Genomic DNA, 56240 nt, shown 5'->3' on the forward strand with positions numbered 1-56240 from the left:
ACCATCGGCGGCCGATGAGCCTGCGCCCGGGCGGCCTGGTCCTGCGCGCCGGCCTGGAGCTCGGCGATGCGCTGGTCGGCCTTCTCCCGTCTCGTGCCGCCTACGCCGTGGCGGACCGGCTCGGGCTGGCGTGGTACCGATTTGCCCCCGCGCGGCGCCGGCTGGTGGCGGCCAACCTGGCCCGCGTGTGCGCCGCAACAGGCCGGCCGGCCCGCGGCACGGAGCTTCGGCGACTGGTGCGCGCGGCATTCGTGGCCCACGCCCGCTACTACCTGGAGGTGATCCGCCTCCCACGCCAGGGCCGCCGGGATATCGACCAGATGCTGGTTCTCGACGATGCGGCCGGCGTCGAAGCGCTGGCGCGAGCGGGCGGCGTCATCGGCGTATCCGCCCATTTCGGCAATCCCGAGCCAGGGGCCATCTGGCTTGCCGCCCGCGGCCTGCGCTGGGTGGCCCCGGTCGAGCGCATCGAGCCGCCGGAGCTGTTCGCGTACCTGCGTTCGCGCCGCGGCGCGGGCAGCGTTGGGGGGGAGATGGTGCCGCCTCCGAGCGGCCGTCGCGTGCTCGATGGCCTGCGCCACGGCGAGCTGGTGGCCATCGCTGCCGACCGCGACTTGAGCGGGAGCAGCCTGGTGGTGAGCTTCTTCGGCCACCCGGCGCGGGTGCCGGATGGTCCGGCCACGATCTCCGTCCTGACCGGCGCCCCGGTGGTGGTGGGCACGATCCGCCGCACCGCCCCGAATCGCTTCGCGGCCCGCGCCGATCTCGTGGCATGGACACCAACCGGCAACCGCCGGGCCGACGTGGCGGCGTTGACCCAGCGCATCACCGACGTCCTGGCCGATCACATCGCCCGGGCGCCCGAGCAATGGTGGGGCGCCTTCCAGCCGATCTGGGCCGACCTGACGCCCGATCAGCTGCCCGACCTCCTTGCTGGCGGCGGGGGCCCACCATGAGCCGATCCGGACCCCGGAGTGGGGCGCGCGGCATGGCCGATCTCCACCTCCACACCCTGTACTCCGACGGCACCGCGCGCCTGGTGGACCTGCTCGACTGGGTCGAGCAGCGGACGAGTCTGGACCTGGTGGCCATCACGGATCACGATCGGATCGACGGCGCCCTGCGCGCCCACGCCATGCATGCCGCTGGCGACTACCACTTCGGGCTCGTGGTGGGCGAGGAGATCACCACCCGCAGCGGTCACCTGCTCGGCCTGTTCCTGACCAGCCCCATCCCGCCGTTCCGCTCGGTGACCGAGACCGTGGAGCGGATTCACGAGCAGCGCGGCCTGGCGGTGGCGCCCCACGCCCTGGGCGTCTTCCTGTCGCTCGGCCGCGGGAGCCTGGTCCGCCTCCAGACCGATCCACGCCCCGAACGCCACCTCGACGCGGTCGAGCTGATCAACCCCAGCCTCGGCGGGCGGCTGCGCCACGCGGCGCTGGCCGAGCTGAACGCCGAGCGCCTCCATCTGCCGGGGTTGGGCAGCTCGGACGCCCACGTGCTTGAGACGGTGGGCAGCGCCTGGACTGCCTTCGACGGCACGACGGCGGACGAATTCCGGGCCGCGCTGGCAGCAGGTGCGGTCGAGGCGGTCGGCCGCCACTGGAGCACCAGCCACAACGTGGCGGTGTACGGCCGTCAGCTGGTGGCCAAGGCCCGCAAGCTGGGGCATACTCTGCGCCCGTCCGGAGAGTGGCGATGAGCGTGATTGAGGCCCCCGAGGCCGCCCGACTCGACGTCCGTGCGGAGCCGACCGGCCCGACCGTTGCACGCGCCCCGCTGAAGATCGGGATCGTCAGTCCGTATGGCTTTCCGCACCCCGGCGGGGTCAACGAGCACGTACGGCACACCTACGAGGAGCTGCGCTCGCTTGGTCACGACGCATGGATCATCACTCCCAAGTACGGTCCGGAGCGCGACAGCGAGGGCCACGTCATCCGCGTCGGCACGGGCTGGGCGGTGCCCAGCAACGGAAGCGTCGGCCGCCTGACCATCGGTTGGCGGCTCAGACCCCGGATCCGCGATCTGCTGGCGGCCCACCGCTTCGACGTCCTCCACTTCCACGAGCCGTTCGTCCCGTTCCTGTGCCCTGTGGTGCTGCGGGAATCGAGGACCGTCAACGTGGCGACCTTCCACGCGTTCGGCGGCTTCTCCCCGTCCTATTGGCTCGGACGCCGGGCGGGCTCCGGTTTGGCCGCGCGCCTGCACGGCCGGATTGCGGTCAGCGGCGCGGCCCGCCACTTCATCGGCCGCTACTTCGAAGGCGACTACCGGATCATTCCCAATGGAGTCGAGATCGAGCCGTTTGCCACTGCGCAGCCCTTCGACGAACTGCGGGACGGGACCTTGAACATCCTGTTCGTTGGTCGGATGGAGGACCGCAAGGGCATGTCGTACCTCCTGCGGGGCTACCACCGGCTCCGGAAGCGCCACGTCGACGCGCGCCTGATCGTGGTCGGCGAGGGTCCGCGACTCCGCGAGTACAAGCGCTACGCGGCGACCCGCCGCATCCGGGACGTCGAGTTCGTGGGTCACGTGTCGCAGGCCGCCAAGCTCCGCTACTTCGCCAGTGCCGACATCTTCTGTGCCCCGTCTACGGGCCAGGAGAGCTTCGGGATCGTCCTGCTGGAAGCCATGGCCGCCGGCCTGCCGATCGTGGCCTCGGACATCCACGGCTACAAGAACGTGGTCTCGCGCGATGTCGAGGGCTACCTGGTCGAGCCGCGCAACCCACGCGCCATCGCGGCGGCGCTGTACAAGCTGGCCAGGAATCCGGACCTGCGACATCGGATGGGCGAGGCCGGCCGCGCAAAGGCCGAGGACTACTCCTGGGAGCGTGTCACCCAGCAGTTGGTGGCGTACTACCACGAGGTGCGCGACGAGGTCCTCGCGAAGCGCGTCGGCCCCTAGGCCACCTCGAATGGCCGCCGATAGGCGGTGAACTTCTCGCTGACGACGAATCCGTTGTCGGTGTAGACGCCAAGTGCCCCGGTCTCGTTGCCCGCGTCGACGCCGAGGATCCCCTCGGCCATGCCCCGGTCGCGCAGCAGCGTCAACGAGCGCGCGACGAGCGCGTGGGCCAGCCCGCGACCGCGCCACTGGCGCCGGGTGAAGACCGAGTCCAACCAGCCCCGTTCGACACCCAGCTGCCGGTTCGCATCGGCGTAGATGGCGTTGATGACTGCGCCCGCGATCTCATCGCCGTCGAAGGCCACCACGTGCAGGGAGGGGTCGAAACTCGACTCCTCAGACCAGCGAGCGAACGCCGTGTCCGAACTGTCCACTCCGCCCCAGTGGTCGAGAAACGCCTCGTTGTCGGCCAGGAACAGCCGATGCGAGTCCTCGCGTGTGACCGGCCGCACCTCGAGCCCCTCGGGGAGCGGGAGGTCGGCGATCGGCTGCGCCAGGTCACGGGTCATGTGGAAGAACCACCGGGCCGGCCGGTAGCCGTTCCGCTCGTACAGAGCGTGCGCGCCCTTGTCCGTCTCCGCGGCCCAGCAGCCGGCCACCCGAGGCCGATCGATGTCATGGCTGGCCGCCACCTCAGAGATGCGCTTTCGCGCGCGGGCGAACAGCACGGAGCCGACTCCGCGCCGGCGCCAAACCGGATCCACCTCGCCCCAGGATCGGTACTCGCGCAGCCCATCGTTGGTGTCGATCCATGCGACCTTCGCGAAGCCAACGGTCGTCTCGTCGACCTCGGCCACGACCAGGTCGTGGGCGGGGTCGCACTTCTCGTCGGGACGCAGCTCCAGGGTCATCTGCTCCACGGTGAGGCGGTCGCTGATCTGGTCGGCCGCCTCGGCATCGTTCGTGATGCGGGTGAGGATCGGGATGTCGGCCTCCCCGGCGTACGGTCGCAGCCGGACCTGGACATCGGTCAATTTCGAGCTCATGTCAGCCCACCCGCTTCAGTCTGCCCGTGCGCTTGGCGTAGCGCTCGGCCCGCCCGAAGGCCCACAGGCCCAGGGGAATGAACACGAACCCCATCAGGGCCAACGGCCAGGCGTCGTGGAGCAGCGCGGTGACCGACGTGCCGTTGATCAGCCCCTCCCGCACCGCGTCCAGCACATACGTTGCCGGGCTGAAGTTGCTCAGGAACTGCATCCACTCGGGCAGGATCTCGACCGAGTAGTACACCCCGCTGATCAGCAGCAGGACCGACTGCAGGACGAAGGTCATCTGCGCCCCGCGCTCCACGTACATGAGCGGCAGGATGGCGGTCATGATCCCGATCCCGATGAACGAGAACGAGCCCAGGACCATGAACACCGCCGCCGTGCCCAGATCCGCCTGGGCCAGATTCAGGTCGAAGAACAGCGCCAGCACCACGAGCATGACCACGGTGTGAATCATCCCGTACGTGACCGCGAAGATGGTCGACCCCAGCATGTGGGTCCAGCGCCGCACGGGAGCCATGAAGGTGTACTCCAGGGTCCCCTCCCAGCGCTCCCAGGCCACCGTCTCGGCGATGAAACTGAACAGGATGGACAGGTAGTTCCAGAAGATGGCGCCAACGACCAGGGTGAGCAACAGCACCTGGTCGTTCTGAGACTGACCGATGAGGGCGACCGCCAGGGCGCCCGCCACCGAGTAGACCAGGAAGGCGACTTCCCAGCCCCAGTAGCGCTTGGTGAGGTTGAAGTTCCGCTCGACGAAGGCGTACGAGGCCCTCAGCTCGCGGGTCAGGATGGCCATCTACTCGTCCTCTTCCGGTTCTTTTTCCTCGACGTCGTCGTCCAGCGACCGTCCGGTGAAGGTCATGAACACGCTTTCCATGGTCGGAGGCTGGCCGTGCTCAGCGGCGACCATCGCCATCAGGCCGGCCGGGGTGTCCTCGGCCACGATCCGCCCGTCGTTGAGGATCGCGATCCGCCGACACAGCCGCTCCGCCTCGTCCAGGTCGTGGGTGGTCAGCACGATCGTCGCGTCGTGGTTGTCCCGCACGTCCTCGATGAAGGTCTGGACGTCCAGCTTGGACCGTGGATCCAGGCCGGTGGTCGGCTCGTCCAGGAGGAGCAGGATCGGGCTGGTCAGCAGGGCGCGTGCGATGGCCACCTTCTGCTGCATGCCCCGGCTCATCTGCTCCAGCGGCCGGGACAGGCGCTTCTCGGCGATCCCCAGCCGGGCCAGGATGCGGATCGCCTCGACCCGCGCCAGCCGGGCGTCCATGCCGTACAGGCGCGCGGCGTAGATCAGGTTCTCGAACGGGGACAGCTTCTTGAAGAACGCCGCGTCCACGCTGACCCGGTTGATCAGGCGCTTGACGGCCATCTCGTCGCGCTCGATGTCATGGCCGAAGATCTCCACCCGTCCGGTGTCGAGCGTCAGCAGGGTTGAAAAGAGCCGGATGAGGGTCGACTTGCCGCTCCCGTTGGCGCCCAGGATGCCGTAGATCTCGCCGCGCTCGATCCGGATCGACACGTCGTTGATGGCCACCACCGGCCGCTTCTTGCGGCCGACCTGGAACCGCTTGCTGACGTGCTCGGCCGTGACGGCCAACGGCAGCACCGGCTCAGGCAGCACCACCTGCGGCGTCTCCACCGTCGCGGTGGGGCGCTCGTCGGTCACCGTCTTCGTCTGTGGGCTGATGCCGGTCTGCATCTGGAGTTCCTTCTGGCTGGACCGATGTCTTCGGCTGGACCGATGTTGTCGGCTGGACCGATGCGGACCGGGCACAAAAAGGCCGTGGTCCGGATCGGCCCACGGCTGGGGTCTGAGTCGGCGGCGGTGCCGCCGGATCGTCAGCTGGTCGCGGGCGTAGATCTCCCGTTTCGCGGGGCGCTGAGCGTGCAGGTCATGGCGATGCGGCTCCTCGTTGCGAACGGGAAGGATGGCGGGTGGCGGCTACACCCGGCGTTGGTCGCCGGCGGAGTCTACGGGCGGGGGTCGGACGGTGTCAAGAAACGGGCCGAATGGCATTGGAGTCCGGACAGGACGGGTGCCAGAATGGGAGTCCTAGCTCGGAGGGGAGTCAGTCGCCATGAAATCCGCGCCGCGCGGCGCCATCTTCTGGGGCGCCGCACTTGTCACCGCCGGAGTGGTGATCCTGGCCATTCAACAGGGCTACATCAACGACGAGATCCTGGCCGAGGCCTCGCGGTGGTGGCCCTTGATCCTGATCGGCGCCGGCGTAGCGGTCATTTTCGCCGGCAGCCTGGGCGTGGTGGCCATCGGCTTGGCCGGGATCCTTCTCGGCGCGTTGATTGGCGGGCTGGTGGGGAGCGGGGGTTCGTTCCCGACTGCGTGTGGTGGCGGTGACCCCGCCCCGTTGGGCGCCTTCGAAAGCGGCTCCTTCGGCGGGAGTGGCGGCGACGTCGAGCTAGATCTCAATTGCGTCACCCTCGAGGTGAGCGGCGGAGACGCCCCGGAGTGGATCGTCGAGGCCGACGAGGAGTCCGCCTCGGATCTCGAGCTGGCCTCGGCCGAGCGGAACCTGGTAATCCGATCCGGCGACGCGGTGTCGCTGGGCGGACGCCGTAACGTGGCGCTGGCACTCCCCCAGGACGACGGTACGAACATTTCGACCTCGCTCAACGCCGGGGACGCGACTCTGGATCTGGCCGGAGGCCACTGGGGCGCGATCCTGATGGACGGGAACGCGGCGGCCTTTACGGTCGACCTCTCGGACGCGGAGGTGGACTCGCTGGAGGCGTCACTGAACGCGGGATCGGCCGGCCTCCAGTTCTCCGATCAGACCGCGGTCGGATCGGTCCGGCTGAGCGCGAATGCGGGCGAGTTCCACGTCTGCGTGCCCGATGGCATCGGCCTGCAGGTCACCATCGGCAGTGACGTCGCGGTGGGTCACAACCTCGACGAAGAGGGATTGACCGAGGATGGAGACGTGTGGCGCACGCCGGGATACGCGTCCGCGGACATCCGGATCGACATCGTGTTCAGCGGCAACGCCGCCGCGTTCACGCTCAACCCGGAGGGAGGCTGCTCATGAACCGTCGTCTGTACCGATCGGTGGTCGATCGTCGCATCGGCGGGGTGGCGGCGGGAACCGCCACCTACTTCGACCTTGATCCCTCGATCGCTCGCGTCCTGTGGCTGCTGCTCGCCTTCCTCTCAGGCGGCGTGTTCTTCGTCGTCTACCTGGTCATGTGGGCAGTCGTCCCTGAGGAGCCACACCCGACAGGGGCAGCCGCGCCGACCACGGCCGCGCCAGCATCGGGAGAAGCGGGAGATGAAACAGCCGCGGCAGCCGCCGCCGACACTGCTCCCGCGTCGTGGCCCCCGCCTGCCCACGCGGCGGGCGGACCTGGCGGTCGGGTGATCCTGGGTGCCATCCTGATCGTGATCGGCGTCTGGTTCCTGGCCGCCGAGTTCCTACCCTGGCTGAACTGGGACCTCGTCTGGCCCATCGGTCTGGTCGTCATCGGCGTCCTGGTCCTGGCTACCGCCCTCCGCCGCAGCAGCTGAGGAGCCCGACCGCTCGCGAATCCGGCCGGCCAGGAGGTCGCGCCCGAACGACGCGAACGACGCCGCCGCCAACGACACGACGGTGGCCAACCCCAGGACGAAGAGATCGGTGCTGATCAGGGGCGGCCGGTCCCCCTGGGGCGGCCCCGGGAACTGGAACGCGTAGTTCCACGGCGGCAGGGCGCGGGCGGCGTTGACGTACCAGTCGGGCATGGCCAGCGCCGAGTTGAGCGGGTAGATCATCAGCCCCGTCACGCCCACGGCGATCAGGAACGCAATCCCGTAGTCGCGCAACCATCGATCGCGCAGCACCTCGTCCAGGACGTAGGCGACCGCCACGAACGCGAACAGCACCGCGGTCAGGTAGTGGTACTGGAAGGTCGCTCGCTCGATCCGCGCCCAGGGCAGGTACTGGAACGCGAAGGCAATCACCACCAGCAGGAGCGCCCACGAACGCCGACGCCAGGCGAGCAGGAGCGCCACCCCGATGGCCGGCACGCTGGCCCAGAACAGGACCGGGTTCCCGCCGTTGTAGGTCACCGCTACGCGCAGGAGGTCGAATGAATGGCTGTAGAACCAGACCGGCTTGAGGTCCAGCGGCCAGCTCCACCACGGCGACGAGGCGGCGTGCCCGGCCTGCAAGCCGTAGTGGTAGCCGAACATCTGGGCGTGGAGCTCATCCATTGACCAGGCGTAGCCGGGGCCGCTGTTCGGGATCGCAAACGAGTGGCCCACGTCCAGCCAGGGGATGAAGGTGGCGACGTACGCCGCGAGCGGGACGATCAGCAGGCACACGAAGATCCACGGCCACGCGAAGCCGGCCATCTCGGCCGGGTGGAACCATCGGGCGTCACTCCCCGGTCGCAGCAGGCTGCGGGTGCCGCGGGCGAGCAGCAGGAACGCCGCGATGCCGAGGGCCACAACGGCAGGCCACCGGGCCTCGAGGCCGCGGAACAGGATCCCGAAGCCCAGCTCGACGATGCCCCCTGGCTGACGGCACGGCGAGGCGCCGCAGTCGAGGGTCTGGAATGCGATGACGAAGGACAGACCGATAGCGCCGACCACCACCCCCGTCGAGGCGACAGCCCACAGCTCGGAGCCGGACAGGCGCACCGGCCGGACCCAGGCCACCGCCAGCGCCAGGCCAAGCACGGCGAGCGCGATGAGGGTGAAGGCCCATGGCGGCCACGGAGAATCGGGCCATGGGGCGCCCATGCCAACCGCGACTGCCGCGAAGCCGGTCGCCGCCACGAGGATGAATCGGCCCAGCTGTGAGCGAAGCAGGACCAGGAACCACAGGCCGATGAGCGCGTACCAGCCCACCCACTTGGACGCGGCGGCCAGACCGATCATGACCCCCACCAGGGGCAGCACCCACCACGCTCTCCGGCGCCAACGGCCGCCCCAGATGGGCCAGAACAGGGCGTAGGCAGCCACGATGAAGAACGCGACGAAGATGTCGTTCATCGCGATCCTGCTCATCGCGAAGCTCATCAGGTCGATGGCCACGAACAGCCCGGCCAGGATGGCGATCGAGCGGCGCCGGAACAGCATCGCGGTGAAGGCGTAGGCCAGTCCGGCCAGCAGGGCCCCGAACACCGCCGCCGCCAGACGCCAGGCGTAGGCGTTGTCGCCGATGTCGAGGCTGACCAGCGCGCCGCCGTCGGCGCGCTGGGTGGAGACGATCAGCCGGCCGTGGTCATCGGTCTGGGAGGTGTCGCTGACGTCGAAGGCCAGGGCCAGCGGCTCGCCCTCGACCGGGGTCTCGTCGTAGACCGCGTACCCCGAGCGGCTGTCCCCGTGGGGCATGATGGCCCAGACCTGCTGTGGTCCTGCCACGTACACCAGGTTGGCCACCACGTCCCAGCCGAGGGCGCGGGCCGGACCGGGGAGCGGGATCGTGTCGTCCGGAATGATCCCGCCGCCGCGCAGAATCATCATGCCGCCGGTCGTGGCCGGGTGCTCGTCGGTGGCCGGCAGCGGACCGACCGGCACCCAGGTCAGCTGGTTCGTCCCGCGCCCGCTGGTCATCAGCATCCCGAGCGGTGGAGACTCGGGCGTCTCCGTGGTTTCGGTCCTCAGCGTCCCCGCGTCCAGCGAAAGCACCACTTCTCGGTTAGGGTCGATGACGATGACCCGCGCGCTGACCTCGTCGTCGCCACTCACCGCACTCGCGTAGGTGATGGCGCTGACCGTCATCTCGCGGCGCGCCATCTCCGCTCCGGTCGCCCGCTCGAACACGGCCACCTCGTCCGGGCCGCGCACGACGAGTACCGAATCGTTGAGCGGCACGAGCAGCCCCAGGACGCGGGACATGCCGGTCTCGATGCCGAACGTGATCACGGGCGGCGCGCGCTCCGCCCCTCCACTCAGGAACGCGTTCAGGTCCCAGGCTGCGATCGTGCCGCTGTCGCCCAGACCGGCCAGGAGCCGGCCGGTGTCCGGGTCCCAGGCCAGGCTCGACACCGGGCCATCGGCCTCCCAGCTGTCCACGACCACGCCGCTGGACGCGTCGCGGGCTTCGATCGTCCGGCTCCCATCCGAGGTGAACACGATCGAGGCGGGCCATGCCGAGGCCGTTTTCTGGGGCGCCACCGCCAGGCTCGTCGCCGGCGCATCAAGCTCGGTGCTGCCGCTCACCTGGTTCGGGTTCGCGACCACGATGCCGGCCGCGATGAGGTACTTGGCCAGCATGGGGTGGGTCCACTCGTACGGGTCGCGGTCCCAGCCCCAGGTCCAGTTGGCCAGGTATTCGGCTGCGGTGCGGCCGTGATAGACCTCGTCGAAGATCATCGACCGCGGCACGTCCAGCCGCCACAGGCGCAGCACGAGGGCCAATGCCACCAGGCCCACGACCAGGGCCAGGTCCAATCGGTCCAGGCGTCTCGGGGGCTCGCGTTCGTCCTCCGCGACCGCGTCCTGGCGCAGCCAGCGCCAGCCGGGGCGCCCGCGCGCCGCCCGGACCGCGCTCGCCGCCGCGGCGGCCTCCTCGGCTGCTCCCACGTCGACCTCGGGAACGGCCTCGGCACGCCCTTGAGGTTCCCGGCGCAGCGCCTGCCAAACGATCCAGCCCAGCACGACCACCGCGCTCAGGGACACGAGGTAGACGCCGAAGTCGCTGAAGACGGTGGCGGCCAGCAACGGGTCGCGGGCAAACGGCTCGCCCCCGATCCCGGGGTTGATGACCGGAGGGGAGGCGTACGACCAGTCCGCCGAGTAGACCCAGTAGATGTTCAGGAAGAACAGGGCCGAGAGGGCGAGGAACGCAACTGCCCACCGGACGGCCCTCCCCGCCAGCGGGGCCGCCAGCGCGATGGCCGGGAAGAGATACCGCTCGTGGACCCGGGTCGGCAGCGCGAAGAAGGCGACCGCCATGGTCAGCGAGCTCAAGAGGAGGCCCTGCATGTCGTCGCGCCGCGCCACCGCCACCAGGGCGACGATGGCCGCCAGGCCAAACAGCGCGATCCCGACCATGGCCCACGTCACGCCCAGGCCGCCCAGGCTGAGGGCGATGGCCTGGTCGTTTCCCCATTGCTGGACCTGCGGCAGTCCACTCCACGGGTTGCGCCACAGGTTGAAGGCGTTGATGGTGAGCCCCTGGTACTGGTTGGCTGCCGCCAGGAACTTGTCGATCAGGCCGGTCGTTGGATCCCCGGTGGGCAGAAGGGTCATCCCAAACGGGAGGAGCAGGGCCACCAGTGTTCCGAACCCTACCGCCAGCGAGGTCAGGACGCGGACCGGGTCGGGGCGGGCCGCGAGCGTCGGGTCCGATGAGCGGCCGAACAAGTGCCGTTTGAGCCCGACCACGGCCACGATGGGAATGAGCCAGCCGAACTGGAACTTGATCAGGAGCGCCACTACGGCGGCCAGCCCGGCGGCTTCGGTCCACCCCCGGCCCAGGGCGTACAGCCCGGCAAGGATGACGAGGACCCCGACTGCATCCATCTGGCCCCAGACCGCTGAGTTGAACACGGTCCCCGGGTTGAACAGATAGGCCGCGGCGCCGATGAGGCCAATCCGGGCGCCCGATCCGAGCCAGCGAATGGGCGGCCGATCCCCGAAGAACCGGACCGCGATGAGGTAGATGAGCCATGCCACCCCGAGATCGGCGGCGATCCCCGGGACCTTAACCAGGCCGCGAATGGGGCTGGCCCCCAGGATGGGTTCCAGGAAGCGGGACACTTCGCCCAGCAGCCACAGCACGTACATGTAGCCGGGTGGGTAGTCGGCGAAATAGCCCGGCGCGTAGAACCCGCCGGGGCCGATATCGGCCAGGCGCAATGCCCATGCGCCGAAGGCGGTGATGTCGTTGTGGAAGCCGCTCAGGGGCAGGATCACGGCCGCGACAAGAACGCGCAGCGCGAGGCCGGCGAGTAAGAGCACGAGGAGGGTGCCGAACGGATCGAGGAAACGACGGGTCGGCAAGGCGGCGGTGAGTATAGCGCCGGGTTCCGCTACCATCCGCGCCACCCCTTGACCGGCCGCGAAATCCAGGGAGGCTCGTGAACGAATCGGTCTCAGCCCGCCCCGCCCTGACGTTCTTCTTCCCCGCCTACAACGAGGAAGCGAACATCGAGCGGACGGTGGCGCGGGCCATCGACGACGTCGGGCCCCTGGCCGACTCGCTCGAGGTCCTGGCCATCGACGACGGATCGACCGATCGCACCCCGCAGCTGGCCGATGAGCTGGCCGCCGCCGACCCCCGGGTCCGCGTCGTCCACCAGCCCAACCGCGGCTACGGCGGCGCGTTGCAGGCGGGGTTTGCCAATGCCCGCGGGGAGCTGATCGCCTTCTCGGATGGCGACCTCCAGTTCGACCTGGCCGAGCTGCGCCGGCTGCTCGATCGGCTCGCGGACACCTCGCGCCCGGTCGACGCCGTCATCGGTTACCGCATCAAGCGGCGCGACCCCGTCCATCGGCTCGTCATCGCCAAGACCTACAACGCCATCGTGTCGGTCCTGTTCGGGCTCCGGGTGCGCGACATCGACTGCGCCATGAAGGTCTTCCGACGCCACGTCTTCGACGGCCTGCGGCTGGATTCCGAGGGGCCGTTCCTGTCGGCCGAGCTGCTCATCAAGCTCAACGCGCGGGGCGTGCGAATGGATCAGGTGGGCGTCACGCACTACCCGCGGACCGCGGGACAGAACACCGGCGCCAGCTTCCTGAAGATCATCCGCACCTTCCGGGACATCTTCCGGCTGCGCTGGGCGCTGTGGACCGACCGGGAGCGGACGCTGGGGTCGTCGCTGGGAACCTGAGCCCCGGCTACTCGATGGGTGGGCGGCCCTCGGACGGTGGGTGGCCCTCGGACGGTGGGCGGCCCTCGGACGGCCCCAGGTCGACGTCGAGCGAGTTCACGAAGTCGCGGAACACGGCCAGCTTCTGGTCGTCCTCGCCCAGCTCGCCGTTCGTCTCGGGCTCGACGCCGGCCTCGTCGAGCACCCGTTCGTCGACGTAGATGGTCGACCCGGTCCTGATGGCGACCGCGATCGCGTCCGAGGTCCGCGAGTCGATCTCCGTCTCCCCGCCCTCGGCGGTCTCCAGGTACAGGCGGGCGTGGAAGGTCCCATCGCTGACGTGGGTGACCACGACCCGGCTCAGCGAGCCGTGGACCGCCCCCAGCACGGTGACCAGCAGGTCATGGGTGAGCGGACGCTCGGCGCTGATGCCCTGCAGGCGCATGGCGATGGCGTTGGCCTCCGACGGACCGATCCAGATGGGCAGGTATCGGTCCCGTTCGGTCTCCTTGAGAATCACCACGTGCTGGCTCGACAGGACGTGGACCCGCACGCTTTCGACGACCATCTCAATGAGCTGGGTCACGGCCCGATTCTAATGGCTGCTACTCGAGCACGACGCGGATGACCCGATCCGGGGTCAGCAGGTAGGCCGCCGGCGGGCCGTCCGGAGTGGACAGGACCTCCATGCCGAGGACCTCGTCCAGCAGGCCGGCGGCATCTCCTCGGCGGGGCGCCATCCACTGCCCGAGGAACGCCCCGTCGGCGCGCCCGAAGGCGATGATTCGCGCGTTGGCGGCGTCGTAGACGAAGAACTCTTCGCGGTCGCCGATGGTGGCGCTGTCCAGGAACTGGTAGTCCAACGGCTCGCGGACCGCGGCATCCGGCGGCGGATCCAGCGAGAAGTCCGACTGCGGGACCGGCGTGCCGAAGTTGACCCGGGTCACGGTCGCGCGCTGGAGGAGCCACAGGTTGGCATCGGCGCGCAGGTCGCGGGCCGTGGCCGGGTTGAGGTCCGCGGCCCCGGTGAGGAACGACTCGGGTGGATCGGGGAAAGTGACCGGGATCACCGCAGGCGGGGTCCACTTCCAGACCACGCCACTGGCGTCGTCCACCGCGTACAGGGTGAAGATCTCGAGCGGCGGCCGATGCTGGAGCGCGGTCAGCAGCCGGCTCCCCGGGGCCAGGTCCTCGATGCCCGCCAGGGGCATCCGGCGCGCCACGCGCTCCACAAGGTCCGCGCGCCACGCCTGGCGCGCGCGGTCGACGATGACCACGTCGGTGGCCGCCGTGGCCAGCAGCCAGGGCTCGCCGGCCACGCCCCCGGCCAGCTCCTGGCCGGCCCGGTAGACGACCTCCGAGGTGCCGGTCGCCGGATCCACGCGGACCACCCGACCCCGACCGGTGTCGATGATCCACAGTGACGTATCGGAGGCGGCAACCATCCGTTCAGGCGAGACCGCGGTGAACGCCGCCGCCAGGTCCACCACGGTCGTCAGCTCCCGGATGCGGGACACGGCGTAGAGGGCATCGAGCCGGCCGTCCAGCCGGATGCGGAGTGGTTCGAGCGCCGATTCCGACACCCCGACTCCCTCGGCCCGGTCGAGGGCTCGCTCGGCGTTGGCCAGGAGATCCTTTGCCTGCTCCGGGTCGCGCTCCACCAGGTCCTGGCCGTCGATCCGGTCCTCCACGGCGGCGATACGCTCCTGGGCCTCGGCGACGGCCTCGCGGGCCACCGTCAGGCGCGGGATGGCCTGCGTGGGATCCACCGACGGGTAGCTGGCCACGGTGACGCCGGCGGCCACCAGGCCGGCGACCGCCAGCATGCCGAGCGCCCCCAGACGCCACCGGCGCCGCGCCTCGAGGGCCTCGGTGCGCACCACCCGTCGGGGGTAGTCCACCCGACGTCGGGGCATGAGGGCCATCAGACGTCCGATGAACAGGTCGAGCGAGCCTCCGAGCCGCGACTGCGCGTGATCCACGGCCTGGTCGGCGCGCCGGATGGCTCCGCCCACCGCATCGGCACCCGGCACAGGGCTGCGGTCCGGAAGCCCCGCCAGCGGGTCAGCCGGTCGAACCGGCTCGAGCCGATGGGTGGTCGCGGTGAGGCCGATCGCCGTCAGCTCGATCGTGATCAGGCCGTCGGAGCCCGAGCCGCCCCGATCCAGGAACAAGCGGTGCAGGTGCTGCGCGGCGGCCGCTGGCCGCAGGTCCAGCAACGCCTTGCGCGTGTCCTCGGCCCCGACCACCTCCGCCAGGTTGCGACTGACCAGCGCCACGCGATCTCCGCCCGCCAGCTCGCCGGACCAGGTCACCGGCTCGATCTCGAGCGCCTCCCCCAGCGAGTCGGCGATCAGCCGGCCGGAGCCGAGGTCATCGCCCGCCGGCAGGGGCGGTGGCAGCTCATAGATGCGCTCACCGCGCACGATGATCGCGCCGGCGGGGCCGATCTTGGCCACGTGGAGCTCCGCGGCGCGGATGGCGACGCCGACCACGCTGATCCGCGCTACCCGGGTCAGGCCCACCCGTCCGCGGGCGTGGTAGAGGCGCCGGTTGGCCTGGGCAACGGCGCGGGCCAGGGTGTCGAGCGGACCGGCCGACAGGTCGTAGTAGTAGTCGTGCTCGATCGCCTCCAACGTCTGCCGGGCAGCCCGCACCGTGCCGGCCCCGGGCTGCGTCAGCTGGGCCAGCAGGTAGAGGCTGCCTTTGGTCCGGACCGGGGCACCAACGGTCGGCTCGTTGACCCGGACCAGGTCGGTCGCGTCCGGCGCACGCTCCGCCTCGGGGACGAGACCGAACCGGGTCGCCAGACGCTGGCTCATGACGGGCCTTCGGTCGCCCCCGGCCGAAGCACCACGGCTACGCCGCGCAGCTCGTACAGCGCGCCCGGGCGGCCGCGCTGGAGCTCGTTGACGGCCTGGGCCAGGCGATCGCCACGCAGCTTGAGCTCGGCGGCCAGGATCGGCTCGGGGGTCACGACGGTAGCCACACCGTTGTTCACGCTGACCAGGCGGCTCCACATGCCGTGGGGCGTGAGTCCGGCCGCGGCCACGGCCTCGAGCCATGCCAGGCGGGCCTGGGCCAGGGCCAGCTGCTCCGCCGCGCTGGGCCCAACGCACTGCAGGAGCGCGCGCTGGACAGCGCTCACCGCTTCCTCGGTCGTCGGCCGTTTGCTCACGAGGCTTTCCTCACGCCACCCGGGAGGTGCGAGCCAGCCGACCGTCGCCCACGCTCCACACGGGCACGCGGTGCCGGTGGCGGGCGGGCAGCAGGGCCGGGTCGGTGATGGTGACCAGGACCTGGCCCCGTTGCCGGAGCAGGTCGAGTCCCCGCGCCGACCGCTCCGGGTCCAGCTCGCTGAACACGTCGTCGAGGAGCACGATGGGCGACGGTCCGCCGCTCTCGGCCAGCAGGTCGGTCTCCGCAAGCTTCAGCGCCACGATGATCGTCCGCTGCTGGCCGCGGCTGGCGTGGGCGGCAACCGGCAGGCCGCCCAGGGTCACCGCCAGGTCGTCGCGCTGGGGCCCCACCAGCGACACCCCGTTCCAGATCTCCTTCTGGCGGACGTCCTCCAACCGGCGTCGGATGGCCTGGGCGAGGACCAGCGGGTCGGCCTGGGCCGGGTCCGTGCGAGCAGCCTCGCGACCGGGCCAGGCATCCTTCAGCGCATCCGCGTAGGTCAGCCCGACCTGGTCCTCCAGCTCATCCGCGGGCGCCACCGCATCGTGAAGCGGGCCGATGCGGGTCGCCAGGTCGGAGACCACGCCCACGCGCGCGGCCGTAACCCGGCCGCCGATTTGCGCAAGCTGTTCGTCCCAGACGGCCAGCTCGGCCGGGTCCGCTTCCTCGGCCCTGATGGTCCGCAGCAGCGCGTTGCGCTGGGCAAGTACCCGGGCCAGGTCCAGCAGGTCGCGCGCCGTCCCCTTCGAGCGCTGGGCCAGGATGGCGTCCAGGAAGCGGCGCCGCTCCGAAGGCGGGCCCACCAGGAGGAGCATCTCCTCGGGACGGAACAGGACCGCGCGCACCGTATCGGCGAGCGACGCCTGGCGGCGCGCCACCCCGTTCACGGTCAACCGGCGCCGGAGTCCGGGAGGTGGCTCCACCCCGGGGAGCACCAGCTCGACCTGTTCAGTGACGTCGCCTCCGGTGATTGGCGCCAGGTCGAGACGGACGCGAGCCAGCGGCGCGCCATGCGTGACCAGGTCGGCGTCAGCCGCGGGCCGGTGGGAGTGCCCCGAGACGGCGACCCACACCGACTCCAGCAGGTTGGTCTTGCCGGCTCCGTTGGGGCCGGCGATGACGGTCAGCCCCGGGTCAGGCTCCAGCTCGGCGGAGGCATAGCTCCGGTAGTGGTCGAGCAGGAGACGAGCGAGACGCACATCACATCAGGAGGCGGTGCGCACCGGCATGATGACGTGGACGTAGTCGTCCTTGCCGACCCCCCGGATGACGCCGGGGGCCAACGGGCCGGAGAGCTCGAGGATGGCCTCCTCGGCGCCCAGGGCGCCGAGGACATCGGTCAGGTAGCGGGCGTTGAAGGCGATGGTGGTGGGCGTGCCCTCCACCGTGGCCTCGAGCGTGTCCGCGTTGTCACCGATGTCGACCGCATGAGCGCTGATCGTGACGCCGGCTGCCTCGCCGTCCTCGCCGCCGACTTCGACCTTGATAATGTTGGCCGAGTCGCGAGCGAAGAAGCTCGCGCGGCGGGTGCCGGCCAGGAACGCCTCGCGGTCGACGGTGGCGCGTGAGGTCCACGCGTCCTTGCGCGGCACGACCGGCTCGTAGTTCGGGAACTGGCCCTCGATCAGGCGGCTGACCAGGTCGATCCCCTCGACGTGGAAGAGCACCTGGCTCCGGTTGGGGGTGATGGTGATCTCGACCGGCGCCTCGGCGTCGGGGAGGACGCGGACCAGCTCGGCGTAGCTGCGGCCGGGTACCACGATCGTGGTCTCGACGTTGACCGGGCGGGCCAGGACCAGGGTGCGGACCGCGATCCGGTAGTTGTCGGCAGCGGCCAGGGTCATCGTGTCGCCCTCCAGCCGGGTCAGGACCCCGGTCAGGATGGGTCGGGACTCGTCGCTCGCCGCCGCGAAGACGACCTCACCCAAGGCCTCGCGCAGGACGCGCGCGTCGACGGCGGTGAGGGGCGCCTCGCCGATGGCACCCACCACCGGGAACTCGTCGGCCTCGATGCCCTTGATCGAGGCGCGGCTTCCACCACACGTGACCTTCAGGCTGCGGTCCTTGGCCGAGAGCTGCAGGTCGATCTTCTGAGGCGGCAATGATCCGACCAGGTCGGTCAGGAGCCGCGCCGGGACGGTGATCTCGCCGGGGTCCTCGACCTTCCCCGGCACCCAGCAGGTGATGCCGATCTCCAGGTTGGTGGCAGTGAGCTTGAGCCCGCCATCCTCCGTGCGGAGCAGGACGTTGGCCAGGACCGGCAGGGTGGCCCGGCTGGCCACCGCCCGGCTGACGATGCCGAGACCCCGGGCAAGGTTCTCCTGCATGACGGAGAGGTTCATGAAATGCGTCTCACTACGGTTCACCTGAAGCATAGAGTCTTTGAATCGTCGTCTCTGGTAGTAGGGGTGTGGATGGTGTGGACATCCCCGTCATCTGGTTTCGGGAGGCCGTCCGGCGCGTGTTGGCAGCCTGGGGATGCGCGGTTGACCGGCCGGCCGGATTCGTCGATGGCCGGCTGACAAGCCTCTGGCCGGCACCGCGGAGCGTCAACTGCGGCCGGCTCGCGCTCCCCCGCCTGTCCCCAGCCCGAGGCCGGTTGTCCACCACCTCACTCCGAGTAGATCATCTCCCGCACGGCGCTGATCTCACGGCGCAGCTCGTCGTTCTCCGCCATCTCGCGGTTGATCTTGTCGCAGGCGTGCAGCACGGTTGAATGGTCACGGCCGCCGAGCTCGGCGCCAATCCGCAGCAGCGAGATATCGGTCTCCTCCCGGATCAGATACATCGCGATCTGGCGCGGGACGACGATCGCCTTCTCCCGCTTGCTGCTGCGCAGCTGATCGAGGTTCACGCCGTAGTAGTCCGCCACCACGCGCACGATGCGCTGCGGCGTGATGGACCGCTTGCGCGGGTTGTACATGACATTGCTGAGCACCGCCGACGCTAGCTCGATGTTGATCGGTGCCCCGCTCATGGAGGCATAGGCCAGGACCCGGTTCAGGGCGCCCTCCAGCTCACGGACGTTGCTCACCACCTTGCGCGCGATGAACTCGATGACCTCTGGCGGAATGAGGTGCAGCTGGTCCTCAGCCTTCGATCGCAGGATGGCGATCCTGGTCTCCAGGTCGGGCGGGGTCAGGTCGGCGAGGAGCCCCATCTCGAACCGCGAGCGAAGCCGTTCCTCCAGGGTGGTGATGGCCTTGGGCGGCCGATCCGAGCTGAGGACGATCTGCTTGCCGATCTCGTGGATGGCGTTGAAGGTATGGAAGAACTCCTCCTGGGTCCGCTCGCGCTCGGCGATGAACTGGATGTCGTCGATGAGCAGGACGTCGATGCGCCGATATCGGCCCCGGAAGTCCTCCATCTTCTGCTCGCGGATGGAGTTGATGAAGTCGTTGGTGAATTTCTCGCTGGTCGCGTACAGGATGCGCTTGCGCGGAAACTTGGCCGCCACCGCATGCCCGATGGCGTGCATCAGGTGGGTCTTGCCCAGGCCCACCCCGCCGTACAGGAACAGGGGGTTGTAGGCGTGGCCGGGCCGCTCTGCGACCGACAGGGCAGCGGCATGCGCCAGCCGGTTGGCACTGCCGACGATGAAGTTCGAGAACGTGTACCGCCCGTTGAGGTTGACCGCGTTCCCGCTCGGCGTGGAGACCGGGACCGGCGTCAGCTCGTCACTCGACTGCTCCGGGGCAGGGCCGGGGGCATCGGCCACCACGAACTCGACCCGCACCGACCGGCCGACCACGCGGGCCAGGGTCTGGCTGACCAGGGTCCGATAGCGGTTGTCCAGCCAGTCCCTGGTGAACCCGTTGGGCGCCGAGATGCGGAACAGGTGCTCGTCGATCTCTTCGAGCGAGGTGTCCTTCAGCCAGGTTTCAAAGTTGGCGGCCGAAAGGCTGACCTGCAGCTCGCCTAGGACGGCGCGCCACACCTGTTTCGCATCCATTCGACAGACGCCTCCAGGCCGGCCGCGGGGAGCCGCGGACCGGGCGAAATCCGAGATTCTGGTGCTCCTCCGGGGCGGGCACGGCCCGTTTGGTGGGCGTCTGGCTCCGGGGGGTCGGCGTAGTGTAGCGCCCGCCGCTAGCCCGGGCAATCCTTCGCAGCCAGTTGGCCCCCGACCGGGGTTTGACACCCCGCGACGAGGGTAGGCTAGAATCGCCGCCACGCGACGCAGACCGTCAACGACGCACCGATGAGGCTGGCGAAACGCCAGCCTCGCGCGTGTTCGGCGGCCTGCGGCGCCCTGGTTGAACAGAGGGTGAGCACGCGACGATGAAACGGACCTACCAGCCCAAGAAGCGCGCCCGGAAGCGGAATCACGGCTTTCGGGCTCGCATGGCTTCCAAGGGCGGTCGCCGCGTGCTTTCCCGCCGTCGGGCGAGGGGGCGCACCCGGCTGAGCGCCTGACTTCCCGGACCGCAGCCGTGCCGGCCTATCCGACGCTCCGTCGTCGGGCCGACTTCGAAGCGGTGACGCGCTCCGGAACCGTCAGCGCCACCCGGCTGCTGGTCCTGCGGGCCCGGCGAACCGACGAGCCGATCACCCGGATCGGCCTGGCAACCCCGGCCACCTTGGGCGGGGCGGTGGAACGGAATCGGGTACGACGCCGCGTGCGTGAGCTGGTCCGGGCGCGCTATGGCGAGATGGGAGCGGGCTGGGACCTGCTGGTGATCACGAAACCTGACGCTCGACGCGCGACGTTCGCGGAGTTGGGGGCTGCCCTCGACACGCTGCTCGCGCGCGCCGGGGTGACCGCGGCATGATCGCGTGCGGCTGATCGGGCTGGGCCTCATCCGCGCTTACCAGCGGCTCACGTTCTGGATGCCGCCGACCTGCCGGTACACGCCGACCTGCTCGGCCTACACCTACCGGGCCATCGAGCGCTACGGGTTCTTCCGCGGGTCGTGGATGGGCGTCCAGCGCGTCGCGCGCTGTCATCCGTTCCATCCCGGCGGGTACGACCCGGTCCGCTAGGGAACGCCGCATGGAACCGATTCTGGCCGCCGGATTCTTCGGGATCGAGACCTTCACTCCGCCCTGGGACGTCATCTTCCTCCCCCTCTTCAACGCCCTGATCGGGCTGTATCGCGTCCTCTTCAGCGACCTGGCGCTGGCCATCATCGGCCTGACCGTCCTCATCCGGACCGTGCTGGCGCCGCTGTTCGTGCGCCAGATCCGCTCCCAGAAGGAGATGCAGCGCATGCAGCCGCTGGTCCGCGAGGTCCAGCGCAAGCACAAGGGCAACCAGCGGAAGGTCAGCGAGGAGACCGCGGCCCTGTACCGCGAGCATGGCGTGAACATGTTCGGGGGCTGCCTACCGCTTCTCCTCCAGCTCCCGATTCTCTTCGCGTTGTACCAGGCGTTGACGCGGGCGTCGAGCGCCGTCACCTTTGACCCGTCCGAGGAGCAGCAGGCCAGCTTCGACGCGTTCCTGGCCGCCAACCCGGCGATCGAGTCCCTTGGCAACAACCAGTACCACATCCCATTCGACGGGTCATGCGGGATTTCATCCGAGTTCCAGTCGTTCCTGCCTCTGAACTGCCAGGTCATCACCCCGTTGAAGCTCGATGCGCCGGTGGACACGGTGATCGAGTGGCTCACCAACCCCTTCACCGGGGTGTCGCTGAACCTGGGCACGATTGACCACGCCTTCTCGGTCTTCCTGTTCGGCGGCTTCGCCATATCCGGCATCGCCATCATCGCGGGCATCCTGCAATTCATCCAGGTTCGCATGACCTCGGCTCGGGCCGGGAGTGATGACCCGACCGCGACCACCACCCAGACCATGACGTACCTGTTCCCGATCATGACCGTGGTCTGGGGTGGCATCTTCCCCAGCGGCCTGGTCCTGTACTGGGGGGTGTACACCGCCTACCTGATCATCCAGCAGTTCCTGATCATGGGCTGGGGCAACCTCTTCCCGCTCTTCGGCTGGCAGCCACGCTGGGCACCGAGCCCCGACGCCGGCGACATCGGCATGACCCGACCCGCCAAGAGCCCCACACCACCACCGACCGATGGGCGCGAAGCTCCCGTGCCAGCCAGGGCTGGCGGGCAGCGCCGCTCGAGTCGGAAACGACGAGGCCGGGAGGGCCGAAGACGATGACGTTCAAGGAATTCACCGGAAAGAACGTGGAGGAGGCGATCCGCGCCGCGATGCGCGAGTTCGCCTCGGACCTGGCCGATCTCGACATCGAGATCCTTTCCCAGGGCAGCCGCGGCATCCTGGGCGTGGGCGGCGACGAGGCGCGCATCCTGGCCGCCCCCAAGTCCGCGGTGGCCGAGGCCACCAGCCTGCGGTCCGAGGAACCGCCGGCCCGGGCGGAGGAGGCCGGTGCCGGCGAGAGGGTCGAGGTCGTCGAATCTGCTTCGATGCCCGCTTCCGAACCTGCTTCCGAAAGGGCTTCCGAAGAGGGGTTCGCGATCTCCGAGGGCGGTGGGGATGCCATGACCGATGCCATGGCGGATGCCTTGGCCGACGCCGCGGAGGCGCCCCCGTCGCGCCCCCGGGGCCGAGGCCGAAGCCGCGATGCCGCTCCGCGCGGAGAACCGCGCGCTCCCCGCGACCGGGGCGAGCGACCGGCTCCTCAGCCGCGAAACGGCGAGGGGCGGCCCGAGCCCCGACCCTTCGTGCCTGCCAAGCCGATGGACGAGCTCTCCGAGTCCGAGCGACTCACCCTGGATGAGGCGAAGGCCGTCCTGGAGGAGCTGCTGCGGCTCATGGAGCTGCAGGGATCGGTCGAAGTCCTGATGGGCACCGAGGCGGCCAAGCTGAACGTGGTGGGGACTGACCTCGGCGTGCTCATCGGCCGTCGCGGGGAGAAGCTGGCCAGCCTCCAGCACATCGTCAACCTGATCGTCGCTCGCCGCGAGGGCCAGCTGAACCGGATCATGGTCGACGTCGAGAACTACCGCGGCCGGCGCGAAGACCAGCTGCGCGACGTAGCCGACCGGGCCGCGGAGCGGGTGGCGCAGAGCGGGAAGATCATCCAGCTCGAGGCCATGCCCGCCATGGAGCGCCGCATCGTCCACTTGGCGCTGGCAGAGCACGCCACGGTGCGCACCCAGAGCGTCGGGGTCGAGCCCAACCGCCGAGTGGTGATCCTCCCCGCCACCAGGGTCGAGTAGCGGGCGGATGCCGCGGGCCGAGGAACCGGTCCGGGCCATCGGCCGGCTCGCCCCGGACGGGACCTGGGTCGGCATCGAGCCGGCGGTTGACGGTTACCGGCTCGTCTTCGGTCTCGCGGACGGGCTGACGCTGCGGGACTCGACGGCGGACCCGTTTGAACGACGGGCCGGGCTGGTCGCGGCCGCCATCGCCTTCTTCCTGGCGTCGCTGGCCGATCCGCCGGCGGAGCTGGAAGCCACCCAGGCCGACCTCGCCCACCTCGTGGGCAGCCTCAGTGGTGACACGCGCGAGGTGCTCGATGCGATCGACGACGGTCTCTCGGGGGAGGCCGTCGCGATCCGGCTCCAGCGACTGCTGCCGACCAGAGCGGACGCGACCAGAATCCTGCGCGACCGATACACGCGCGTTGTCGCGCGCTGAGTCTTCCCCCTGGGGCCTTGCCCCGCGCCGGCCCTAGCCAGCGATCGGAGTCGTCCCCTTCTCAGCCTGGTACGCACGCCAGCCCGCGAAGAGCATGACGATGGCAGCCACGACGCCGATGAAGAACTGGATCGTGTCGAAGACGAAGATCGGCGGCGTGAGGATGTAGTCGATCCAGACCAGGGCGACCACGAGAAGGACCACCGTTGCGATGGCTCCCAGGCCGAGCAGAAGCACGCCCTTGGTCATGGGCAGCTTCACGGCCGGGGCGATCTGTGGCTGCAGGACGACAAACAGCACACCGACGCCAGCGGCCAGGGATAGGAAGACCAGCGGGCCCCACTGCGTCGCGATGCTGATCAAGCCGGTGATGATCACGACCACGGCCGCGACGGCCGCCAGCCGGTCATTCGCGCTCAGGGTTGAGAACATGGGCGTTCCTCTCGACAAAACCAGCGCGGGCGAAATAGAGCGTTGCCCGGACCCTGGCTGCCGGAACCGTACCGCGCCGGCATCGGTCAATCAAGAACAAAAAGGAGGACGAAAACGGCGGCCTGGTGGCCGCCGTCTGATGAGTGCTGGTGGAGATGGGGGAGAATCGAACTCCCCGTCCAAGACCATGTCGCCGGGTCTCACTACGAGCGTGTCCGGCCTATTTGGGTTTCGGGCCTCGGGCCCCCAACCGGCGGGGTGCTCCGCGCCCTATCCGGTTGCCTCTCGGCTCTTTGACGCCACTCACCGGAGTCGGCGACGCCGCATCTCCCCTAATGACACCTTCGCCGCCCGGGGAGAGGGGACGGCGTCGATGCTCACTGCCTAAGCAGCGAGAGCGAACTGACGGTTGCCAGTTACGGTTTGCCCGCGGTTTTACGAGGCCTGCGGGCGACCTCGGCTCGCGATTCCCGGTTCCTGGGCCCTGTCGAAACCTGACATCCCCACGAACCGCCGGCCTGGTGTCCGGCTCTTCGAGGATACCACGAGGTCAGAGACGGACCCGAATCTTGGTCTCCCGCTCGAGCTCGCGTCGCGCGTCGCGCTCCGCGATCACGCGCCGCTTGTCGTGCGCCTTGCGGCCCCGCGCCAGGCCCAGCTCGACCTTGGCCAGGCCGTCGCGAATGTAGAGGCGGAGGGGGACCAAGGTGTAGCCACGGATCTGAGTCTTGCCCACCAGCTCGGCGATCTGATCCCGGTGCAGAAGGAGCTTGCGGGTCCGCGTGGGCTCGTGGTTGAAACGACTGGCCTGGGCATAAGGCGCGATATGGGCGCCGATCAACCATGCCTCGCCGCGTTCGACGCGGGCGTAGGCCTCGGCCAGGTTGGCGCGTCCGGCCCGGATGCTCTTGATCTCGGTGCCGGTCAGGACCAGCCCAGCCTCCAGCGTCTCCTCGACGTGGTACTCGTGGCGGGCGCGACGGTTTTGGGCGACGGTCTGCTCAGGCATCGGTCGTGAACCCTATCAGCCCCCGACGGGAGGCAGGAAATGGAAGAGCCGGCCTCGCCGGCCGGCTCCTCCGTCGCTACCACGCGATGGCTGTGTCAGTGCACCGCCTCGGTGGTGGCGCGCCTGGAACTGTCCATTGCACACCACCTCCTTTCGTGGCCGCGGATGCTAGCACGCGCTCCAGGCGGCCCACAACCCGGTTTCCGGTACCCAGCCCACGACACGTAGCTCCGTCAGCGCGGGACGCGCGGCGACAGCCGGTTGCCAGGCTGCCTCCTGTTCCAGTGTCGCCAGGTAGGCGAGGGCGCGATCCAGGACCGGGTCCTCGTCCGCGGGCGTTCCCTCCGGCACGCTGACCACGATGTCCGGCTGAACGCCATCCGGGGCCACGCTGTTGTGGTTCGGCGTGAACCAGCGCGAGATGGTGATCCGAACCCCGCCGCCGTTGGCCAGCTCGTCCCAGATCTGGACCGTGTTCTTGCCGAAGGTCGGCTCACCGATGAGGGTGGCCCGATCGGTCTCCTCGAGGGCCGCGGCGACGATCTCCGAGGCAGAGGCAGACCCGCCGTTGATGAGGACCACGACCTCGATGGCGGGGTCGGTCGCCTGACCTCCGTCGGTCGCCTCCCAGTCGATGACCTCGTCTCCAGCCGACTCCTGGCTGAACAGGAGGCCATCGGCCACGAACTCGGAGGCGATCTCCTGGGCGGCGCTGATGTACCCACCCGGGTTGTCCCGCAGGTCGAACACGATCTGGTCGGCGCCATCGGCCAGCAGGTCGCCGAGCGATTCGCTGAACTGATCGGAAGCGTTGGCGCTGAAGCCATGCAGGGCGATGTACCCGACCTGGTTGGCGAGCATCTCGCTTTCGACCTCGACCACCACGATCTCGGCCCGGGTGATGGTCAGGTCGAACACCTCATCGCCGCGCTGGATGGTGATCGTGACGTCCGTCCCCTCCGGGCCGCGCACCTTCGTCACCTGGTCCTGGATCGTGCTGCCGTTCACGCTCTCGCCGTCGACGGCCTGGACCACGTCGCCGGACTGCACGCCCGCCGCCTCGGCCGGGGACCCGTCGATGGGTGCCACCACCACCAGGAGGCACGTGTCCGACAGCAACGCGCAGGCCTCCAGGTCGTCGGGGTTCTCCGAGTTCTCGACCGCCAGCTCGGCGCCGATGCCGGAGAAGGTCCCGGACAGGTCGCCCAGCGAGTTCTGGTACTCCTCCGGGTTCATGTAGCTGCTGTACGGATCCGCGACGCCGTACTGGAACAGCCCTTCGAGGGCGCCCTCCACCAGCGTGTTGTCGTCCAGCTGGTCGACGTACTGGGCGTGGAGCTTGTCGTAGGCCTCGCAGAACGCCGCGAACGCCTCGCTCGGGGCGGAACAGGACCCGGTGCCGCCGGCAGCCAGGTAGCCGCCCATGAAGAGGGAGGTCCCGAGCAATGCGGCCAGCCCAAAGAGCGCGGCGTAGCGCAACGAGCGTCCGGCTCCAGGGCGGACCGGTGCCTGGGTTGGAACGGGCTGGAGCGTGGGATCGGCTCCGGATTCGGGCCGGTCGGGGGGCGTCGCGTCGTCCATGTTGGAGGGGCGGGAGTGTAGCACCGGTCAGATCAAGGCCCGGTTACGCCCGGGTGCTATTCCCGCAACGCTTGGGCGCGGTCAGACCCCGGTTGCAAGGTGGGCCCGCACGCTGATCCAGCTGCCCAGCATCCCCACCACCAGGCCGACCGACAGGATGAGGACCGCGACGAAGGTGAAGAACTGGGCGCCGACGGCGGTCGGCATCTGGAAGATCTCGATCAGCAGGGGCTGAATGGGCCCCCACACCACGGCCACCAGCAGGACGGTGACCACGGCGCCGAGCAGGCCGCAGAGCATGCCCTCCATGATGAACGGCCAGCGGATGAAGGCGTCGCTGGCGCCCACCAAGCGCATGATCTCGATCTCGCGGCTGCGCGAGAACACCGCGATCCGGATCGTGTTGACGATCATGAAGACCACCGTCAGGCCGACCAGAATCATGGCCGACAGGCCGGCCAGGCGGACCACGTTCGTCACGCCAAGCAGCTTGTCGTACTGCTCCTGGATGGTCGTGATGCGCTCGATCTCGGGTCGCTCGCCGAGCGCGGCGGAAACCGATGTCGCGGCGGCCGGGTCGGTGAGGCCGACCTCGATGCTGGCGTACAGCGTGATGTTCGCTCCACCGGTCTGGAGGGTCTGCCCGCGGTCGAGATACGCCTGCTCGAGCCGCCGCATTGCCTCCTCGGGCGAGACGTACTCCGCCGTCGCCACCCCGGGCAGGGCGCTCACGTCGGCGACGAGCTGGTTCACCTCCTCTGGCGTTAGGCCGTCCACCAGGCGGGCCGTGACCCCGACCTTGCTCTCGATAAAGGCCAGGCCCGCGTTGAGGCCGCCGAGCACGATGACCAGCCCGGACAGCAGGACGAGCATGAGGATCACGGTTGCCGTTGCCGCCAGGCTCATCATCTTGTTGCGCCAAAAGCCCTGCCCGGCCCGGACCAGGGTGAAGCCGAGGAACCTCAGGAATCCCATCACCGCGGCATCCTACCCGCGACGGTAGGTGGCGCCCAGCTCATCGCGGACCATCCGGCCCTGCTCGAGCGCGACGACACGGCGTCGGAGCGCGGTCACGATCTCCTGGTTGTGCGTGGCCACCACGAGGGTGGTGCCCAGCGCATTGATCTCCAGCAGGAGCTGCATGATCTCCCAGCCGGTGACCGGATCGAGGTTGCCGGTCGGCTCATCCGCGATGAGGATGGCCGGGTCGTGGACGAGGGCGCGGGCGATGGCCGCCCGTTGCTGCTCGCCGCCGGAGAGCTGGGCCGGCAGCTGCTGCGCCTGGTCCTCGAGCCCGACGAGGGCCAACAGGCGCGGCACGCGGCGCCGGATCTCGGCCAGCGGGGCCCCGGTGACCTCCAGGGCGAACGCCACGTTCTCGCGCACCGTCTTGTTGGGGAGCAACCGGAAGTCCTGGAACACGACGCCGATCCGACGCCGCAGGCGGTGCACCTGGCTCCGGCTGACGCGGGCCAGGTCGCGGCCCGCGAGGTAGACGCGGCCGGTCGTGGCCACCTGCTCCCGGATGAGGAGCCGAATGAGGGTCGACTTGCCGGCCCCGGATGGTCCGACCAGGAAGATGAAGTCGCCGCGCCGGATTTCGAGGTCGACGTTGATCAGCGCCTCCTTGCCGTTGGGATAGGTGACGGTGACGTCCACCAGCCGGATGAGCGGCTCATCGCCGATCAGCGGGGCGGCCCCCGGCCGCGCATCGGTCAGCAGTCGCGCCTCGGTCATGCCGCACTGTCCCCGTTGGCGCCGATCTGCGATCGCAGATAGCCGTCGATGAACGGATCGAGGTCCCCGTCCAGGACGGCGGTCGGGTTCGAGGTCTCGACCCCGGTCCGCAGATCCTTGACCATGGTGTAGGGCTGGAGGACGTAGCTGCGGATCTGGTTCCCCCATCCCGGCTCTATGTGCTGGCCGCGGAGACGGGCCATCTCCGCCTCGCGCTCCTCCTCGGCTCGCTCGACGAGCTTGGCGCGCAGCACCGCCATCGCCCGCTCTCGGTTCTGCATCTGGCTGCGCTCGTTCTGACAGGTGACCACGATGCCGGTCGGAATATGCGTGATGCGTACCGCCGAATCGGTCTTGTTGACGTGTTGCCCACCCGCCCCGCTGGACCGATAGGTGTCGACTCGCAGATCCTCGTCGCGGATCTCGACCTCGGCATCGGGGGGAACCTCGGGCATGACCTCCACCAGGGCGAACGACGTGTGGCGGCGGTTCTGGGAGTCGAAGGGGCTGATCCGGACCAAGCGATGGACGCCCCGCTCACTCCGCAGGCGACCGTACGCCCAGCGCCCGTCAATGCTGGCCGTCACGCTCTTCAGACCCGCCTCCTCGCCTTCGCTCTGGTCCAGAATCTCGGTCCGATAGCGCTGGCGCTCGGCCCAGCGCAGGTACATCCGGAGCAGCATCTCGGCCCAGTCCTGGCTCTCGGTGCCGCCCGCCCCGGCATAGATCGAGACGATGGCCGGTCGCTCGTCGTAGGCACCGCTCAGCAGGAGCCGCTGCTCGGCGGCCGTCCAGCTCGACCGCAGCGCCTCGAGGTCCTTTTCCATGTCGGCCTGCAGGGCGGCGTCAGTCTCGGCGTCGGCAGCGGCAAGCTCGGCCAGCTCCGCCAGCCCGGTCGCGCGCTGGCTCAGGTCGCTCCAGAAGCCGATCTCCGCGCGGAGCTCGTCGGCGCGGCGCAGCACGGACTGGGCCTTTGCCGGGTCATCCCACAGGTTGGGGTCTGCCGATCGAGCGGTCAGCTCCTCAAGCTCGGATTGCCGCGCAGGCAAGTCAAAGCCGCACCGCCGTGTCGGCCACGAGGCGCGCCAGGCGCTGCGCCTCGCTCCTAATTTCGTCCAAGGTCCGAAACCAGGGTCAGCTCGACGTCCGCCAGGCGGCCCGATCGGGATCGGAGCTTCGCCGGGTTGACGCACGGGCAGTAGGACTGACGCGGGCAGGCCCCACAGTTGCCGTCACAGCCGAGCGTGGCCGCGTAGCTGCAGCGCATGCAATCACGCTCGCACTGGATGAGGTCCTCGTACGGGACCGATGGGTCCCGGAATCGGGTGACGAGGGGGAGAGGGGGAGCCGACGGAGGGGGAGCCGAAGCGGGGAGATCAGAGATCTGAATGGGAGCCTCGCCCGCCAGTTGCTTCACACGCTCCTCCACCCACGTAGGCGCGCCGCTCCGAGGACCGACGAACCGTAGAGGCCCCCATCGTACCCGCAGCCGCTCAGCCTGTCACCCCCCAAAATTCGGGCGCCGCCCTGTTCAGGCCCCGTGGCAGCGCTTGTATTTCTTGCCCGAGCCGCAGTAGCACGGGTCGTTGCGGCCGATCTTGGTGGCGGCTCGAACGGGCTGCCGGCTCCCGGCCGCGGATCCCGCCGCCGCCGCGACAGCTGCCGCGGCTCCCGCCGACGCGGCCCCGGATCCATTCACGTCCGGCCGGCTCTCCACTAGACGGGCAGCGGGCGCCGTCGCCGGCTGACGGAGGACCGTGACCCGAAAGATCGTGCGTGCCACGTCGCGGCGGATCATCACCTTGAGCTCGTCGAACATACGGAACGCTTCGACCTTGAACTCGTTGAGCGGGTCGCGCTGGCTGTACGCCCGCAGCCCGATTCCGCGCCGCATGTCGTCCACCGCAGTCAGGTGCTCCACCCACAGCCCGTCGATCACCCGCACCAGGACGATCCGTTCCAGGCTGGCCATGGTCTGCTCCCCCAACTCGTCACGCTTCCGCTGGTAGTGCGCGTCAGCCAGGGCCACCAGCTCGTCGGCGAGGGAATCGGCGTCCCGGGCCTGGTCGATGACCTCCAGCTCCGCGGCGGTCAGGGTCGGAATCATGCCGCTCAGCAGCGCGCGCAGCCCGTCTCGGTTCCACTCGGTTTGGGCATCGGCCGTCGCCTCCGCCACCATGGACCGGACTTCGGCATCGACCAGGGACAGGACCGTCCCGGACAGGTCGGTCGTCCCCAGGACGTGATCGCGTTCGGCGTAGATCGTCTCGCGCTGGCGGTTGATGACGTCGTCGTACTGAACGACGTGCTTGCGCAGGTCGAAGTTGTACCCCTCAACCCGGGTCTGGGCGCCCTCGATGGTTCGGCTCACGATTCCGGACTCGAGCGCCATGTCGTCGCTGAACCCCACTGTCTTCATGAGGCCCTGGACGCGATCGCTGGCGAAGCGCCGCATGAGGTCGTCTTCCAGCGACAGGTAGAAGCGGCTGCTGCCCGGGTCACCCTGGCGACCGGACCGCCCCCGGAGCTGGTTGTCGATGCGCCGCGCCTCGTGGCGCTCGGTGCCCACGATGTGCAGCCCGCCGGCGGCCAATACCCGCTCGCGGTCCTGGGCGCAGGTGCGCTCGGCCTCGGCCTGGGCGGCCGCAATGTCGTCAGCCGAGGCTTCCAGGATGCTCGTTCCGCGCTGGTGCAGCAGGTCGGCGGCCAGCATGTCAGGGTTCCCGCCCAGCAGGATGTCGACGCCGCGGCCGGCCATGTTGGTGGCGATGGTCACCGCACCGCTGCGACCCGCCTGCGCGACGATCTCCGCCTCGCGCTCGTGCAATTTCGCGTTCAGGACGTTGTGCTTGATTCCCCGTCGCTTCAGCAGCTCCGACAGCATCTCGCTGACCTCGACGCTGATGGTGCCCACCAGGACCGGCCGACCCTTCTCGTGCTCCTCGACGATTTCTTCGATCACCGAATCCCACTTGCCCCTCTGGCTGGCGTACACCAGGTCCGCGAAGTCGTCGCGGATCATGGGCAGATGGGTCGGGATCACCACGACCTCGAGGCCATAGATCTTGTTGAACTCCTCGGCCTCGGTTTCGGCCGTGCCCGTCATGCCGGCCAGCTTCCGGTACATCCGGAAGTAGTTCTGGAACGTGATCGTGGCCAGGGTCCGTGACTCGCTCTGGATGCGGACGCCCTCTTTGGCTTCCACCGCCTGGTGCAGCCCCTCGCTCCAGCGCCGCCCGGGCATGAGTCGACCGGTGAACTCGTCGACGATCACGACCTCGCCGTCCTTGACGACGTAGTCGCGGTCGCGCTTGTACAGAGCCTCCGCCTTGAGGGCCTGCTCCAGGTGGCGCGCCATGCTGAAGTCGTCGTCGAACAGGTTTGCGACGCCGAGCATGCGCTCCATCTTCTCGGTCCCCGCCTCGGTGATCGCCACCTGCCGGAACTTCTCGTCGACCAGGTAGTCGTCCTCCGCCTTGAGTCGGGGCACCAGGCGCGCGAACTGGACGTATCGGTCGGTGGATTGCTCGGCCTGGCCGCTGATGATCAACGGGGTCCTGGCCTCGTCGATGAGGATGTTGTCCACCTCGTCCACGATGCCGAAGAAATGGCCGCGCTGGACGCGAAGTCCGAGATCGGTGACCAGGTTGTCGCGCAGGAAGTCGAACCCGAACTCGTTGTTCGTCCCGTAGGTCACGTCTGCGGCATACGCCTCGCGTCGGGTGACCGGCCGCAGGTCCCGCAACCGCTCATCGGTGGCCGGGTAGTCCGGGTCGAACACGTAGGCAGCCTCATGCTGGATGGACCCGACCTCCATCCCCAGCCGATGGAAGACGGCCCCGATCCACTGCGCGTCGCGCTTGGCGAGATAGTCGTTGACGGTGACCACGTGCACGCCCTGTCCGGCCAGGGCGTTCAGGTATGCGGCCAGCGGCGCGACGAAGGTCTTGCCCTCGCCAGTCCGCATCTCGGCGATCGTGCCGTGGTGCAGGACGATGCCGCCCAGCAGCTGGACGTCGTAATGGCGCTTGCCGAGGGCGCGCTGCATGGCCTCGCGCACGGCGGCGAAGGCTTCCGGCAAGATCCCGTCCAGCGCCGCGTTGATCTGCGCCATTTCCCGCTCGCGCTCCTCGCGTCGGCGCTCCAGGCGCCGAGCCGGGTCGCCCCCTACCAGCTCGGAATCGTCGTCCGAAGTCTCGGCCCGCGCTTCGGCCGGCAGGATCAAGTCGCCGAGCTGCTCGGCCAGCCGCTCGCGGTACAGCGCCGTCCGTCCCCGGAGTTCGTCGTCGCTGAGGGCGCGGTATTCGGGCTCGAGCGCGTTGGCGCGCTCGACGAGGGGTTCCAGGCGGCGGACCTCACGCTCGTTGGAGTCCATCACCCGGGAGAACAGTTTCAACATGGATCTGCGCCGAGTATATCGGCCTCTCCGGAGTGCCCCACAGGCGGCCTCAGGGCACGTCCTCGTCCACGGTCCGTCCGGCGGCCTTCAGGACCCTGAGGGCGTTGAGCGCCAGCATGGGGCTCGCGACTTCCCGAACCCGGTCCACCACCTCGGGCGTGATGCGGGCTAGGCCTCCAGCATGGGCTTGACTTCGCCGATCCAGCGTTCGAGCGTCTCCACGTCGTGGGGCGCCGCCAGTTCGGCGATGAACGTGTCGAACCCCAGCTCGCGGTACTCGCGCATCCGCTCGGCGATCTGCTCGGCGGTTCCGATCCAGAAGGTCTCGTCGTTGCGCACCTCGGCCATCGGTGTGCGGTTGAGCGCCATATGGGCTTCCCACACGCGACGGGCTTCCACCTCCGTGTCGCGGATGAGCGGCTTGCATCCGACCGTCATCTCGATGTCCGCGATGTCACGCCCCACCGCCGCGCAATGCTCGTGCAGGACCTCCACCTTGTGCCGCAGAACCTCGGCGCTGCCCATCGCGTTCCACATGTTGGCGTAGGTCGCCACGGTGCGGAGAGTCTTCTTCTCACCCGACCCGCCGATCATGATCGGCAGGCGCGCCTGCAGAGGAAGCGGGTGTTGACGGAGCTCCCGGAACCGGTAGCGGCCATTGTCGGGGCTGGTGGCTGCGCCGCCGTCGAGCACGGTTCGAATGGCTCCGACAGCCTCGTGCAGCCAGTCGAGCCGCTGGCCGAAGCCTGTTCCGAACTCGATCCCGTGAGCCACGTGCTCGTGCTCGAACCAGGCGCCGCCCAGCCCAAGGATGGCGCGCCCGTCGCTGATGTGGTCGAGCGTGGTAGCGAGCTTGGCCACCAGGCCCGGGTTGCGGAAGGTATTGGCGCCCACGAGGAGTCCCAGACGGACCCGCCGGGTGACCTTTGCCCAGGCCGCCAGCGTCATCCACCCTTCGTAGATCGGCTGGTCGGGATCGCCGAAGATGGCATGCAGGTGGTCCCACGCCCACAGGTGTTGGTAGCCGAGTTCCTCCACCCGGCGTGCGGTCGACTCCATGGACGGCCAGTCCGTGGCCTGTCCCCAGGGGAGAATCCCTAAGCGGACTTCGCCCACTCGCTCAACCCCCGCCCATCCGCTCAGACCGCCTCGGCTTCCTCGTCCTGGTCGTGGGCGCCCCAGAAGGTCATCTCCTCGACCAGCTCGACCTCGGACGAGAAGAGGGCCCCTACGCTCTCGCCGCGATGAATGCGCCGGATAGCCTCCCCGAACAGCGGCGCCACCGACAGGACCGTGATGCGGTCCGGGTTGGCACCATCCAGCAGCGGAATGGTGTCGGTCACGATGACCTCGCGCAGGGCCGAGGACTCGATGCGCTCGAGTGCCGTGCCCGAGAACACGCCGTGGGTCGCGCACGAGTACACATCGCGCGCCCCTGCGCTGATCAGAGCGTTGACCGTCTCGATCAGCGAGCCGGCGGTGTTGATCTCGTCGTCGATGACTACCGCGGTCTTCCCGCTCACTTCACCGATGACGTTCTTCAGCTCCGCCTTATCGTCGTTCCCCAGCCGCCGTTTTTCGACGATGGCCAGCGGCGCGTTGAGCTTCTCGGCGAAATTCCGCGCCTTCTTGGCAAAGCCCAGCTCGCTGACCACCACCAGGTCTTCGAGCCCCAGGCCGGTGACGTACTTGGCCAGCATGTCGACGGCGGTCAGCTCGTCGACCGGGATCGAGAAGAAACCCTGGATCTGGCCCTGGTGGAGGTCCATGGTCAGGACGCGGTCGGCGCCGGCCACGGTGAGCATGTCCGCAATCAGGCGCGCCGTGATCGGCACGCGGGGCTGGTCCTTTTTGTCGGACCGGCCGTACGAGTAGTAGGGCATGACCGCGGTGATCCGGCCTGCGCTGGCCCGCTTATAGGCGTCGATCATGATCAGGAGCTCCATGATCGAGTGGTTCACCGGTCGGCAGGTGGGCTGGATCAGGAACACATCCTGTTCGCGGACGTTCTCCAGGATGCGGACAAAGATGTTCTCGTTCGCGAACTGGAAGACATCGGCCTCCCCCATCCGCGTGCCCAGGTAGCGGCAGATGTCTTCCGCCAGTGGCCGGTTGGCGTTGCCCGAGTAGATGCTGAACTCGTCGGCGTACAACGGCTCGCTCCGTGCTCGTTGCCGGATCGGACCCCGGCCGGCCGATTCTACCGCCTCATTCCTCGCCTTCGGACTCCTCGGGTAGCCCTTCGTCCACGAATACGGCAATAGAGATGATCCGATCGCCCTCCGCCGGCCTCATGACCGTCACCCCGCGCGAGGCGCGCCGGTAGCTGTTCACGCTCACAACCTGGGTGCGCAGCATGGTGCCCTCCTGGGTGATCAGCATCACTTCTTCATCATCCTGCCCCACCAGGCGGACGGCAGCCACCGCGCCCGTTTCCTTGTTGAGGGCGTTGGCGATCACCCCGCCGGTGGCGCGGTGCTTGACCGGGAAGTCGCTGACGATGGTCCGCTTGCCATACCCCTGCTCGGTGACCACCAACAGCTGCTGGCCCGGATCGCGAATGACCTGCATGCCGATGACCTCGTCTTTGGCCTTGAGCCGGAGGCCCGTGACGCCCATCGTGTCGCGGCCCATGGCGCGCACCTCCCGTTCGGCGAAGCGCGCGGCCTGGCCATTGCGGGTGGCGATGAGGATGTCGTTCCCGCCGTCCGAGAGGTCCACCCAGCGCAGCTCGTCACCGTCCACGAGGTTGATCGCGATCAGCCCGTTGGCCTTGATCTTGGCGTACTCGGCGAGCGAGGTCTTCTTGATCTTCCCCTTGCGAGTAGCCATGACCAGGTAGTGATCCGGCTCGAAGCGCGGCAGCGAGATGATCGCGCTCACGTACTCTCCGCTGTCGACCTGGACCCCGGGCAGGTTGATGATCGGAAGGCCCTTCGCGTGGCGGCTGGCCTCAGGCAGAGCGTGCACCTTGGTGATGAACACGCGCCCGCGGTTGGTGAAGAACAGGATGTTGTCATGAGTGTTGGCCACGACCAGGTGGCTGACGGCGTCCTCCTCACGCGTGATCATCGCCAGCTTGCCCTTGCCTCCACGCCGCTGCGAGCGGAAGGTGCGGATCTGCTGGCGCTTGATGTAGCCGCGCTGCGACAGCGTCACGACAACGTCCTCCGCTGCCACCAGGTCCTCGGCCGAGAGCTCGCGACTCGCGTCATCCCAGATCCGGGTTCGCCGTTCCTCGCCGTACTTCCGCCGCAGCTCGCCCAGCTCGTCCTTGATGGCCTGCAGGATCTTCCGTGGGTTGGCCAGCAGGTCCTCCAGTTCGGCGATCAGGCGGATGACCTCTTCGTACTCGTCCTCGATCTTCTTGCGCTCCAGGGCGGCCAGACGGCGCAGCTGCATCTCGAGGATCGCGTTGGCCTGCGCCTCGCTCAGCGAGAACTTGGCGATCAGGGCTTCGCGGGCAGCATCCGCATCGGCTGACTTGCGAATGGTGGAGATCACCTCGTCCAGATGGTCGAGCGCGATCTTCAGGCCCTCTAGGATGTGCGCCCGCTCGCGGGCGCGGTTCAGGTCGAATTCGGTCCTCCGACGGATGACCTCGCGCCGATAGGCGATGTAGTGCTCGAGCAGCCGCTTGAGGCCCAGGGTCTGGGGCTGGCCGTCGACGAGGGCCAGCATGTTGGTCGAGAAGCTCGACTCGAGCGCCGTGTGCTTGAACAATTGGGACATCACGGTGTGCGGTGACCCGTCGCGCTTGACCTCCACCACGATCCTCATGCCGTCGCGGTCGGATTCGTCGCGAATGTCGCTGACATCGGTGATTCTCTTGGCTCCGACCAGCTCGGCCATCTTCTCGATCAGCGTCGTCTTGTTGACCTGGTACGGAAGCTCGGTGACGACCACCGCCATGCGCCCCGGGCGGACCTCCTCCAGAGCGACCTGGCCGCGCATCATGACCCGTCCCCGCCCCGTGGCGTACATGTGCCGAATGGCGTCGATGCGCTCCTTCTCCCCCGCGATCGAGCGCTGGTCGGAGAAGCGGAACACGGTCCCGCCGGTTGGAAAGTCGGGTCCGGTCACAATCTCGCACAGGTCGTCCACAGTCGACTCCGGCTCGTCGATCAGCTTCTCCACCGCCCGGCAGATCTCACCCAGGTTGTGGGGCGGAATGTTCGTGGCCATGCCGACCGCAATCCCGGACGAGCCGTTCACGAGCAGGTTCGGCAAGCGCGCGGGAAGCACGGTTGGCTCCTGGAGGCGGCCGTCGAAGTTGTCCATGAAATCGACGGTGCCCTTCTCGATGTCGGACAGCATCTCGTCGCTGATGGCCGCCAGCCGCGCCTCGGTGTACCGATACGCCGCAGCCGGATCCCCATCGATGGAACCGAAGTTGCCCTGGCCATCCACGAGCGGGTAGCGCAGGCTGAAGTCCTGGGCCAGGCGCACCAAGGCGTCATAGAGGGCTACATCGCCATGGGGATGGAACTTGGCCAGCGCCTCGCCGACTACGCCGGCGCACTTGCGGTATGCCGATGTCGACCGCAGCCCCATCTCGTGCATCGTGAACAGGATCCGCCGATGGACCGGCTTCAGGCCGTCCCGGACATCGGGGAGAGCGCGGGCCACGATGACCGACATCGCGTAATCGATGTACGCCGAACGCATCTCGTCTTCGATTGAGACGTTGCGCACCGCGCCCATGCGGTTGTCCATCAAGCACGCCCCCCTTGTCGCGTCTGTCGCGTATGTCGCGTATGTCGCGTCAGGATCGGACGGTCAGGGCTCACCAGCTGGCCTCTTCGTCCCAGAAGTCGTCGCCGTACGCGTCGCGGCTGCCACGCAGGCAGTGGTCGGCGATCGCGAGGGCGTAGGCGTGCGCCACCGCATGGCCGTCGCGCAGGAAATTCACGGCCTCGCGCCGATCACCAATGCCGTTGGCTTCCAGCAAAGCGCACCAATCCTCGAGCGCGCGCCCGGTCTTGGCCTCGACCTGACGAATATCGGCGATGTGACGGGGTGGCATCGATCTCCCTCTCAGATGTCGAGGTTGCGCACCTTGCGCGCTTCGCTGCGGATGAAATCGCGTCGTGGCTCCACCCGCTCACCCATGAGCGTGCTGAACGTCTCATCCGCGTCCGCGGCGTCGCGGACGTTCACCTGCAGCAGGGTTCGCGTCTCAGGATTCATCGTCGTATCCCAGAGCTGGTCAGGGTTCATCTCGCCCAGGCCCTTGAAGCGCTGAACGGTGACGTTCCGGCCCTTGCCGTCCCGCGACAGCTCCCGGACCGCGGCCTCGCGCCCGCGGTCGTCACTGGCGTATCGCGTTTGCTTGCCCGTGCTCACCCGGTACAGCGGCGGCTGGCACAGGTACAGGTACCCGTTCTCGATCACCAGCGGCATGTGCCGGTAGAAGAAAGTCAGCAGCAGGGTCGTGATATGGGCTCCGTCGACGTCGGCGTCGGACAGGAGGCAGATGCGGTGGTAGCGGAGCTTGGCGATATCGAACTGATCGCCGATCCCGGCACCAAGCGCAATGATCAGTGGCCTAACGTTTTCGCTGGAGAGCACTTTGTCGAGACGCGCTTTCTCGACGTTGAGGAGCTTTCCACGCAGCGGGAGGACGGCCTGGTTTTGGCGATTCCGGCCCTGTTTGGCGGAGCCGCCCGCCGAGTCCCCCTCCACGATGTACAGCTCGCTGAGCGCCGGGTCCCGTTCCTGGCAGTCCGCCAGCTTCCCGGGCAGCGCCATCCCGTCCAGCGCGCCCTTGCGGATGACGAGGTCGCGCGCCTTGCGGGCCGCTTCTCGGGCGCGGGCCGCGGTCAGGCACTTCTCGAGGATCCGGCGCCCATCGGCAGGGTTCTCGTCGAGGTGCTGCATGATGCCGTCCGACACCACGGTTTGGACGATGCCCTTGATATCGGCGTTGCCCAGCTTGGCTTTGGTCTGGCCCTCGAACTGCGGGTCGGTGAGCTTGACGCTGATGACCGCCGTCAGACCCTCGCGCACGTCGTCCCCGCTGAGGTTGGTGTCCTTCTCGGACAGGACACCGGCGCGGCGGGCCCACTCGTTGAGCGAGCTGGTCAGGGCGGCTCGGAAACCGGTGACGTGGGTGCCGCCGTCGACGGTGTGGATGTTGTTGGCGAACGGCAGCACCGTCTCGGCAAAACCGTCGTTGTACTGGAGCGCGACCTCGACGCTGGTGCCCTGCACGACCCGCTCCATGAAGATGGGGTGCTGGTGCAGTGGGGCGCGGTGGCGGTTCAGGTGACGTACGAAGGAGGTCACGCCGCCCTGGAACAGGTAGTTCTTTTCGCGACCGACCCGCTCATCCAGCAGTCGGATCCAGATCCCCTTGTTGAGATAGGCCGATTCCCGCAACCGGGTCGCAATCGTCTCCCAGTTGAAGTCGAGGTCCTCGAAGATCTCGGGGTCCGGCAGGACCCAGGTTCGCGTGCCGTGGTGTCGGGCCCAGTCGAGGCCACGGTTGGCCTCGGCCTCTCCACCGACCTGGCGGACGGGCTTCAACGGCGCGCCGCGACGATATTCCTGAACGTAGCGCTTGCCGTCCCGGAGCACCTCGACTCGCATTTCGGCTGCGAGGGCGTTCACCACGCTCACGCCCACGCCGTGAAGTCCACCGGAGACCTTGTAGCCGCCACCGCCAAACTTCGCCCCGGCATGCAGGACGGTCATGATCACTTCGAGGGCGCTCTTGCCGGTGGCGTGCCGGTCGACCGGGATCCCCCGCCCGTCGTCCACGACCTCCAGGTGACCGTCGGCGCCGATCGTGACGTCGATCCGCGTCGCCATGTTGGCCATGGCCTCGTCGATGCTGTTGTCCACGACCTCCCATACGAGCTGGTGGAGGCCACGGGCATCGGTGGAGCCGATGTACATGCCGGGGCGCTTGCGGACCGCCTGTAGGCCCTCCAGGACCTGGATATCGGCAGCCGTGTACGCGGCCGAGGCGCGGGCTCGCCGGCGGCTGGGTTGGGCCGTCATACCGAAGCGTTCTCCGAGCCGATGCGCATCGGGTCGGTGTCGTCGGTCTCCGGCGCGGTGCGGACAATCCACGCGAACAGGCGGGTCAGCTCCTCGTCCGAGGCAAAGTCGATGCTGATCCGCCCTCCCCGGCGCGTCCGCGTGATCGCGACGCGGGTGGCGAGGATCTCGCGGAGGTGGCTCTCGAGCTCCTGCAGGTCCCCTCGCACCGCGACCGTTTCATCGCCAGGTCCATGGCGGCGCCGGCGCCGGACCAGCTCCTCGGTCTGGCGCACGGAAAGGTGTCGCTCGAGCACGATCTGGAGCGCCGCGACCTGGAGCTCGGACACCGTCAACCCCGCCAGGGCGCGGGCATGCCCCTCGCTGACCTGGCCCTCCAGAAGCGCTTCCTGGGTCTCGGGAGCCAGATCCAGCAGGCGCAGCGCGTTGCTGACAGAAGCCCGAGACCGGCCAATACGGCCGGCCACTGCATCGTGCGCCAGCCCGAAGCGCTCGATCAGGATCCGGAAGCCCATGGCCTGCTCGATGGGGTTGAGATCGGTCCGCTGGAGGTTTTCGATCAGCGCAAGTTCGATCATCTGCTCCTCGCTGGGATCGCGGATCACGGCGGGCACCTGTGTCAGACCGGCCTGGCGCGCAGCCCGTACGCGACGTTCGCCGGCAATGAGCTGGTAATCGCCGTTGGCCAGGCCGCGGACGACGACCGGCTGCAGCACGCCGTGAGTGGAGATGGAGGCGGCCAGGGCGTCCTGGTCGCGGCCCTCGAACCGGGCGCGCGGCTGGTGCGGATTGGCCACGATCCGGTCCAGGGGAATCTGCCGTGCATCACCCCCACCATCGGGCGGTGCGATCAAGGCATCCAGACCTCGACCCAGCCCGAACGCGCGAGGCGGTGAGTCAGCCACGAGCGGCCACCTCAGCGGCCAGTGCCTGGTATGCAAAGGCACCACGTGAGCTGGGGTCGTACAGGGCGATCGGCAGTCCGTGGCTCGGGGCCTCGCTGAGCCGCACGCTGCGAGGCACGACGGTGTCGTACACCGTGCCGTTCAGGTGGCGCCGCACCTCATCAGCCACCTGGGCCGACAGACGCGTCCGGCGATCGAACATCGTGATCACGACTCCCTCGATCTCCAGTCGCGGGTTCAGCGACCCACGGACAAGGCGGATGGTGTTCACCAGGTTTCCAAGACCCTCCATCGCGTAATACTCCGCCTGGATCGGGATGAGCACGCCATCCGCGGCGGTCAACGCATTGACTGTCAGCAGACCAAGTGACGGCGGGCAGTCCACCAGCACGCGGTCATATCGTTCGTCCACCTCGGCCAGGCTGGCCGCAAGCCGATGCTCACGGGCCGGAATCCCTACCAGCTCGATCTCGGCTCCGGCAAGCATTGGTGTGGCCGGCACCAAGTCGAGGCCTGGGATCGCCGTGGGCCTCGCGATCTCGGAGATGGCGACCCGATCAATGAGCGCGTCATAGATCGTGCCCGGCGCCCGTCGGTCGGCTCCCAGCCCCGTCGAGGCGTTGCCCTGGGGATCCAGATCGATTACGAGCGTTCGCGTGCCGGAGAGGGCCAGATATGCCGCGAGGTTGATGACGGTGGTCGTCTTACCGACGCCGCCCTTCTGGTTGGTACAGGCCGTGACCCTAGCCACGAGCACTCCGCTGCGAATTCCGTCGGGCACGCTCAATTGTATCAGTTTGGGCCCTTTTCGACCGGTTACCGCCGACTCAATGTTTCACGTGAAACACGGCTTTCGAGCACGTTTGCAGGCCCTGGAGGCCGGATCGGAAGCTGTCCGGAGCCTATACTTGGACACAGCCGCCCCCGAGTCGCAGCGACCCGCGAGAACCGTCCGATCAACGCCATCAGCGCGCTTCTGGCCTTCATCACCGGCGTGTTCCACGCCAGTCTGGCTCCGGCGCTGGCCGTGGGTGATCTGAGACCGAATCTCATGCTCGCGTCAGTCGTGACCGTCACGGCCCTGCTCGGGCTGGGTACTGGGGCCGTGTGGGCATTCGTGGGCGGGTTGACCGTGAACCTGCTCACCACCGATCCGCTGGGCAGCGTGCCGCTTGGTTTGCTCCTGGTCGCCGGCTTGTTGCCGATCGCCTCCGGTCTGGTCGGTCGTTCAGGCGCCCTCTTGGCGCTGATCGGCGGCGTCATTGGCAGCCTGCTGGTGGATTTGGTGGGGCTCATCGTGCTGGTCCTTGTCGGCGGCGCCCCGCTGCCCCAACCAGCGTCTGTGCCAGGCCTCCTGCTGCCTACCGCGGCGCTGAATGGATTGCTGACGGCGCTGGCATTCGTGGCTGCGCGCGCGACCCTGTCCCGCTTCGGCTTCGAGCCGTCGCCAATCTGACGGTGGGCACGCAGTTCGAGCACCCGGATCTGCAGCGATCCGGTCCCCGGTTCATCGCATTCGGGGTCATCGGGTTGCTCCTGTTCACCGTGCTGGCGGGCCGGCTCTTCCAGCTCCAGGTAATCGAAGGGAGGGCCCGCGCCGAGCAGGCGGAGGCCGCGCGGACCGTGGACGTGGCGATTCCGTCCCAGCGCGGGCTGGTCCTTGATCGCGAGGGGCGACCGCTGGTCATCAACGTGCCGACCTGGACGGTGGCGGTTCGGCCCGCAGATCTGCCTGCAGCACGACAGGACGGGGTCCTGCGCCGAGTAGCGGAGCTCGTGGGGCTCCCCGCCAGTGAGCTGTCGGCACGGCTGGACGCCTTCGCGGGGTCGCCCTTCGACCTGGTGCCGCTGGCGACCGACATCGACCGCGCCGCGGCGCTGGTGCTTGCCGAGAAGAGCGAGTCATTGCCCGGCATCGAGCTCCAGGTCGTGGCCAGGCGCCAATACCTCAACGAGCTCGGCAATCCGGACGGCACGCTCCTTTCCCATATCGTCGGCTACACCGGTCCGGTCAACGCCGATGAGCTTGAGCACCTTGCGGAGGCGGGCTATCTGCACGACGACCCCATCGGGCGGACGGGGATCGAGGCCGCATTCGAGTCCGAACTGCGAGGCGAGTACGGATCCGCGCGCTGGGAGCGCGACGTATCGGGCCGGCTGGTGAAGGTCGTGGAGGAGACCCGGGACCCGACGGCCGGACGGAACCTGGTGCTGACGATCGACGCGCGGCTCCAGCGGATGGCCACCGAGTCACTCCTGTGGGGCATGCGGGAGGCCAACGTCAGCCAGGGGGTCACGATCGTAATGAACCCCCAGACCGGCGAGATCTTGGCGATGGTGTCGCTGCCGGCCTACGACAACAACGCGTTCGCCGGCGGCATCCCCGACGAGCTCTACCAGGCGTACCTGACCGATCCCAACCTGCCGCTCCGCAACCATGCCATCAGCGACATCTACCCACCTGGATCCACATTCAAGCTGGTGACCGGTCTGGCCGCCCTGCAGGAAGGGGTCACCACCTCGGCCCGCCGGTGGCAGACCTACGGGTGCTACCAGATCCCCGGCGCTCCGGCCGGTGACTGTCTGTACGACTGGAACCGGCGTGGATTCGGCCCCCTGAACATGGTCGAGGCGTTCGCGATCAGCTCCGACACGTTCTTCTACCAGATGGCCGTCCACCTGGGCGTAGACCGGCTGGCGAAATGGGCCTATGAGCTGGGCTTCGGCGCACCCACCGAGATCGATCTCCCAAATGAGGCAAGCGGGATCATCGCGTCCACCGAGTGGGCTCACACCCAGGGTCGTACGGGCGTGTACACCGGGGAGCTGGCCCAGGCCGGGATCGGGCAGAACGTCATTGCGGTCACCCCGCTCCAGCTGCTGAACGCGTATGCCGCGCTGGCCAACGGCGGGCACCTGATGCGACCCCAGATCGTGCTCGGTGAAGCCGACGCCGACGGCAACCTGGTGGATCGGTACGAGCCCGAGGTCCTGCACGAGGTGGCGGCCGACCCCGACAACCTGAGCCTGATGCGCATTGGCGCCCGGGAGGTCATCACCACCGGTCACGCGTACAACATCAGCGATCTGCGCCTGCCCGGCGCGCTGTCGGGCAAGACGGGCACGGCGGAATTCGGCCTCCCCGATGCCGAGGGCGTGCTGCCGTTTCACTCGTGGTTCGTGGCCTGGCTGCCCTCGACCCCCGGCGCGACCGATTCGCCGCTGGCGGTCATCACGTTCACATATCGGGCCACCGTCATCGGGAACGTGTCGACCGAAGTGGTGAAGTACTTCCTCCAGCAGTACTTCGGCCTCGACCAGGATCTCCGGCTGGACCCGGTGACCCTGCGGCAACTCTCGGGAGGCAACTGAGCGTGGGCGTCGCGGTCACCACCTTCGAGGTCGCCCCAACCGCTCGCTGGCGCGACTTTGACTGGCAGTTGACTCTGTACGTGGTCCTGCTGCTGGGCTTTGGCGTCATCCTCGGCGTGTCCGCCGGCTGGAACGACGGCCCGTCGCCACCCGGGGTCATCCCGCAACCGGTGAAGACCGTCATCTGGAGTGGGATCGGCTTTGCCGTGCTGGCGGTCGCCGCATCGGTGGACTACCACTGGCTGCGGACGTTCGCCCTGCCGATCTACCTCATCACCCTGGGCCTGCTGGTGCTGAACCTGCTGGCCGGGAACGAGGTGTTCGGCGCCCAGCTGTCGGTGACCATCGGCGGGCTTGACTTCCAGTTCTCCGAGATCGGCAAGGTGCTCATGGTGGTCGTCCTTGCGGCGTTCCTGGCGGGCCGCGGCCAGGGCATCGGGCGGCTCTCGACGATCATCGGGGCCGCACTATTGACGGTGCTTCCGACCGCCCTCGTCCTGCGCCAACCCGACCTGGGCACCGCGCTCGTGTTCGTGGCCATCCTCGGCGGCATGCTGTTCATCAGCGGCGCCAGCATCGGGTGGATGGCCCTGCTGGGCGGTATCACGATCGCCCTGACACCCATCGTGCTCAACGCCCTTGCCGACTACCAGCTGTCGCGCCTGACGTGCTTCCTCGATCCGGCGTTGGACCCGCAGGGGGCGTGCTACCAGCTCGTCCAGGCGCTCAATGCGGTCGGGTCCGGCGGATGGCTGGGACAGGGGCTGACGGCTGGCCACGCCAACCAGCTGGGGTTCCTGCCGGTCCAGACCACGGACTTCATCTTTACGATCGTGGCCGAGGAGCTGGGGTTGGTGGGCGGCCTCATCCTGCTGGCGCTTTTCGGCCTGCTTCTGTGGCGGATCACGATCATCGGCTGGCGAGCGCGCGACGGTCTGGGCCGACTGGTAGCCATGGGCCTGGCGACCATGCTGCTGTTCCAGGTCGTGGTCAACATCGGCATGGTCATCGGGTTGCTGCCGGTGACCGGCATCCCGTTGCCGTTGATCACGTACGGCGGCTCGTCGACGGTCTCTATCCTGTTCGGGATGGGGATCCTCCAATCCGTTCGGATGCACACCCGGACCGAAACCTTCTAAGGGGCGGCCGAGCCAGTCAGGCAGCCTCGGCTTCGGGGGGCGGGGTCGGCGGCGGGGTCGGGGGTGCGGTCGGGGGTGACGGACCGGATCTGGAGTGGCCGGCGAAGGCACGCGCGTCATCCGGCGCTCCACCCTCCAGCCGCCGGAAGGCGTACCGATACAGGTCGCGGCCGAGGGCGACGACGGGGGCGGCCAGGATGGCGCCCCACAGCCCGAACAACGAGGCGCCCACGATCAGCGACAGGATGACGACCGCCGGATGGAGGTCGACGGCGCCGCCCATGACCTTTGGGACCAGCAGGTGGTTCTCGAGCTGCTGGACGACGGTGTACAGGGCGACCGCCGCCAGCGCCGCCCCGGGCGAGATGGATGCGCCGATGAGGACCGCCGGGACGGCCGCGATGATGGGACCGATGATCGGGACCAGCTCGAGGACGCCGGCCACCAGTGCCAACAGCACCGCGAAGTCGGCGAACTCCCGGAAGCCGATAGCGGAAAGGACCAGCAAGCCGACCAGGGTGGCGACGAAGATCACGGCGCCCAGCAGGAGCTGACCCCGGATCCAGCGACCGATCATGCTGGTGGTCAATCCCATGGCGTGACTCGCGTCCGGGCGCCAGCCGGAGGGCAGCAGGCCCAGGATGCCATCCGGCAGACGCTCGCGATCCTTGAGGACGTACAGGAGCCAAACCGGAACCACGACCAACCCGAATACGAATCCCGCGGCGCGCGCAATCAGGCTCAGGAGCGGCCCGACGATGGCCTCCAGCAGAGCCACGACGGCCTGCTGCCCGCTCCCGATGATCGAGTCCAGCGCGTCGCGGATGGGTTCGGGCAGCGGAAGGCCGGTTAGCCATTCCATGATTGCCTGCTCCCATTCCACGAACTGGGCGGCGAGGGTTGGGAGCTGCTCCAGGAACCGGCGGAGCTGATCGAAAAGCGGCGGGAGGAGGAGTAATCCCAGCCCGATGACGGCCGCCACCACCGCCACGTAGACCAGGAGGATGCCAGCCACGCGAGGGATGCCGCGACGCTGGAGTGCGGTCACCGGCGGATCGAGCAGGAAGGCCAGAGCGATGGCAATCGCGAATACGGGGAGCGCCGAGCGCGCCAGCCACAGGGCGAGCGCCAGCAGCAGGATCGCGAACGTGACGAACAGTTCCAGGCGGTGGCGGGCGACGAACCCCATGCGCCGGCATCCTAGCCGAGCGGGGAACGTGGGTGCCAGGAGCGCTACCATCGTCGGGCCATGAGCCCTCAGGAAACCGCCCCGCGCCAGCGCTGGCAGATCTTGTTCTCTCGGGCCGAGCCCGCGCTCCGGCTGCGCCAGCAGGACATCCTGGCCGAGTTCCAGCGCGTCCTGACCGAGGCCGCGCTCCCCCTCTCCCGGACCGCCGCCGCGCGTCCCCGGCCACGCCTGCGGCTAGCGGCCAGCGCGCCGGCGGGGGTGGAGCTGCGCGGGGATATCGTGGAGGTCTGGTTCGACGAGCTCGTCCCCCAGGAGCGGGTGCTCGCGGCGGGGGAGGGCCTGACCGACGGTCTGGCGATGATCGACGCCCGCGAGGCGTGGCACGGGTTTCCCTCGGCCGCGTCCCAGGTTCGGGGCGGCGAGTACGAGGTCGAAGTCAGCACGCCCGAGGGCGTGACCGCGGACGATCTACGGTCCGCCGTGGTCCGACTCCTGGCTGCGACCAGCCTGCCCGGTCAGCGCCGGCGAGGGGAGAGCGAACGCCGTTCGGACGCGGCCGAACGGGATCTCCGGCCCTACGTCGAAGACCTGGAGGTAATTGAGGTCGACGAGGCCGCCCGAACGGCACGCCTCCGGATGCAGCTGCGCCTCGATCCGAGCGGAGCGGGTCGGCCGCGGGACGTCGTGGACGCCCTGGGTCTGGGGCTGGCCACCACCCGGACCATCCGGCACCGGCTCCTGTTCGTTGACACTCCTCCGGTCGCCCGATAGACTCGCAGGTCCGCGTGAGGCGCCTTCTCGGTGTCCGTCCGTGCGCGTTTCGCGAACTGATCGCGAGCGCTGATCCCCCATCCAACGGAGAACGAGCATGTACGCCGTGGTCGACAACGGCGGAAAGCAATATCGGGTCGAGCCGGGGCGCACCCTGGTCATCGACCGTCTCGACGCCGAGGCGGGAGCCACGGTGACGTTCGACCGCGTGCTGCTTGTCGGTGACGAGGACGGCGTCACGGTTGGCACCCCGACCGTGAGCGGGGCAACGGTGCGCGGCACCGTGCTCGAGCACGGCCGCGGTCCGAAGATCATCGTCTTCCGCTTCCGGCCCAAGGCTCATTACCGGCGGCGCACCGGTCATCGGTCGGAGTTGACCCGGGTCCGGATCGACGAGATCGCGACCGCTGCGACAGCGGCCAAGGCCGCGTCCAAGGCGGCGCCGACGGCCAAAGTGGCGGCCACGCCCAAGACGACGGCCAAGCTCGCGCCCAAGACGACGGCCAAGCTCGCGCCCAAGTCGGCGGCCCGGCGCAAGGCGGCGGCACCACGGAAGGCAGCGGCCTCGCGCAAGACGAAATCGGAGACAGAGTAGGCATGGCACACAAGAAAGCTGGATCCTCATCCAAGAACGGGCGCGACAGCGCCGGCCAGCGGCTCGGCGTAAAGCGTGGCGACGGGCAGCAGATCCTCGCCGGGACGATCATCGTTCGGCAGCGGGGCAGCACGTTCCATCCGGGGCCCAACGTCGGCATGGGGCGCGACTACACCCTGTTCGCCACTGCCCATGGACGGGTTCGCTTCACCCATGAGACGCGCGACCGCAAGCTGGTCAGCGTGGTCGAAGCCGAGGGCTGACCGATGAAGACCGGCGTTCATCCGCAGTACCATCAGGCTGAGGTCCACTGCGCTTGCGGGACCACCTTCACGGTCGGGTCGACCGCCGAGTCGATCCGGGTCGAGGTCTGTTCGAATTGCCATCCGTTCTACACCGGCACGCAGAACATCGTCGACACCGCGGGCCAGGTAGAGCGGTTCCAGCGGCGGATGGAGCGCGCCTCCCGCTGACCCGGTCGGGGCAACCGACCGCCGGCCGCCTCTCGCGGCTCGTCCCCCACCTGGCCTTCCTGATCCCCGAGCAGCTGATCGCGGCTGGTCCGTTCGTGATCCAGGCCGTGGCCGGGACACGCAAGTACCGGATGCCCGACTTTTTCTACGGCGGCCAGGCCCTCATCGAGGGGGTCATGATGCGGGGCAAATCCACGGCCGCCATGAGCGTTCGGATGCCGGATGGCGAGATCCGGACGTCGTCCGAGCCGCTGCCCCGAGCCCTGAGCGGCGGCCGGTGGCTGCGCGTGCCCCTGGTCCGTGGGGTGCTCGTGCTGTACGAGACCCTGGTGCTGGGAACCCGGATGCTGATGCGCTCCGCGGCCCTGGCGGCGGAAGGCGAGGAGATCGAGATCGGGCGCGGCACGTTGGCCATCACCATGATCGCGTCGCTCGGCTTCGCGATCGCCCTGTTCTTCGTGCTGCCACTGCTCCTGTCCGAGGCCGCCGAGGAGGCCGCCGGCAGCGACCTGGTGGCCAACCTGCTGGAGGGCCTCTTCCGTCTCGTGATCTTCGTCGTGTACCTGGGTCTCATCGGTCTCATGTCGGACGTGCGGCGCGTGTTCGCCTATCACGGGGCCGAGCACAAGACCATCAGCGCCCACGAGGCCGATGCCGCCCTGGAGCCCGCGTCGGTGGATCGGTTCAGCACTGCCCACACCCGATGCGGGACGACCTTCATCCTGATCGTGGTGGTCATCAGCATCCTGTTCTTCTCGGTCGTCCCGCGGGCCAACGTGCCGTTGCCGCTGCTCATGCTGTCGCGCATCGCGCTGGTGCCTGTGGTGGCCGCGGTGGCCTACGAGCTGGTCCGTTTCGGCGCCCGGCACTACGGCAATCGGCTTGTCCGCGCCATCTACGCGCCCGGTTTGTGGCTCCAGTCGATGACCACCCGGCCACCGGATCACGGGATGCTCGAGGTCAGCATCTCCGCTCTCCAGCGGGTCATGGACGAGGACCGGGCGCGGGCATGACGGACCGCCTGGGTGAGCTGTCGGCTCGCCACCAGGAGCTGAGCGCGCTGCTGGCCCGACCGGAGACCGCAACCAACCCGCAGCTACTGGAGAGGTATGGGCGCGAGCTGGCCCGGCTGGCGCCGATCGTGGACGCCCTGCGAGGGCGCGACGAGACCGAGGGGGCCCTGACCTCGGCTCGCGGCCTGCTGGAGGACGCCGACCCGGAGGTCCGCGCCATGGCCCGGGATGAGGTGGAGGATCTGGAGGGCCGGCTGGCGGGCCTGGACGCCGAACTGCGGCGGCTGCTGGTGCCCCGCGACCCGAACGACGAGCGCGACGTGATCCTCGAGATCCGTGCCGGTACCGGCGGGGATGAGGCGTCGCTGTTCGCGACGGACCTGTACCGCATGTACCAGCGGTACGCCGAGCAGCGCCGCTGGCGCGTCGACCTGCTGTCCACCAGCGAGAGCCCATCGGGGGGCTACAAGGAGGTCATCGCGGAGGTCGCCGGCGACGGGGCGTATTCGCGCTTGAAGTTCGAGAGCGGCGTCCACCGCGTGCAACGGGTGCCGGTCACCGAGTCCAGCGGCCGGATCCATACTTCGACCGCAACGGTGGCGGTCCTGCCCGAGGCCGATGAGGTCGAGGTGGACATCGACGAGGGTGACCTTCGGATCGAGACCTTTCGGTCCAGCGGACCTGGCGGCCAGTCGGTGAACACCACCGATTCGGCCGTGCGCATCACGCACCTGCCGACCGGCATGGCAGTCGCCATCCAGGACGAGAAGAGCCAGCACAAGAATCGGGCCAAGGCGCTGTCGGTGCTGCGCGCGCGACTGCTGGAGGCTGAGCGGGCGCGCCAGGCGGAGGAGCGCGGGGAGGCGCGCCGGGCCCAGGTCGGGACCGGCGAGCGGTCGGAGAAGATCCGGACCTACAACTTTCCCGCTGACCGGGTCACCGATCATCGGATCGGCCTGACCGTTCACAACCTGCCGGGCCTGTTGGCCGGTGACCTCGACCGCGTGATCGAGCCGCTGCGGGAAGCGGATCAGGCGGCCCGCCTGGCCGCGGCCGGCGCCAATGCCTCCGGCTGAGTCCCTCGTCCTCCCGGCCACGGCAGGCGCGGCATTGGCAGGCGCGACGGAGCGTCTCCGGGTGGCGGGTTCGCCAACGCCGCGGCTGGATGCCGAGATCCTGGTGGCGCACTCCATGAAGCGCGATCGGGCGTGGCTCCTGGCGCACCTGGATGAGCCGATGCCGGGGCGGACGGGGGCCGACCTGAGCGCCTGGGTGGAGCGGCGCGCCGCCGGCGAGCCGATCGCGTACATCCGCGGCTTCAAGGAGTGGTATGGCCTACGGATCGCCACCGACCGCCGGTCGCTCATTCCGCGCCCCGAGACCGAGCTGCTGGCCGATGCGGCCATCGGAGACATCGCCGAACGCATGGGACGCGACGACCGGCCGATCCTGGCCTGGGAGGTCGGGACCGGCGGCGGAGGCGTGGCAGTCGTGCTCGCCCGGCGCTTCCGGTCGGCCCTGACCCTGGGCCGCCTCCGCCTGGTGGCGAGCGACGTGGCGCCCGATGCCGTTGAGCTGGCGGCCGAGAACCTCGCCGGGCACGGGGTGGATCGTCTGGTGACGCTGGCCGTGGCGGATCTTCTCGACCCGGTTGGGACTGTGGCCGAGGTTCCCGACGTCGTTGTCGCCAACCTCCCCTACCTGCGCAGCGCCGAAGTCAAGGCCGGACTGGGCAGCCTGGGCTGGGAGCCTGGGCCGGCGCTGGATGGCGGGGCCGATGGGCTGGTCGTGATCCGCGAGCTGCTGGCCCGCCTGCCCGACCGCCTGGCCGCCCACGGGAGCGTGATCCTGGAGATTGGCGAGGACCAGGCCGGCTCGATCCGGACCCTGGCCGCGGCGCTTCCGGGGGCGTGGTCGGTCTCGACGCTTCGAGACCTGGCGGGCCACGAGCGGATCGTCCGCTTGGAGCGGCTCCCGTGACCGAGATCCTGCCGGCGACGCCCGAGGGCCTGGCCGCCGCCGCGGAGCTGATGGCCGACGGGCACCTGGTCGCGTTCCCCACCGACACCGTGTATGGCGTCGCCTGTGCCTTTGGCCGCGAGGAACAGCGGTCGGATCTGGTGAAGCTCAAGGGCAGGCCGGAGGACAAGCCGATCCCGGTCCTCGTCGCCGAGGCGTCCCAGGTCACGGCGGCCGGGTACGTCCTGGATGAGCGGGCAAGACGCCTCGCCGGCCGATGGTGGCCCGGTCCCCTGACCCTGGTCCTCCCAGCCTCCGACGGCGGCGATGCGCTCGGATTCCGCGTGCCTGCGCATGACGTCGCGCTGGCCTTGATCCGGCTGGCGGGACCCCTGCTGGCGACGAGCGCGAATCGGAGCGGCGAACCGGAGACCCTCGGAGCGGACGAGGTCCAGATCGCGTTCGCCGTGCATGGCGACCTGCTAGCCGCGGTCGTCGACGGCGGACCGGCTCCGGGCGGCACGGCGTCGACCGTGGTCGACCTCACGGCTGAGCCCGCCCGGCTGCTCCGCGAGGGTGCCATCAGCCGGCAGGCGGTGGCGGAGGTCGTGGACCTGGAGCCGGCGATAGACTGACCCAATGCGCGTCGCCATCGGCTCCGACCATGCGGGATTCGTGCTCAAGACCGCGCTGTGCCGCATGCTGGACGAGCTGGGGATCGCGTACCGCGACTTCGGGACCGACTCGCCAGAACCGGTCGACTACCCGGACGTCATCGCGCCGGTGGCGCGCGCCGTTGCCCGTGGGGAATACGACCGCGGCATCGTCCTGGGCGGTAGCGGGACGGGGGAGGCGATCGTGGCCAACAAGATCCGCGGCATTCGCTGCGTGCAGGCCGCCAACCCGGTCGTGGCCCGGCTGGGACGGGAGCACAACGACGCCAACGTCATCGCGATCGGGGCCCGGGTGACCAACGTGGAGGTGGCCGAGGCCTGCGTGCGGGAGTTCCTGGACGCCGAGTTCGAGGGCGGGCGTCACGTCCGGCGGGTCGCCAAGATCGCCGCCCTGGAGGCCGAGGAGGCTGGTCGCTGAGCCTGCACCTGGAGCCGTCCGAACGGGCCCTGCTGGAGGGCGATTCCAGGCCCGGGACCGCGCTCGCCATGCGCCTGGTGGTGCGCGCCGCAGACGTCCTGGGGGCCGAGCGACTGATCCCCATCCGCGCGGCCCACGTCGACTCGTGCCTGTACCACGGGCAGGCCACGCTGGACTTCGTTGATCGCCTGGTGGACGGCGGGGCCGCGGTCCGCGTACCGACGACCCTCAACGTGGGCGCCGTCGATCTGCTCCACCCCGAGCTGTGGCGCGGCGACCCTGATCTGGCGGAGCGCGGCCGGCGGCTGATGGAACGCTACCGAGCGCTCGGCTGCCGCCCGACCTACACCTGCGCTCCCTACCAGCTGGCCGAGTCACGACCCGGTCTCGGCGACCAGGTGGCGTGGGGGGAGTCGAACGCCATCGTCTTCGCCAACTCGGTGCTCGGCGCCCGGACCAATCGCTACGGGGACTTCCTGGACATCGCCGCGGCCGTCGTGGGGCGGGTCCCCGACGCCGGCCTGCATCGCACTGAGGAGCGGCGGGCCCAGGTGGTGATCCGCCTCGGGAACGACGTGCCGCCGGCGGTTCTGGACGACGACGGCCTGTACCCGGTCCTGGGGATCGTGGTGGGCCGAATCGCGGGCGGGCGAGTTGCCGCGCTTGACGGCCTGCCTCCCGGCGTCTCCGAGGACCGCTTGAAGGCGCTCGGGGCGGCCGCCGCGTCGTCGGGCGCGGTGGCCCTGGTCCACGTCATCGGCTCAACTCCGGAGGCGCCGACCCTGTCCGCCGCCCTCCAGGACGCCGAATCGGACGATGAGCGCACCATCGACATGGCCACTTTGAGGGCCGTCCGCGCCGAGCTCGGCGGCCACGGAGAGGGACGGATCGTGGCCGTGAGCCTGGGCACCCCGCACGCCTCGGCTGCCGAGCTGACCCGCATATCCGGGTTGCTGGACGGGCAGCACGTGGCCGAGGGGGTTGAGCTCCTCATCTCCACCGCCCGCGACACGCTGGCCCAGGCGGAGGCATCGGGCGTCGCGGACCGGTTGCGACTCGCGGGGGCCGAGCTGCTGGTCGACACCTGCTCGTACATCGCACCCATCCTGCGGGCGCCGCACGGGCCGGTCATGACCGACTCGGGCAAGTGGGCCTACTACGCGCCGGGCAACATCGGCGCGGAGGTCGTGCTGGGCAGCCAGGCCGACTGCGTCGCATCGGCGGTCGCGGGCCACGTCGTCCGCGATGCCATATGGGGGACGGCGTGAGCGGGCGGCTGATCGCGCCGGGCCGAGCCCGAGGGCCTGCCCTGGTCCTCGACGAGCCCCTGTCCCTGTGGGGCGGCCTGGATCCCGCGACGGGCCGGGTGATCGAGGTTCGCCACCCGCAGCATGGAGCGCGGGTCACGGGGCGGGTCCTGGTGCTGCCCGCCGCACGCGGCTCCTCGTCGTCCGCCAGCGTCCTGGCCGAGGCCATACGCGCCGGTACCGCGCCCGCCGCCATCGTGCTCGGGGAGCCGGACCTCATCCTGGCCCTTGGCGCCGCGGTCGCCGAGGAGCTGTACGGGGTCCAGATCCCGATCCTGGTGCTCCCGGCCGCTGACCTGGCCGCGATCCGGGATGGCGCGACCGTGACAATCGGTCCGGAAGGCGTGTCGGCGGTCTAGACTCCGGGGTCCGCGCACGGAGGAGATGGACCGATGGATGCCTGGGCCTCGCTGCAGGCGGAGGACCCTGAGATCTGGCAGGTCGTCCAGGACGAGGAGGCACGAGCCCGCTCGAACCTGGAGCTGATTGCGTCCGAGAGCTACCCGAGTCGGGCGGTGCTCGAGGCCACCGGCTCGGTCCTGACCGCCAAGTACGCCGAGGGCTACCCGGGCCGCCGCTACTACGGCGGATGCGAGGTCGTGGATCGAGCTGAGAACCTGGCCCGCGACCGCGCCCGACAGCTGTTCGGGGCCGAGCACGCCAACGTGCAGCCGCACGCCGGCGCCCAGGCCAACATGGCCGTCTTCCATGCCCTCCTGAAGCCGGGCGACACCGTCCTGGGGCTGGCGCTCGACCAGGGAGGCCATTTGACCCATGGCTCCCCGGTGAACTTCAGCGGGCAGTACTACCACTTCGTTCCGTATCACGTGGACCGAGTGACTCACATCATCGACCTGGATGAGGTGCGGACCCTGGCCCGCGAACACCGACCCAAGCTGATCGTCACCGGCGCCACCGCCTATCCGCGGCACTGGGACTTTGCGGCCTTCCGGGAGATCGCCGATGAGGTGGGGGCCATCCTGATGACCGACATGGCCCACTTCGCCGGCCTGGTGGCCGCCGGGGTGCATCCCAGCCCGGTGCCGCACGCCCAGGTGGTGACGACCACCACCCACAAGACCCTGCGCGGGCCGCGAGGGGCCATGATCCTGTGCACCGAGGCCCTGGCGAAGGATATCGACAGGGCCGTCTTCCCGGCCATCCAGGGTGGCCCGCTGATGCACGTCATCGCCGCCAAGGCGGTGGCCTTCGGCCAGGCCATGAGCGCCGAGTTTCGAGCCGATGCCGAGCGCACGGTCGAAAACGCGCGCGCCCTCGGCGCCGCGCTGGCCGAGCACGGCGCCTCTCTGGTCTCGGGCGGGACCGATACCCACCTGCTGCTGGTCGACGTGACGCCGTTCGGGGTGACCGGCAAGGAGGCCGACATGTCACTGGGCGAGGTCAGCATTACGGTGAACCGCAACACGATTCCCTACGACCCCAACCCGCCGATGGTGGCCAGCGGGATCCGGGTCGGGACGCCGTGCGTCACCGGTCGGGGGATGGGGCCGGACGAGATGGCGGAGATCGGTCGCCTGATCGTGGATGGGATCGCGGCCCGCGGAGACGCGGCGGCCCAGGCAGCCGTGCGGGCACGGGCCGTCGCGCTGGCCCAGCGATTCCCGGTCCCTGGCCTGGCGTGGACCCGCGCCTGAACGGCGCTATACTCGCGCCGGTTTCCGATCGCCCGAAGTCGAGCTGAAATGCAGCGAGGGACGAGCGCCGGGCCGGGCAGGATCCTGGGTGAGGTGACCCTGATCATGGCGGTCCCGATGCTCGGCGGCGTGGTCGCCGGTCTGCTCTTGGATGCGCAGGCTGGGACCTCGCCGATTTTCGTGCTCGGCGGCCTGGTGCTCGGCAGCCTGACCTCTGGAATCGGCATCTGGCTCTACATCCAGGTCCGTCGACCTCGGCCGCCGGACACCGATCCAGGGCATCAACTATGAACAACTGGGGAGTCGCCTTCGACCTGGGGATCCGACTCGGGGCTTCAGTGATGATCGGGCTGTTCGGCGGCCTGCTGCTGGACAGCGTGTTGGGTACCCGACCTGTGCTGATGCTGATGGGGACCGCGTTCGGGGTGGCGGCGGCGATGTGGACCATCTGGGACGTCGCGCGACGCGCGATGAAGAAGTAATTCAGCGCGGAAGGAGGTCGCAGCCTGGTTCACGTCGAGATCGCCGCGGAGCCGCTGTTCGCCCTCGGTCCGCTGACGGTGACCAACAGCATGGTGGGTGCCGTGCTGACCTCTGTCATCCTGCTCCTGGCAGCCGCTTGGTTCGTCCGTCGCGCCGAGCAAGTCCCCGGCCGTCTGCAGAGCCTGATCGAGCTGCCAATCGAGTGGATCTCGGGGATCGTCCGTGGGACCGGCGGCACACGCTGGGCCCAGTACGTCGGCCTGGTGGCGGCGATCTTCCTGTTCGTCCTGGTGGCCAACTGGATCGGGCTGCTCCCCGGCGTCGGGACGATTGGCATCGTCCACCACGACGAGCACGGCGAGGAGCTGCTGGTGCCACTCATCCGCGCCGCATCCGCCGACCTGAACTTGACCCTGGGGCTGGCCATCATCGCGTTCGTGGCCTTCGTCTACTTCGGAATCCGGGCCAACGGCGTGCGTGGCTACCTGAAGGAGCTTCTCATCGCCGAACCGGCGTACATGACCCCGCTCCTGACCCCGATCCATATCATCAGCGAGCTGTCACGGTTGATCAGCCTGTCGATGCGGCTCTTCGGGAACGTCTTCGCGGGGGAGGTGCTGCTGGCCACCATGCTGGCCCTGGCGCCGATCATCGTGCCGGTCGTGTTCCTGGGCCTGGAGCTCATCTTCGGCTTCGTGCAAGCCCTGGTCTTTGCGCTTCTGAC

General features: G+C 69.0%; 56 protein-coding genes and 1 other RNA gene (2 of these 57 cut by a window edge). 31 read left to right on the forward strand and 26 right to left on the reverse strand.

Annotated elements, in window-relative coordinates; genetic code table 11:
* The 4 genes in view from AABM41_02755 to AABM41_02770 are tightly spaced (at most 32 nt apart) and all read left to right on the forward strand, a layout consistent with a single transcriptional unit that may run on beyond the window.
* Positions 1-18, forward strand: the 3' portion of a protein-coding gene (locus tag AABM41_02755) for a lysophospholipid acyltransferase family protein (protein ID MEK6191227.1). Its footprint begins 990 nt before the window's first position; 18 of the gene's 1008 nt are visible here — the last part of the coding sequence; its start codon lies off the left edge, out of view; the stop codon is at positions 16-18.
* Positions 15-956: a hypothetical protein gene (locus tag AABM41_02760; GenBank protein ID MEK6191228.1), complete on the forward strand. Its 942-nt coding sequence runs from the start codon at positions 15-17 to the stop codon at positions 954-956. The genes AABM41_02755 and AABM41_02760 overlap by 4 nt, the downstream gene beginning before the upstream one ends.
* A gap of 32 nt (positions 957-988) precedes the next feature.
* Positions 989-1702 carry a PHP-associated domain-containing protein gene (locus AABM41_02765; GenBank protein MEK6191229.1) on the forward strand — a complete coding sequence of 238 codons (714 nt, stop codon included), beginning with the start codon at positions 989-991 and terminating at the stop codon, positions 1700-1702.
* Positions 1699-2910, forward strand: a complete 1212-nt coding sequence (locus AABM41_02770; GenBank protein MEK6191230.1) for a glycosyltransferase family 4 protein — start codon at positions 1699-1701, stop codon at positions 2908-2910. The genes AABM41_02765 and AABM41_02770 overlap by 4 nt, the downstream gene beginning before the upstream one ends.
* On the opposite strand, the gene AABM41_02775 is transcribed toward AABM41_02770, so the two are convergent.
* The 3 genes from AABM41_02775 to AABM41_02785 are packed head-to-tail and all read right to left on the reverse strand — an operon-like array spanning position 2907 to position 5604.
* A complete protein-coding gene (locus AABM41_02775) occupies positions 2907-3896 on the reverse strand; it encodes a GNAT family N-acetyltransferase (protein MEK6191231.1) in 990 nt (329 codons plus the stop codon). The two genes, AABM41_02770 and AABM41_02775, sit on opposite strands and share 4 nt — an antisense overlap.
* 1 nt (position 3897) lies before the next feature.
* The gene (locus tag AABM41_02780; protein ID MEK6191232.1) at positions 3898-4698 is read right to left on the reverse strand and encodes an ABC transporter permease; all 801 of its coding nucleotides are present in this window, start codon (positions 4696-4698) and stop codon (positions 3898-3900) included.
* Positions 4699-5604: an ABC transporter ATP-binding protein gene (locus tag AABM41_02785; GenBank protein MEK6191233.1), complete on the reverse strand. Its 906-nt coding sequence runs from the start codon at positions 5602-5604 to the stop codon at positions 4699-4701.
* A 379-nt stretch (positions 5605-5983) separates the two neighbouring features.
* Between AABM41_02785 and AABM41_02790 the strand changes: the two genes are divergently transcribed.
* Together AABM41_02790 and AABM41_02795 are read left to right on the forward strand one after the other, a co-directional pair.
* On the forward strand, positions 5984-6949 hold the full coding sequence (locus AABM41_02790; protein ID MEK6191234.1) for a DUF5668 domain-containing protein: 966 nt from the start codon (positions 5984-5986) through the stop codon (positions 6947-6949).
* Complete coding sequence (locus AABM41_02795) at positions 6946-7425, forward strand: PspC domain-containing protein (protein MEK6191235.1); 480 nt, start codon at positions 6946-6948, stop codon at positions 7423-7425. The genes AABM41_02790 and AABM41_02795 overlap by 4 nt, the downstream gene beginning before the upstream one ends.
* On the opposite strand, the gene AABM41_02800 is transcribed toward AABM41_02795, so the two are convergent.
* Positions 7333-11850 (reverse strand): phospholipid carrier-dependent glycosyltransferase, encoded by a 4518-nt coding sequence (locus tag AABM41_02800; protein ID MEK6191236.1) that lies wholly within the window; start codon positions 11848-11850, stop codon positions 7333-7335. The genes AABM41_02795 and AABM41_02800 overlap by 93 nt on opposite strands.
* 77 nt (positions 11851-11927) lie before the next feature.
* Here AABM41_02800 and AABM41_02805 point away from each other — a divergent pair, with 77 nt between their 5' ends.
* Entirely contained in the window at positions 11928-12683 is a 756-nt protein-coding gene (locus AABM41_02805; protein ID MEK6191237.1) for a glycosyltransferase family 2 protein, read from the forward strand.
* A gap of 7 nt (positions 12684-12690) precedes the next feature.
* Here AABM41_02805 and AABM41_02810 read toward each other — a convergent pair whose 3' ends face one another.
* The 6 genes from AABM41_02810 to dnaA all read right to left on the reverse strand — a co-directional run bounded on the left by AABM41_02810 (position 12691) and on the right by dnaA (position 19794).
* Positions 12691-13248, reverse strand: a complete 558-nt coding sequence (locus AABM41_02810; GenBank protein ID MEK6191238.1) for a bifunctional nuclease family protein — start codon at positions 13246-13248, stop codon at positions 12691-12693.
* A gap of 19 nt (positions 13249-13267) precedes the next feature.
* A complete protein-coding gene (locus tag AABM41_02815) occupies positions 13268-15484 on the reverse strand; it encodes a hypothetical protein (protein ID MEK6191239.1) in 2217 nt (738 codons plus the stop codon).
* Complete coding sequence (locus tag AABM41_02820) at positions 15481-15840, reverse strand: hypothetical protein (GenBank protein MEK6191240.1); 360 nt, start codon at positions 15838-15840, stop codon at positions 15481-15483. The genes AABM41_02815 and AABM41_02820 overlap by 4 nt, the downstream gene beginning before the upstream one ends.
* Before the next feature lie 10 nt (positions 15841-15850).
* Positions 15851-17041, reverse strand: a complete 1191-nt coding sequence (locus tag AABM41_02825; protein ID MEK6191241.1) for a DNA replication/repair protein RecF — start codon at positions 17039-17041, stop codon at positions 15851-15853.
* 6 nt (positions 17042-17047) lie between these two features.
* Positions 17048-18184 (reverse strand): DNA polymerase III subunit beta, encoded by a 1137-nt coding sequence (dnaN, locus tag AABM41_02830; GenBank protein ID MEK6191242.1) that lies wholly within the window; start codon positions 18182-18184, stop codon positions 17048-17050.
* A 269-nt stretch (positions 18185-18453) separates the two neighbouring features.
* Positions 18454-19794, reverse strand: a complete 1341-nt coding sequence (gene dnaA, locus AABM41_02835) for a chromosomal replication initiator protein DnaA (protein ID MEK6191243.1) — start codon at positions 19792-19794, stop codon at positions 18454-18456.
* A gap of 329 nt (positions 19795-20123) precedes the next feature.
* Here dnaA and rpmH point away from each other — a divergent pair, with 329 nt between their 5' ends.
* The 6 genes from rpmH to AABM41_02865 are packed head-to-tail and all read left to right on the forward strand — an operon-like array spanning position 20124 to position 23400.
* A complete protein-coding gene (gene rpmH, locus AABM41_02840) occupies positions 20124-20258 on the forward strand; it encodes a 50S ribosomal protein L34 (GenBank protein ID MEK6191244.1) in 135 nt (44 codons plus the stop codon).
* Between the two features lie 17 nt (positions 20259-20275).
* Positions 20276-20614: a ribonuclease P protein component gene (gene rnpA, locus AABM41_02845; GenBank protein MEK6191245.1), complete on the forward strand. Its 339-nt coding sequence runs from the start codon at positions 20276-20278 to the stop codon at positions 20612-20614.
* Between the two features lie 4 nt (positions 20615-20618).
* Positions 20619-20825, forward strand: coding sequence for a membrane protein insertion efficiency factor YidD (gene yidD / locus AABM41_02850; protein ID MEK6191246.1), 207 nt, complete (start codon positions 20619-20621; stop codon positions 20823-20825).
* Between the two features lie 10 nt (positions 20826-20835).
* A complete protein-coding gene (locus AABM41_02855) occupies positions 20836-21957 on the forward strand; it encodes a YidC/Oxa1 family membrane protein insertase (protein ID MEK6191247.1) in 1122 nt (373 codons plus the stop codon).
* Entirely contained in the window at positions 21954-22979 is a 1026-nt protein-coding gene (gene jag, locus AABM41_02860; GenBank protein MEK6191248.1) for an RNA-binding cell elongation regulator Jag/EloR, read from the forward strand. Before AABM41_02855 ends, jag begins: the two co-directional genes overlap by 4 nt.
* A 7-nt stretch (positions 22980-22986) precedes the next feature.
* Positions 22987-23400 carry a hypothetical protein gene (locus tag AABM41_02865; protein ID MEK6191249.1) on the forward strand — a complete coding sequence of 138 codons (414 nt, stop codon included), beginning with the start codon at positions 22987-22989 and terminating at the stop codon, positions 23398-23400.
* Between the two features lie 33 nt (positions 23401-23433).
* Here AABM41_02865 and AABM41_02870 read toward each other — a convergent pair whose 3' ends face one another.
* The 15 genes from AABM41_02870 to AABM41_02940 all read right to left on the reverse strand — a co-directional run bounded on the left by AABM41_02870 (position 23434) and on the right by AABM41_02940 (position 41219).
* Positions 23434-23832 carry a hypothetical protein gene (locus tag AABM41_02870; protein MEK6191250.1) on the reverse strand — a complete coding sequence of 133 codons (399 nt, stop codon included), beginning with the start codon at positions 23830-23832 and terminating at the stop codon, positions 23434-23436.
* A 147-nt stretch (positions 23833-23979) separates the two neighbouring features.
* Positions 23980-24337: a transfer-messenger RNA gene (gene ssrA / locus AABM41_02875) on the reverse strand.
* 45 nt (positions 24338-24382) lie between these two features.
* On the reverse strand, positions 24383-24841 hold the full coding sequence (gene smpB / locus AABM41_02880) for an SsrA-binding protein SmpB (protein MEK6191251.1): 459 nt from the start codon (positions 24839-24841) through the stop codon (positions 24383-24385).
* Between the two features lie 168 nt (positions 24842-25009).
* Positions 25010-26422, reverse strand: a complete 1413-nt coding sequence (locus AABM41_02885; GenBank protein MEK6191252.1) for a S41 family peptidase — start codon at positions 26420-26422, stop codon at positions 25010-25012.
* A gap of 81 nt (positions 26423-26503) precedes the next feature.
* Positions 26504-27397 (reverse strand): permease-like cell division protein FtsX, encoded by an 894-nt coding sequence (locus tag AABM41_02890; protein MEK6191253.1) that lies wholly within the window; start codon positions 27395-27397, stop codon positions 26504-26506.
* Positions 27398-27409: 12 nt separating this feature from the next.
* The gene (gene ftsE, locus AABM41_02895; GenBank protein MEK6191254.1) at positions 27410-28159 is read right to left on the reverse strand and encodes a cell division ATP-binding protein FtsE; all 750 of its coding nucleotides are present in this window, start codon (positions 28157-28159) and stop codon (positions 27410-27412) included.
* Positions 28156-29278 (reverse strand): peptide chain release factor 2 gene (gene prfB, locus AABM41_02900; protein MEK6191255.1). Its coding sequence is split into 2 segments (ribosomal slippage): positions 28156-29211 and positions 29213-29278, totalling 1122 coding nucleotides; the frame shifts between segments, so codons are not numbered across the junction. The genes ftsE and prfB overlap by 4 nt, the downstream gene beginning before the upstream one ends.
* A 412-nt stretch (positions 29279-29690) precedes the next feature.
* The gene (gene secA, locus AABM41_02905; GenBank protein MEK6191256.1) at positions 29691-32558 is read right to left on the reverse strand and encodes a preprotein translocase subunit SecA; all 2868 of its coding nucleotides are present in this window, start codon (positions 32556-32558) and stop codon (positions 29691-29693) included.
* A 168-nt stretch (positions 32559-32726) separates the two neighbouring features.
* Entirely contained in the window at positions 32727-33617 is an 891-nt protein-coding gene (locus AABM41_02910) for an LLM class flavin-dependent oxidoreductase (GenBank protein ID MEK6191257.1), read from the reverse strand.
* Positions 33618-33697: 80 nt separating this feature from the next.
* Positions 33698-34711, reverse strand: coding sequence for a ribose-phosphate pyrophosphokinase (locus AABM41_02915; GenBank protein MEK6191258.1), 1014 nt, complete (start codon positions 34709-34711; stop codon positions 33698-33700).
* 55 nt (positions 34712-34766) lie between these two features.
* Positions 34767-37274, reverse strand: coding sequence for a DNA gyrase subunit A (gyrA, locus tag AABM41_02920; GenBank protein ID MEK6191259.1), 2508 nt, complete (start codon positions 37272-37274; stop codon positions 34767-34769).
* 70 nt (positions 37275-37344) lie between these two features.
* Positions 37345-37584 carry a DUF4287 domain-containing protein gene (locus AABM41_02925; protein ID MEK6191260.1) on the reverse strand — a complete coding sequence of 80 codons (240 nt, stop codon included), beginning with the start codon at positions 37582-37584 and terminating at the stop codon, positions 37345-37347.
* Between the two features lie 11 nt (positions 37585-37595).
* On the reverse strand, positions 37596-39563 hold the full coding sequence (gyrB, locus tag AABM41_02930) for a DNA topoisomerase (ATP-hydrolyzing) subunit B (protein MEK6191261.1): 1968 nt from the start codon (positions 39561-39563) through the stop codon (positions 37596-37598).
* Positions 39560-40468: a ParB/RepB/Spo0J family partition protein gene (locus tag AABM41_02935; protein ID MEK6191262.1), complete on the reverse strand. Its 909-nt coding sequence runs from the start codon at positions 40466-40468 to the stop codon at positions 39560-39562. The genes gyrB and AABM41_02935 overlap by 4 nt, the downstream gene beginning before the upstream one ends.
* Positions 40461-41219 (reverse strand): ParA family protein, encoded by a 759-nt coding sequence (locus tag AABM41_02940; GenBank protein ID MEK6191263.1) that lies wholly within the window; start codon positions 41217-41219, stop codon positions 40461-40463. Before AABM41_02940 ends, AABM41_02935 begins: the two co-directional genes overlap by 8 nt.
* 315 nt (positions 41220-41534) lie before the next feature.
* Here AABM41_02940 and AABM41_02945 point away from each other — a divergent pair, with 315 nt between their 5' ends.
* The 3 genes from AABM41_02945 to AABM41_02955 are packed head-to-tail and all read left to right on the forward strand — an operon-like array spanning position 41535 to position 44979.
* Positions 41535-41924 carry a hypothetical protein gene (locus tag AABM41_02945; GenBank protein ID MEK6191264.1) on the forward strand — a complete coding sequence of 130 codons (390 nt, stop codon included), beginning with the start codon at positions 41535-41537 and terminating at the stop codon, positions 41922-41924.
* A 2-nt stretch (positions 41925-41926) separates the two neighbouring features.
* Complete coding sequence (gene mrdA / locus AABM41_02950; protein ID MEK6191265.1) at positions 41927-43840, forward strand: penicillin-binding protein 2; 1914 nt, start codon at positions 41927-41929, stop codon at positions 43838-43840.
* 2 nt (positions 43841-43842) lie between these two features.
* A complete protein-coding gene (locus tag AABM41_02955; GenBank protein MEK6191266.1) occupies positions 43843-44979 on the forward strand; it encodes an FtsW/RodA/SpoVE family cell cycle protein in 1137 nt (378 codons plus the stop codon).
* A gap of 16 nt (positions 44980-44995) precedes the next feature.
* Here the strand turns inward: AABM41_02955 and AABM41_02960 are convergent, their stop codons facing one another.
* Positions 44996-46168 carry an AI-2E family transporter gene (locus tag AABM41_02960; protein ID MEK6191267.1) on the reverse strand — a complete coding sequence of 391 codons (1173 nt, stop codon included), beginning with the start codon at positions 46166-46168 and terminating at the stop codon, positions 44996-44998.
* Between the two features lie 60 nt (positions 46169-46228).
* Between AABM41_02960 and AABM41_02965 the strand changes: the two genes are divergently transcribed.
* The 15 genes from AABM41_02965 to atpB all read left to right on the forward strand — a co-directional run.
* Entirely contained in the window at positions 46229-46939 is a 711-nt protein-coding gene (locus AABM41_02965; GenBank protein ID MEK6191268.1) for a DUF2344 domain-containing protein, read from the forward strand.
* Positions 46940-47036: 97 nt separating this feature from the next.
* Positions 47037-47534 (forward strand): 50S ribosomal protein L21, encoded by a 498-nt coding sequence (gene rplU / locus AABM41_02970; protein MEK6191269.1) that lies wholly within the window; start codon positions 47037-47039, stop codon positions 47532-47534.
* Positions 47535-47536: 2 nt separating this feature from the next.
* On the forward strand, positions 47537-47797 hold the full coding sequence (rpmA, locus tag AABM41_02975; GenBank protein ID MEK6191270.1) for a 50S ribosomal protein L27: 261 nt from the start codon (positions 47537-47539) through the stop codon (positions 47795-47797).
* A 3-nt stretch (positions 47798-47800) separates the two neighbouring features.
* The gene (gene rpmE / locus AABM41_02980) at positions 47801-48007 is read left to right on the forward strand and encodes a 50S ribosomal protein L31 (GenBank protein ID MEK6191271.1); all 207 of its coding nucleotides are present in this window, start codon (positions 47801-47803) and stop codon (positions 48005-48007) included.
* A gap of 95 nt (positions 48008-48102) precedes the next feature.
* Positions 48103-49020 carry a DUF1385 domain-containing protein gene (locus AABM41_02985; protein MEK6191272.1) on the forward strand — a complete coding sequence of 306 codons (918 nt, stop codon included), beginning with the start codon at positions 48103-48105 and terminating at the stop codon, positions 49018-49020.
* Entirely contained in the window at positions 49017-50096 is a 1080-nt protein-coding gene (gene prfA / locus AABM41_02990) for a peptide chain release factor 1 (protein MEK6191273.1), read from the forward strand. Before AABM41_02985 ends, prfA begins: the two co-directional genes overlap by 4 nt.
* Positions 50083-51000, forward strand: coding sequence for a HemK/PrmC family methyltransferase (locus AABM41_02995; protein ID MEK6191274.1), 918 nt, complete (start codon positions 50083-50085; stop codon positions 50998-51000). Before prfA ends, AABM41_02995 begins: the two co-directional genes overlap by 14 nt.
* The gene (locus AABM41_03000; protein ID MEK6191275.1) at positions 50997-51614 is read left to right on the forward strand and encodes an L-threonylcarbamoyladenylate synthase; all 618 of its coding nucleotides are present in this window, start codon (positions 50997-50999) and stop codon (positions 51612-51614) included. The genes AABM41_02995 and AABM41_03000 overlap by 4 nt, the downstream gene beginning before the upstream one ends.
* 4 nt (positions 51615-51618) lie before the next feature.
* Entirely contained in the window at positions 51619-52071 is a 453-nt protein-coding gene (gene rpiB, locus AABM41_03005) for a ribose 5-phosphate isomerase B (GenBank protein ID MEK6191276.1), read from the forward strand.
* A gap of 8 nt (positions 52072-52079) precedes the next feature.
* Complete coding sequence (locus tag AABM41_03010; protein ID MEK6191277.1) at positions 52080-53339, forward strand: aconitase X catalytic domain-containing protein; 1260 nt, start codon at positions 52080-52082, stop codon at positions 53337-53339.
* Positions 53336-53737 (forward strand): DUF126 domain-containing protein, encoded by a 402-nt coding sequence (locus tag AABM41_03015; GenBank protein ID MEK6191278.1) that lies wholly within the window; start codon positions 53336-53338, stop codon positions 53735-53737. Before AABM41_03010 ends, AABM41_03015 begins: the two co-directional genes overlap by 4 nt.
* Positions 53738-53770: 33 nt before the next feature.
* Positions 53771-55033 (forward strand): serine hydroxymethyltransferase, encoded by a 1263-nt coding sequence (gene glyA, locus AABM41_03020; GenBank protein ID MEK6191279.1) that lies wholly within the window; start codon positions 53771-53773, stop codon positions 55031-55033.
* 93 nt (positions 55034-55126) lie between these two features.
* Complete coding sequence (locus tag AABM41_03025; protein MEK6191280.1) at positions 55127-55324, forward strand: AtpZ/AtpI family protein; 198 nt, start codon at positions 55127-55129, stop codon at positions 55322-55324.
* Positions 55321-55515, forward strand: coding sequence for an AtpZ/AtpI family protein (locus AABM41_03030; GenBank protein MEK6191281.1), 195 nt, complete (start codon positions 55321-55323; stop codon positions 55513-55515). The genes AABM41_03025 and AABM41_03030 overlap by 4 nt, the downstream gene beginning before the upstream one ends.
* 90 nt (positions 55516-55605) lie before the next feature.
* On the forward strand, positions 55606-56240 hold the 5' portion of the coding sequence (gene atpB, locus AABM41_03035) for a F0F1 ATP synthase subunit A (GenBank protein ID MEK6191282.1). It continues 67 nt past the right edge of the window; the window shows 635 of its 702 coding nt (coding positions 1-635); it begins with the start codon at positions 55606-55608; its stop codon lies off the right edge, out of view.

The organism is Chloroflexota bacterium (genome assembly GCA_038040195.1).
Classification (GTDB): Bacteria; Chloroflexota; Limnocylindria; order QHBO01; family QHBO01; genus DASTEQ01.

Excerpts from the sequence above, each read along its gene's own strand:
- AABM41_02760 (MEK6191228.1), top strand. The coding sequence starts at position 15 with ATGAGCCTGCGCCCGGGCGGCCTGGTCCTGCGCGCCGGCCTGGAGCTC.
- AABM41_02765 (MEK6191229.1), top strand. The coding sequence starts at position 989 with ATGGCCGATCTCCACCTCCACACCCTGTACTCCGACGGCACCGCGCGC.
- AABM41_02770 (MEK6191230.1), top strand. The coding sequence starts at position 1,699 with ATGAGCGTGATTGAGGCCCCCGAGGCCGCCCGACTCGACGTCCGTGCG.
- AABM41_02775 (MEK6191231.1), bottom strand. The coding sequence starts at position 3,896 with ATGAGCTCGAAATTGACCGATGTCCAGGTCCGGCTGCGACCGTACGCC.
- AABM41_02780 (MEK6191232.1), bottom strand. The coding sequence starts at position 4,698 with ATGGCCATCCTGACCCGCGAGCTGAGGGCCTCGTACGCCTTCGTCGAG.
- AABM41_02785 (MEK6191233.1), bottom strand. The coding sequence starts at position 5,604 with ATGCAGACCGGCATCAGCCCACAGACGAAGACGGTGACCGACGAGCGC.
- AABM41_02790 (MEK6191234.1), top strand. The coding sequence starts at position 5,984 with ATGAAATCCGCGCCGCGCGGCGCCATCTTCTGGGGCGCCGCACTTGTC.
- AABM41_02795 (MEK6191235.1), top strand. The coding sequence starts at position 6,946 with ATGAACCGTCGTCTGTACCGATCGGTGGTCGATCGTCGCATCGGCGGG.
- AABM41_02815 (MEK6191239.1), bottom strand. The coding sequence starts at position 15,484 with ATGAGCCAGCGTCTGGCGACCCGGTTCGGTCTCGTCCCCGAGGCGGAG.
- dnaN (MEK6191242.1), bottom strand. The coding sequence starts at position 18,184 with ATGAACCTCTCCGTCATGCAGGAGAACCTTGCCCGGGGTCTCGGCATC.
- dnaA (MEK6191243.1), bottom strand. The coding sequence starts at position 19,794 with ATGGATGCGAAACAGGTGTGGCGCGCCGTCCTAGGCGAGCTGCAGGTC.
- rpmH (MEK6191244.1), top strand. The coding sequence starts at position 20,124 with ATGAAACGGACCTACCAGCCCAAGAAGCGCGCCCGGAAGCGGAATCAC.
- AABM41_02855 (MEK6191247.1), top strand. The coding sequence starts at position 20,836 with ATGGAACCGATTCTGGCCGCCGGATTCTTCGGGATCGAGACCTTCACT.
- jag (MEK6191248.1), top strand. The coding sequence starts at position 21,954 with ATGACGTTCAAGGAATTCACCGGAAAGAACGTGGAGGAGGCGATCCGC.
- AABM41_02865 (MEK6191249.1), top strand. The coding sequence starts at position 22,987 with ATGCCGCGGGCCGAGGAACCGGTCCGGGCCATCGGCCGGCTCGCCCCG.
- AABM41_02870 (MEK6191250.1), bottom strand. The coding sequence starts at position 23,832 with ATGTTCTCAACCCTGAGCGCGAATGACCGGCTGGCGGCCGTCGCGGCC.
- smpB (MEK6191251.1), bottom strand. The coding sequence starts at position 24,841 with ATGCCTGAGCAGACCGTCGCCCAAAACCGTCGCGCCCGCCACGAGTAC.
- AABM41_02885 (MEK6191252.1), bottom strand. The coding sequence starts at position 26,422 with ATGGACGACGCGACGCCCCCCGACCGGCCCGAATCCGGAGCCGATCCC.
- AABM41_02890 (MEK6191253.1), bottom strand. The coding sequence starts at position 27,397 with ATGGGATTCCTGAGGTTCCTCGGCTTCACCCTGGTCCGGGCCGGGCAG.
- ftsE (MEK6191254.1), bottom strand. The coding sequence starts at position 28,159 with ATGACCGAGGCGCGACTGCTGACCGATGCGCGGCCGGGGGCCGCCCCG.
- secA (MEK6191256.1), bottom strand. The coding sequence starts at position 32,558 with ATGTTGAAACTGTTCTCCCGGGTGATGGACTCCAACGAGCGTGAGGTC.
- AABM41_02910 (MEK6191257.1), bottom strand. The coding sequence starts at position 33,617 with ATGGAGTCGACCGCACGCCGGGTGGAGGAACTCGGCTACCAACACCTG.
- gyrA (MEK6191259.1), bottom strand. The coding sequence starts at position 37,274 with ATGGACAACCGCATGGGCGCGGTGCGCAACGTCTCAATCGAAGACGAG.
- AABM41_02925 (MEK6191260.1), bottom strand. The coding sequence starts at position 37,584 with ATGCCACCCCGTCACATCGCCGATATTCGTCAGGTCGAGGCCAAGACC.
- gyrB (MEK6191261.1), bottom strand. The coding sequence starts at position 39,563 with ATGACGGCCCAACCCAGCCGCCGGCGAGCCCGCGCCTCGGCCGCGTAC.
- AABM41_02960 (MEK6191267.1), bottom strand. The coding sequence starts at position 46,168 with ATGGGGTTCGTCGCCCGCCACCGCCTGGAACTGTTCGTCACGTTCGCG.
- AABM41_02965 (MEK6191268.1), top strand. The coding sequence starts at position 46,229 with ATGAGCCCTCAGGAAACCGCCCCGCGCCAGCGCTGGCAGATCTTGTTC.
- rplU (MEK6191269.1), top strand. The coding sequence starts at position 47,037 with ATGTACGCCGTGGTCGACAACGGCGGAAAGCAATATCGGGTCGAGCCG.
- rpmA (MEK6191270.1), top strand. The coding sequence starts at position 47,537 with ATGGCACACAAGAAAGCTGGATCCTCATCCAAGAACGGGCGCGACAGC.
- rpmE (MEK6191271.1), top strand. The coding sequence starts at position 47,801 with ATGAAGACCGGCGTTCATCCGCAGTACCATCAGGCTGAGGTCCACTGC.
- prfA (MEK6191273.1), top strand. The coding sequence starts at position 49,017 with ATGACGGACCGCCTGGGTGAGCTGTCGGCTCGCCACCAGGAGCTGAGC.
- AABM41_02995 (MEK6191274.1), top strand. The coding sequence starts at position 50,083 with ATGCCTCCGGCTGAGTCCCTCGTCCTCCCGGCCACGGCAGGCGCGGCA.
- rpiB (MEK6191276.1), top strand. The coding sequence starts at position 51,619 with ATGCGCGTCGCCATCGGCTCCGACCATGCGGGATTCGTGCTCAAGACC.
- glyA (MEK6191279.1), top strand. The coding sequence starts at position 53,771 with ATGGATGCCTGGGCCTCGCTGCAGGCGGAGGACCCTGAGATCTGGCAG.
- AABM41_03030 (MEK6191281.1), top strand. The coding sequence starts at position 55,321 with ATGAACAACTGGGGAGTCGCCTTCGACCTGGGGATCCGACTCGGGGCT.